The 57,671-nt window shown below is 53.6% G+C and carries 47 protein-coding genes, 3 pseudogenes and 1 riboswitch (1 of these 51 running past the window's edge); of the genes and pseudogenes, 26 read left to right on the forward strand and 24 right to left on the reverse strand.

Features of this window, described 5'->3' with window-relative positions:
- A partial coding sequence (locus ABIE29_RS15470) for a fimbrial protein (protein WP_429619639.1) occupies positions 1 to 462 on the forward strand: 462 nt, incomplete at its 5' end.
- Positions 463 to 544: 82 nt separating this feature from the next.
- On the opposite strand, the pseudogene ABIE29_RS15475 reads toward ABIE29_RS15470, so the two are convergent.
- A pseudogene (locus tag ABIE29_RS15475) lies at positions 545 to 718 on the reverse strand (Tn3 family transposase); the annotation flags it as partial.
- A 261-nt stretch (positions 719 to 979) separates the two neighbouring features.
- Between ABIE29_RS15475 and ABIE29_RS15480 the strand changes: the two are divergent.
- Positions 980 to 1,114: a hypothetical protein gene (locus ABIE29_RS15480; RefSeq protein WP_429619640.1), complete on the forward strand. Its 135-nt coding sequence runs from the start codon at positions 980 to 982 to the stop codon at positions 1,112 to 1,114.
- Positions 1,115 to 1,251: 137 nt separating this feature from the next.
- On the opposite strand, the pseudogene ABIE29_RS15485 reads toward ABIE29_RS15480, so the two are convergent.
- The 12 genes and pseudogenes from ABIE29_RS15485 to ABIE29_RS15540 all read right to left on the reverse strand — a co-directional run.
- A pseudogene (locus ABIE29_RS15485) lies at positions 1,252 to 1,497 on the reverse strand (glutathione-disulfide reductase); the annotation flags it as partial.
- A gap of 20 nt (positions 1,498 to 1,517) precedes the next feature.
- A complete protein-coding gene (locus ABIE29_RS15490; RefSeq protein ID WP_429619641.1) occupies positions 1,518 to 2,882 on the reverse strand; it encodes a cation diffusion facilitator family transporter in 1,365 nt (454 codons plus the stop codon).
- Positions 2,883 to 3,198: 316 nt separating this feature from the next.
- Positions 3,199 to 3,291, reverse strand: coding sequence for a protein MgtS (gene mgtS / locus ABIE29_RS15495; RefSeq protein WP_137751220.1), 93 nt, complete (start codon positions 3,289 to 3,291; stop codon positions 3,199 to 3,201).
- A 268-nt stretch (positions 3,292 to 3,559) separates the two neighbouring features.
- A riboswitch (M-box (ykoK) riboswitch) is annotated at positions 3,560 to 3,731 on the reverse strand.
- Between the two features lie 238 nt (positions 3,732 to 3,969).
- Complete coding sequence (gorA, locus tag ABIE29_RS15500; RefSeq protein ID WP_429619642.1) at positions 3,970 to 5,322, reverse strand: glutathione-disulfide reductase; 1,353 nt, start codon at positions 5,320 to 5,322, stop codon at positions 3,970 to 3,972.
- Positions 5,323 to 5,445: 123 nt separating this feature from the next.
- Positions 5,446 to 6,234 carry a DeoR/GlpR family DNA-binding transcription regulator gene (locus ABIE29_RS15505; protein ID WP_024527643.1) on the reverse strand — a complete coding sequence of 263 codons (789 nt, stop codon included), beginning with the start codon at positions 6,232 to 6,234 and terminating at the stop codon, positions 5,446 to 5,448.
- Between the two features lie 128 nt (positions 6,235 to 6,362).
- Positions 6,363 to 7,412: a galactitol-1-phosphate 5-dehydrogenase gene (gatD, locus tag ABIE29_RS15510; RefSeq protein ID WP_429619643.1), complete on the reverse strand. Its 1,050-nt coding sequence runs from the start codon at positions 7,410 to 7,412 to the stop codon at positions 6,363 to 6,365.
- Positions 7,413 to 7,463: 51 nt separating this feature from the next.
- On the reverse strand, positions 7,464 to 8,846 hold the full coding sequence (locus ABIE29_RS15515) for a galactitol-specific PTS transporter subunit IIC (protein WP_024527641.1): 1,383 nt from the start codon (positions 8,844 to 8,846) through the stop codon (positions 7,464 to 7,466).
- A gap of 3 nt (positions 8,847 to 8,849) precedes the next feature.
- The gene (gene gatB / locus ABIE29_RS15520; protein ID WP_065683966.1) at positions 8,850 to 9,134 is read right to left on the reverse strand and encodes a PTS galactitol transporter subunit IIB; all 285 of its coding nucleotides are present in this window, start codon (positions 9,132 to 9,134) and stop codon (positions 8,850 to 8,852) included.
- Positions 9,131 to 9,628, reverse strand: coding sequence for a PTS galactitol transporter subunit IIA (gene gatA, locus ABIE29_RS15525; protein ID WP_429619644.1), 498 nt, complete (start codon positions 9,626 to 9,628; stop codon positions 9,131 to 9,133). The genes gatB and gatA overlap by 4 nt, the downstream gene beginning before the upstream one ends.
- Positions 9,621 to 10,922 carry a tagatose-bisphosphate aldolase subunit GatZ gene (gene gatZ / locus ABIE29_RS15530; protein ID WP_429619645.1) on the reverse strand — a complete coding sequence of 434 codons (1,302 nt, stop codon included), beginning with the start codon at positions 10,920 to 10,922 and terminating at the stop codon, positions 9,621 to 9,623. The genes gatA and gatZ overlap by 8 nt, the downstream gene beginning before the upstream one ends.
- A 445-nt stretch (positions 10,923 to 11,367) precedes the next feature.
- Positions 11,368 to 12,222 (reverse strand): tagatose bisphosphate family class II aldolase, encoded by an 855-nt coding sequence (locus ABIE29_RS15535; RefSeq protein WP_429619646.1) that lies wholly within the window; start codon positions 12,220 to 12,222, stop codon positions 11,368 to 11,370.
- A 192-nt stretch (positions 12,223 to 12,414) separates the two neighbouring features.
- Complete coding sequence (locus tag ABIE29_RS15540; RefSeq protein ID WP_021181782.1) at positions 12,415 to 13,257, reverse strand: 23S rRNA (adenine(2030)-N(6))-methyltransferase RlmJ; 843 nt, start codon at positions 13,255 to 13,257, stop codon at positions 12,415 to 12,417.
- A gap of 302 nt (positions 13,258 to 13,559) precedes the next feature.
- On the opposite strand from ABIE29_RS15540, the gene ABIE29_RS15545 reads away from it, so the two are divergent.
- Positions 13,560 to 14,435 carry a hypothetical protein gene (locus ABIE29_RS15545; RefSeq protein ID WP_429619647.1) on the forward strand — a complete coding sequence of 292 codons (876 nt, stop codon included), beginning with the start codon at positions 13,560 to 13,562 and terminating at the stop codon, positions 14,433 to 14,435.
- A complete protein-coding gene (locus ABIE29_RS15550) occupies positions 14,432 to 14,914 on the forward strand; it encodes a hypothetical protein (RefSeq protein WP_429619648.1) in 483 nt (160 codons plus the stop codon). The genes ABIE29_RS15545 and ABIE29_RS15550 overlap by 4 nt, the downstream gene beginning before the upstream one ends.
- 146 nt (positions 14,915 to 15,060) lie before the next feature.
- On the opposite strand, the gene ABIE29_RS15555 is transcribed toward ABIE29_RS15550, so the two are convergent.
- Positions 15,061 to 15,540 (reverse strand): Hcp family type VI secretion system effector, encoded by a 480-nt coding sequence (locus ABIE29_RS15555; protein WP_429619649.1) that lies wholly within the window; start codon positions 15,538 to 15,540, stop codon positions 15,061 to 15,063.
- A gap of 446 nt (positions 15,541 to 15,986) precedes the next feature.
- On the opposite strand from ABIE29_RS15555, the gene prlC reads away from it, so the two are divergent.
- The 3 genes from prlC (at position 15,987) to ABIE29_RS15570 (ending at position 21,029) form a co-directional block, all read left to right on the forward strand.
- Positions 15,987 to 18,029: an oligopeptidase A gene (gene prlC, locus ABIE29_RS15560; RefSeq protein WP_429619650.1), complete on the forward strand. Its 2,043-nt coding sequence runs from the start codon at positions 15,987 to 15,989 to the stop codon at positions 18,027 to 18,029.
- 8 nt (positions 18,030 to 18,037) lie between these two features.
- Positions 18,038 to 18,784: a 16S rRNA (guanine(1516)-N(2))-methyltransferase RsmJ gene (rsmJ, locus tag ABIE29_RS15565; protein ID WP_429619651.1), complete on the forward strand. Its 747-nt coding sequence runs from the start codon at positions 18,038 to 18,040 to the stop codon at positions 18,782 to 18,784.
- A 352-nt stretch (positions 18,785 to 19,136) separates the two neighbouring features.
- Entirely contained in the window at positions 19,137 to 21,029 is a 1,893-nt protein-coding gene (locus ABIE29_RS15570; RefSeq protein WP_429619758.1) for a bifunctional metallophosphatase/5'-nucleotidase, read from the forward strand.
- 69 nt (positions 21,030 to 21,098) lie between these two features.
- Here ABIE29_RS15570 and gdhA read toward each other — a convergent pair whose 3' ends face one another.
- Together gdhA and uspA are read right to left on the reverse strand one after the other, a co-directional pair.
- A complete protein-coding gene (gene gdhA / locus ABIE29_RS15575) occupies positions 21,099 to 22,442 on the reverse strand; it encodes an NADP-specific glutamate dehydrogenase (protein ID WP_021807409.1) in 1,344 nt (447 codons plus the stop codon).
- A gap of 182 nt (positions 22,443 to 22,624) precedes the next feature.
- A complete protein-coding gene (uspA, locus tag ABIE29_RS15580; RefSeq protein WP_021181773.1) occupies positions 22,625 to 23,059 on the reverse strand; it encodes a universal stress protein UspA in 435 nt (144 codons plus the stop codon).
- A 553-nt stretch (positions 23,060 to 23,612) separates the two neighbouring features.
- Here uspA and uspB point away from each other — a divergent pair.
- Entirely contained in the window at positions 23,613 to 23,948 is a 336-nt protein-coding gene (gene uspB, locus ABIE29_RS15585; RefSeq protein ID WP_021181771.1) for a universal stress protein UspB, read from the forward strand.
- Between the two features lie 64 nt (positions 23,949 to 24,012).
- On the opposite strand, the gene pitA is transcribed toward uspB, so the two are convergent.
- Positions 24,013 to 25,518 carry an inorganic phosphate transporter PitA gene (pitA, locus tag ABIE29_RS15590; RefSeq protein ID WP_429619652.1) on the reverse strand — a complete coding sequence of 502 codons (1,506 nt, stop codon included), beginning with the start codon at positions 25,516 to 25,518 and terminating at the stop codon, positions 24,013 to 24,015.
- A 304-nt stretch (positions 25,519 to 25,822) separates the two neighbouring features.
- Here pitA and ABIE29_RS15595 point away from each other — a divergent pair, with 304 nt between their 5' ends.
- The 4 genes and pseudogenes from ABIE29_RS15595 to ABIE29_RS15610 form a co-directional block, all read left to right on the forward strand.
- The gene (locus ABIE29_RS15595) at positions 25,823 to 27,022 is read left to right on the forward strand and encodes an NAD(P)/FAD-dependent oxidoreductase (RefSeq protein WP_065683979.1); all 1,200 of its coding nucleotides are present in this window, start codon (positions 25,823 to 25,825) and stop codon (positions 27,020 to 27,022) included.
- A 192-nt stretch (positions 27,023 to 27,214) separates the two neighbouring features.
- Positions 27,215 to 27,955: a hypothetical protein gene (locus ABIE29_RS15600; protein ID WP_429619653.1), complete on the forward strand. Its 741-nt coding sequence runs from the start codon at positions 27,215 to 27,217 to the stop codon at positions 27,953 to 27,955.
- Between the two features lie 617 nt (positions 27,956 to 28,572).
- Entirely contained in the window at positions 28,573 to 28,875 is a 303-nt protein-coding gene (locus tag ABIE29_RS15605; RefSeq protein WP_429619654.1) for a hypothetical protein, read from the forward strand.
- A 355-nt stretch (positions 28,876 to 29,230) separates the two neighbouring features.
- A pseudogene (locus tag ABIE29_RS15610) lies at positions 29,231 to 29,503 on the forward strand (ABC transporter permease); the annotation flags it as partial.
- A 36-nt stretch (positions 29,504 to 29,539) separates the two neighbouring features.
- On the opposite strand, the gene ABIE29_RS15615 reads toward ABIE29_RS15610, so the two are convergent.
- Both ABIE29_RS15615 and ABIE29_RS15620 read right to left on the reverse strand, forming a co-directional pair.
- The gene (locus tag ABIE29_RS15615) at positions 29,540 to 30,376 is read right to left on the reverse strand and encodes a TIM barrel protein (protein WP_429619655.1); all 837 of its coding nucleotides are present in this window, start codon (positions 30,374 to 30,376) and stop codon (positions 29,540 to 29,542) included.
- Between the two features lie 27 nt (positions 30,377 to 30,403).
- Entirely contained in the window at positions 30,404 to 31,840 is a 1,437-nt protein-coding gene (locus ABIE29_RS15620) for a sugar porter family MFS transporter (RefSeq protein WP_429619656.1), read from the reverse strand.
- 562 nt (positions 31,841 to 32,402) lie between these two features.
- Here ABIE29_RS15620 and ABIE29_RS15625 point away from each other — a divergent pair.
- Both ABIE29_RS15625 and iolB read left to right on the forward strand, forming a co-directional pair.
- Complete coding sequence (locus tag ABIE29_RS15625) at positions 32,403 to 33,908, forward strand: CoA-acylating methylmalonate-semialdehyde dehydrogenase (RefSeq protein WP_429619657.1); 1,506 nt, start codon at positions 32,403 to 32,405, stop codon at positions 33,906 to 33,908.
- A 110-nt stretch (positions 33,909 to 34,018) separates the two neighbouring features.
- Positions 34,019 to 34,828, forward strand: coding sequence for a 5-deoxy-glucuronate isomerase (gene iolB / locus ABIE29_RS15630; protein ID WP_429619658.1), 810 nt, complete (start codon positions 34,019 to 34,021; stop codon positions 34,826 to 34,828).
- Between the two features lie 51 nt (positions 34,829 to 34,879).
- Here the strand turns inward: iolB and ABIE29_RS15635 are convergent, their stop codons facing one another.
- Together ABIE29_RS15635 and ABIE29_RS15640 are read right to left on the reverse strand one after the other, a co-directional pair.
- Positions 34,880 to 35,716 carry a MurR/RpiR family transcriptional regulator gene (locus tag ABIE29_RS15635; RefSeq protein WP_021181760.1) on the reverse strand — a complete coding sequence of 279 codons (837 nt, stop codon included), beginning with the start codon at positions 35,714 to 35,716 and terminating at the stop codon, positions 34,880 to 34,882.
- Positions 35,717 to 35,922: 206 nt separating this feature from the next.
- Positions 35,923 to 37,863 carry a bifunctional 5-dehydro-2-deoxygluconokinase/5-dehydro-2-deoxyphosphogluconate aldolase gene (locus tag ABIE29_RS15640; RefSeq protein WP_429619659.1) on the reverse strand — a complete coding sequence of 647 codons (1,941 nt, stop codon included), beginning with the start codon at positions 37,861 to 37,863 and terminating at the stop codon, positions 35,923 to 35,925.
- 596 nt (positions 37,864 to 38,459) lie between these two features.
- Between ABIE29_RS15640 and iolD the strand changes: the two genes are divergently transcribed.
- The 3 genes from iolD to iolE all read left to right on the forward strand — a co-directional run bounded on the left by iolD (position 38,460) and on the right by iolE (position 42,485).
- A complete protein-coding gene (gene iolD / locus ABIE29_RS15645) occupies positions 38,460 to 40,400 on the forward strand; it encodes a 3D-(3,5/4)-trihydroxycyclohexane-1,2-dione acylhydrolase (decyclizing) (protein WP_429619660.1) in 1,941 nt (646 codons plus the stop codon).
- A gap of 111 nt (positions 40,401 to 40,511) precedes the next feature.
- Positions 40,512 to 41,525, forward strand: a complete 1,014-nt coding sequence (locus ABIE29_RS15650; protein WP_429619661.1) for a Gfo/Idh/MocA family protein — start codon at positions 40,512 to 40,514, stop codon at positions 41,523 to 41,525.
- A 63-nt stretch (positions 41,526 to 41,588) separates the two neighbouring features.
- On the forward strand, positions 41,589 to 42,485 hold the full coding sequence (gene iolE, locus ABIE29_RS15655; protein WP_429619662.1) for a myo-inosose-2 dehydratase: 897 nt from the start codon (positions 41,589 to 41,591) through the stop codon (positions 42,483 to 42,485).
- A gap of 73 nt (positions 42,486 to 42,558) precedes the next feature.
- Here the strand turns inward: iolE and ABIE29_RS15660 are convergent, their stop codons facing one another.
- On the reverse strand, positions 42,559 to 43,056 hold the full coding sequence (locus tag ABIE29_RS15660) for a GNAT family N-acetyltransferase (RefSeq protein WP_429619663.1): 498 nt from the start codon (positions 43,054 to 43,056) through the stop codon (positions 42,559 to 42,561).
- Positions 43,057 to 43,431: 375 nt separating this feature from the next.
- Between ABIE29_RS15660 and ABIE29_RS15665 the strand changes: the two genes are divergently transcribed.
- Positions 43,432 to 44,127, forward strand: coding sequence for a pirin family protein (locus tag ABIE29_RS15665; protein ID WP_021807425.1), 696 nt, complete (start codon positions 43,432 to 43,434; stop codon positions 44,125 to 44,127).
- Between the two features lie 117 nt (positions 44,128 to 44,244).
- The gene (gene gntR / locus ABIE29_RS15670; RefSeq protein WP_429619664.1) at positions 44,245 to 45,240 is read left to right on the forward strand and encodes a gluconate operon transcriptional repressor GntR; all 996 of its coding nucleotides are present in this window, start codon (positions 44,245 to 44,247) and stop codon (positions 45,238 to 45,240) included.
- A gap of 36 nt (positions 45,241 to 45,276) precedes the next feature.
- Here the strand turns inward: gntR and ABIE29_RS15675 are convergent, their stop codons facing one another.
- Entirely contained in the window at positions 45,277 to 45,783 is a 507-nt protein-coding gene (locus ABIE29_RS15675) for a gluconokinase (protein WP_429619665.1), read from the reverse strand.
- 308 nt (positions 45,784 to 46,091) lie between these two features.
- On the opposite strand from ABIE29_RS15675, the gene gntT reads away from it, so the two are divergent.
- Entirely contained in the window at positions 46,092 to 47,408 is a 1,317-nt protein-coding gene (gntT, locus tag ABIE29_RS15680) for a gluconate transporter (protein ID WP_429619666.1), read from the forward strand.
- A gap of 44 nt (positions 47,409 to 47,452) precedes the next feature.
- On the opposite strand, the gene ABIE29_RS15685 is transcribed toward gntT, so the two are convergent.
- Positions 47,453 to 48,046: a YhgN family NAAT transporter gene (locus tag ABIE29_RS15685; protein ID WP_025119274.1), complete on the reverse strand. Its 594-nt coding sequence runs from the start codon at positions 48,044 to 48,046 to the stop codon at positions 47,453 to 47,455.
- A gap of 202 nt (positions 48,047 to 48,248) precedes the next feature.
- Here ABIE29_RS15685 and asd point away from each other — a divergent pair, with 202 nt between their 5' ends.
- The 6 genes from asd to glgP form a co-directional block, all read left to right on the forward strand.
- Positions 48,249 to 49,355 (forward strand): aspartate-semialdehyde dehydrogenase, encoded by a 1,107-nt coding sequence (gene asd / locus ABIE29_RS15690; RefSeq protein ID WP_429619667.1) that lies wholly within the window; start codon positions 48,249 to 48,251, stop codon positions 49,353 to 49,355.
- Between the two features lie 439 nt (positions 49,356 to 49,794).
- Complete coding sequence (gene glgB / locus ABIE29_RS15695) at positions 49,795 to 51,978, forward strand: 1,4-alpha-glucan branching enzyme (protein ID WP_429619668.1); 2,184 nt, start codon at positions 49,795 to 49,797, stop codon at positions 51,976 to 51,978.
- The gene (glgX, locus tag ABIE29_RS15700; protein WP_429619669.1) at positions 51,978 to 53,963 is read left to right on the forward strand and encodes a glycogen debranching protein GlgX; all 1,986 of its coding nucleotides are present in this window, start codon (positions 51,978 to 51,980) and stop codon (positions 53,961 to 53,963) included. The genes glgB and glgX overlap by 1 nt, the downstream gene beginning before the upstream one ends.
- Positions 53,964 to 53,975: 12 nt before the next feature.
- Positions 53,976 to 55,253 carry a glucose-1-phosphate adenylyltransferase gene (gene glgC, locus ABIE29_RS15705; protein ID WP_429619670.1) on the forward strand — a complete coding sequence of 426 codons (1,278 nt, stop codon included), beginning with the start codon at positions 53,976 to 53,978 and terminating at the stop codon, positions 55,251 to 55,253.
- An 81-nt stretch (positions 55,254 to 55,334) separates the two neighbouring features.
- Positions 55,335 to 56,768, forward strand: a complete 1,434-nt coding sequence (gene glgA / locus ABIE29_RS15710) for a glycogen synthase GlgA (RefSeq protein ID WP_429619671.1) — start codon at positions 55,335 to 55,337, stop codon at positions 56,766 to 56,768.
- 24 nt (positions 56,769 to 56,792) lie between these two features.
- Positions 56,793 to 57,671: the 5' end (the start) of a glycogen phosphorylase gene (glgP, locus tag ABIE29_RS15715; RefSeq protein WP_429619672.1), read on the forward strand. 1,569 nt of this gene lie beyond the right edge of the window; 879 of the gene's 2,448 nt are visible here — the first part of the coding sequence; the start codon lies at positions 56,793 to 56,795; its stop codon lies beyond the right edge, outside the window.

The raw sequence follows: 57,671 nt of genomic DNA on the forward strand, positions 1-57,671 counted from the left end.
GTCGATCTTGGGTCCTGGGATATCTTTGACATAAAGTCAAAAGGGTCCAGCGAATGGCGTGATGCCTCAATCAAGATGACCAACTGCCCAAGGTTTTACGGTTATATCGATAATGCCTTCAACACCGTGCACTTAACCGGTGCGATTTCCGGGTTAAAATACACCGGTAATGCCATTGGGCTGAAGCTGTCGGCATTATATGGCAACATCAACGCCGCCAACGGCATCGTCAAGTTAGAGCCATCAAACAACACGGCCAGCGGGGTGGGTATCCAGCTTGCTTCGGGTAACAAGGCTAGCAACACCCTGTTCAATCTCGGCAATGAGCAGAAGATCGCCGTTAGCAATAGTACCAGTACCAGCCTGACGATTCCTTTGGTAGCCAGATACATCAAAACAGAGAACAATGTGACACCGGGCAAGGCAGACAGCAAGGTTGTATTCACCATAAATTATTATTAGCAAGCCATCCAATAATGCCTTGCTAACAGCCTATCCCAAAAGGATTTTATTTCAGACAATGATGCTGCAAGCAAAATGCAGCATCGCCTTGCGCTCGAAGATGCCCCAGGGCTGTCTGCATATAAATAGTGTTCCATAACACGACTGCATTAGTGACCAGCCCCAGCGCCCCCAACTGATCTTACTGACCATCGGTGTAACGCTTTCTTATTTCATCTTTCTGACCGTGACAGATTGCCCTGGTAACTGGATGGCGGCTTTACCTTGCAGAGGATCGTCAGTGATGTGCCCCTGTTTTCCCTTTCGGAGATCAGGGCTTCCGATGTCTGCTCTTTCCAGCAACGTGGCACTCTGCTCCAGCAAACCCTAGATGTCGTGGCTCAATCCGCTGACATAGCTACTACATAGAGGATTTACTCCTTGAGCGTGGTTATACACTTTCGCTGAACCCTTACTATCTGAATTTATCAGCCGCCTGAAAGAAGATGTTCCCGATTCTCAGGTCATTTTTGACTATATGGCTGAGGCCGATGAGCAGGCGAGTGAAGAAAATATATCAGTAGAATCCATCGATACTTCTTCTATAAATGGAGTTTTTCAGCAGCCTGTTTTTACTTCCAGTGGTGCATTTGATTCACCATTTAAACGTTAATCTACTGGTACTCTTGTGTGAGAAAAGTACTGTAGTCGAAAGGGTTTAACAACCTGTACTTGGGTGGGAGAGTCTATTTTTATAAAGGAGAAGGTCATTGTAGAAAGTAGAAAAGGTGTGAAGGTGGGTTTTTTACACTAACGTGTCATAGTAACAAACTCTTCCACTGCAGTTGGATGGATTGCCACGGTATTGTCGAAGTCTCTCTTGGTCGCGCCCATTATAATTGCCAAGGCGAAGCCCTGCAGGATTTCATCCATGCCAAAGCCAATCCCGTGCAGGCCGACGATTTTCCTTCTTTACCCACACACCAGCTTCATGCGGCACGGCTGGCGGTGCTGAGTCACGGCGCTGAAGGTCGATTTATAGGCCTTCACCTTATCTTTCATTCCGTTGTGCAGGATCACAGCGGTTCAACATGCCCAGCCACCCGCGATACCAGCGGGAATTGCATTCTCAATTGCCGTTCAATATGGTCCACCGCATCGTGCACCGCAGAAATCGGCAAGGCCGGAAGGGCCCGACAGTGAAAATTCACAATCACACCCTGCGGTGTTTCCCGCGCTCGGATATCATGGATATCTTGAACCAATCCGTTCTTTTGCGCCGAAGCCGTCAACGCTTGTTCAATTTTCGCCAGTTCGCCCTGTTCCACATCCTGGCTAGTTAGCCAATCCAGCATCTGGGGCTCCAGGTGGGTTTCGATCTCCGTATTTTCGCCCAACGTCTGGCGTAGAGCCTCCTCTACCTGGCTGGCAATATCATGCGCCTGCTCTACGCTGGCATTGGCCGGAACCAGCAGATCCATACCGATCGCCACACGATCAGCCAATTGTTGTAGCGAGAGATTCTGCACCACCGCCCCATGGTTAGCGGCCAACATGCGAATACGGGTTGCCAGATCTTCATCACTTCTGGCTTGAGGGATGGCAATCACCCTCACTTCCGAGTTGGCGTATTGTTGTGCAATTTTAGCGGTAACGGCCTGTTTCAATGCGTTGATGCGTTCAAGCGGTAGCGTCCGGCATACCCCGACGCTTACTTCGATAAACAGCGTGGCTCCGCCACTGCGCAGGCGAATATTCTTCGTAGACAACACCGCTGGGAAATCGTTAAGCAGGGTAGCGATATCTTCCCGCGTGCCAGCCGGTGCAGTATCAATCAGGGAATCAAAGGAGCGTTTCCCTAGCTTCAAGGCGGCAGTCAGGATAAAGCAGGCGACGATCAGTGCTGCCAGCGCATCCGCACGGGCAAAACCAAATAGCACAAAAACCATGCCCAACAGCACCACGCCAGAAGACAACATATCGGAGAAGAAATGCAGAGCATCGGCCTCCAGAGCCGCGCTGTTGGTGGCTTTGGCCACGCGGTTCAAGGCCCGGACACGGAAGAAATCAACCACAATAGACACTAACAGCACTGCGATGACTATCGGTGCCGCCACAATCTGGTTTGCCTCACCTATCAGGCTGCTCACGGCTTCAAAGACGATCCAACCGCCGGCCGCCAACAAGAGGAGTACCTCAAACAGTGCTGCCAGATTCTCAACCTTGCCATGGCCGAAGTGATGGTCATCATCAGCAGGCTTATCGCTGACACTCACCGCCCACCAGGTGATGCTGGTGGCAATAAAATCGGTAAATGAATGGATACCTTCGGATATCAGGCCAATACTGCCGGTAAATATACCTGCGATAAATTTACCTAACGCCAACAATCCGCTGATAATCATCGAGTTTCGGGCGACGGCCTGTTTTTGATTTTGCATAGCACAGCTCATGGTTGAATTAAAAAAATCAGCGTTTGGTTTTTACGGAGCATTGCCAGACAAAAGCGACGAGCAGTAAACTTGCGGTAGCTGTCAGCAATAAACAGGAAAGAAATGCAGTTTGACCGGTGGAGTGTAAATAAATCTCATTAATACCTGCCGAGATCATAAAAATAGCGTACAGCAACCCAAGAATAAAAATCATCATTATTATCACGCGCGGTAAATACCGTCAGTTTATTACGGTTATTCATCCTCCCCGCAATGATTGATGAGGCTACGGGGAGGATGATGCTAGGCGGATCCTTTTCGTTCATTAATCATCCCACTTTGTGCTCAGATAGGCTGCGATCAGCCCCAATGAGCTGATGAAAAACAAAAATCCCATAAAAAACATCATATTTCCCATAATTTTATCCTCGGTTAACTGTAATCGATAACGACCTCTGTGGTTAAAAGTAAGTGTGCAACGTAGTCTCTGGCTTCATTCACCGTCATGGAACCTGCGGTGGTGAAAAGTCAGCGTTCAAAGAGTTGGCAATGGCTGACCGACCCGCCTGTGCTGCTGGCGCGGTAGCGGTCATCGCTGAGGGGTCTGGAAGTGATTGACCCTATTGCTGTTTAAACTTCAACAGTGCATCGCATAGGGGAGTAAACCAAAGAGGGGGAGTGCAGAAAGCCTATCTCCGCGTCCAGGTTTTAGCACTATACAACGTATCTGAAAAATTTCAGAAGTTACCTTGGGCTGAACCTTAATCCGATAAAGCCTGTCTTAACCTTGGGCATCTCTCGATGTCGTCAGATCAGTAACCTGTGTTTGTATAGGAGCCTCGCCAAACGAGATACTGCATATAACTACGCGGTGATTATAGGCGTGCTGGGAGCGATAGTGCTCGAAAATCAGCAACTCGTTGAGGTGATATTTAAGAAGTTATATTTAAACGAACGATTTATCTTAATGAATGTTAATTTTGAAGTGATATAAACACTAAGACGGGGATATTCATTTGCCTAAATCAGCATTTATAAGCTGAATAAAAGCAAAAACCGACCTTTTACAGTCGGTTTTAAAGTTAGGAATGCACCATTACCGCATAGTCACGAACTCTTCCGCTGCGGTTGGGTGGATCGCCACGGTGTTGTCGAAGTCTTTCTTGGTCGCGCCCATCTTGATTGCCACGGCGAAGCCCTGCAGGATTTCATCCATACCAAAGCCAATCCCGTGCAGGCCAACGATCTTCTCTTCTTCACCCACACACACCAGCTTCATGCGGCACGGCTGGCGATGCTGAGTCACGGCGCTGTACATGGCGGTGAAAGAGGACTTATAAACCTTCACTTTGTCCTCGCCAAACTGTTCTTTCGCCTGCGGTTCGGTCAGGCCAATGGTGCCAATTGGCGGGTGGCTGAACACCACGGTGGCGATGTTGCTGTAATCCAGATGTTCGTCCGGCTTGTTGTTGAACAGGCGCTCGGACAGGCGACGGCCAGCGGCGACGGCAACCGGGGTCAGCTCCACAGCACCAGTGTTGTCACCTACCGCGTAGATGCCTTTCACGTTGGTGTTCTGGAATTTGTCGACTTCGATGTAACCTTTGGCATTGGTTTTCACGCCGGTCACTGCCAGGTTCAGATTATCGGTCGCTGGTTCGCGGCCGATGGCCCAGACCAGGCTGTCCACGGTGAACTCTTTGCCGTTTTCCAACGCCAGCGTCAGGCTGCCGTCGGCGTTTTTGACGATGGATTTTGGAATGGATCCGGTGTGCAGGGTTGGCCCTTCGGTGTTCATCACCTCAACCAGGGTTTCTACAATCATCGGATCGAAGGTACGCAGCGGGGCGTGTTTCCGCACGAACAGATGCGTTTCCGCTCCCAGCGCGTTCATCACGCCGGCAATTTCTACCGCGATGTAGCCAGCACCTACCACTGCCACGCGTTTTGGCATGGCATCCAGCTCAAAGAAGCCGTCGGAGTCGATGCCGTATTCGGCACCAGGGATCGACGGATGGCTCGGGCGGCCACCGGTAGCGATCAGAATATGGTCGGCGGTGATTTTCTCACCGTTGACTTCCACGGTATGTGCGTCAATAAAGCGGGCAAAACCTTTGATCACGTCGACCTTGTTTTTGCCCAGCACGTTGTCGTAGGAAGTATGAATGCGATCGATGTAGGCAGTACGGTTGGCGATCAGGCGTTTCCAGTCAAAGGCGTTGACGGTGGTATCGAAGCCGTAATCCGGGCCGTACTGGTGAATGGCCTCGGCGATCTGCGCCGCATGCCACATGACTTTTTTCGGGACACAACCCACGTTAACGCAGGTGCCGCCAAGCTCTTTGGCTTCAATCAGTGCGCATTTCTGGCCATACATGGCTGCCCGGTTGATCGATGCGATACCGCCGCTACCGCCGCCAATTGCTAGATAATCGTAATGTTTCGTCATCTGGGTTTTCCATGAGTTGTGTGATTCGAGAAGGGTAAGAGTTTAACGCCTGACTGGGGGTTGTCGCAAAGATTGCGTCGATGGCTGTAATAGGCAGAGGCTTGATCCTCTGCCCGGTTGATTTTACACGATAACCAGTTCGGGTTTTGCCCGATCGAGCGCTTGGCGATCGGCACTGCTGATGCCGGTATCGGTAATGATCATGTCAATCTGGCTCATCGACAGCACCAGGTTGAACCCCCTGCGGCCGAACTTGGTGGAATCGACCACCGCGACCACGCGCTTGGCTGCCTGAGCCATCACGCCGCTGATCGAGTAGCCTTCATTAAAGGTGGTGATGCCGTTGGTGGCGTCCAATCCGTCGGCCCCGACGAACATCACGTCACCGGCAATGCCCTGTAGGGAGAGCTCCGCGATGGAGCCGTGCATGGAGCGGGTCTTATGGCGCAGCGTGCCACCACACAGCACTAGCGTGATGTCTTTATTGTCGGAAAGCGCAAAGGCAGCGGGCAGGTTATTGGTGATCACCGTGATATTGCCCATCTTCACCAGCTCTTCGGCGATCAGCATGGTGGTGCTGCCGCTGTCGAGGATCACCGTATCGCCGGGATTGACCATGGCTGCTGCCTTTAAGGCAATGCGCTTTTTCGGGTCTTTAGCCAGCTGGTAGCGTTCCTCCAGGATGACCTCTCCGGTGGTTTTCGGCACCTCGGCCTCCTGCTCCAACTGGCTGCCCGGCCTGGCTGCACCGCCGTGGAAGCGGATCAGCAGACCTTTTTCTTCCAGCAGGCGCAGGTCAGCGCGGATGGTAACCTCAGAAATTCCGAAGGAATTCGAAAGATCGCTAACCAAGATGCTGCCGTTCTGCTGAACCAGGTCGACAATTTTATTTCGTCTTTCAAAAGAGTTCATCATCCTGACCTATCGAAATGTTTTGCTTTTATTTTATGCGAAAGGGATATGAAAGGGGAGCATAAAGATCAAGGAGATGGGATTTGAGGCAAAATAATGGCTGCACCAGGACAGCCATTGGCTAAATATCACCTTTCGCCAAGCTTGAGCATGATTTTTCCCTGCATCGGCTTACCGGCCAGGGCTGCAACGCTGGCGGCGTATTGCTGCGGGCGATCGATGCTGGCAATCAACGGCTCCAGAGCCAGATCCGCCGATTGGAACAGCTTCATGGCCTGTTGCCATTCTTCCCCTGGCCACGGGGCCGAATAGTTCATCCAACTGCCCAGCAGCGTCAGCTCCTTGCGCAGGATCTGACTGAAAGTGCTGTAAGACAGATGGAGGTCCTTATGAAGCGTCCCTACTAGCGCGATTTGTGCCCGTGGCCCGGCGATATCTAGCGCCAGTCCGACCGTTTGTGGCGTGCCAGCGGTTTCCAGAATCAACTGATCAAAGCGCTTTTCCTGCAAGCGTTCGGCTATCTCGGAGGGGCTAAGTTCCGCGCTGTTAAACGCGTTTTCTGCACCGATCTGCCGTGCCAGCTTGAGCCGGTCATCATTGATATCGATCGCCGTGACGCTGCGTGCGCCCATCGCGCGGGCACATTGGATCGCCAGTTGGCCGATGGTGCCGGCACCAATGATGATCACCTCTTTGCCCTGGCAGCCCCCAGCCAACTGAATGGCATGCAGGCCGACGGTGATGGGCTCAATAAACGCCCCCTGCAATAAGCTGACGTTGGCAGGCAATTTCACCAGATTGGCGCGTTTGACCACGATAAACTCGGCGTTGCCACCGTGGCTGCGTGAACCGACGAACTGGTAATGCTTGCACAGCGAATAGTAATGGCGCTGGCATTCCGGGCAGTTAAAGCACGGTAATAAAGGGACGCAGGCCACGGCATCATGCTGTTGCAGATCGGTAACCCGCTCGCCACAGGCCACGACCCGGCCACTGAACTCATGCCCCAGGGTAATCGGGTAGAAATGCGCGCCTTTGGCGAAGATGCGGGGGATATCCGAACCGCATAGCCCGGAATACGCCACCTGAACCAACACCTCATCGGCGGCCTCAATAGCAGGGGCGGGGCGTTCTTCAACGCGCACTTCTCCCTCCGTGTGGATCACGACTGATTGCATAACTTGAACTCCGTAGAGAATAGATTGGGGGAGGCGGGCTCCCCCGAAGGATTAGGACATGGCGTTGAGGCTTTGGCTGGCCTGTTGCTTGGCGGTGGCTTCAGCCTGGGCAAATTGACGGGCACGGCGCCAGGTGAGGAACACCCCAATGGCGTAAATGACGCCGATAACCACCAGGCCCACCACGTTTTGCCAGGTGAGCAGTTGGATCAGCAGGTAGGTGATCGGTGAGCCGCCTTGGTCCATCGAGGCCACCACGCCGCCCGCTTTCAGCGCACCAGCATTGGCAGCCAGTTGGGTATGCAGCCCGATGGTTTGGGTGGCGATCCACAGTGTGATGCTCATGATGATAAAACCCGAGATCAGCGTGCGGAACAGGTTGCCCTGATGCACCGCCACGGCGAGGGCCACAAAGAAGCCGATGGTTGCCAGATCGCCAAACGGCAGCACCTGGTTACCTGGGACGATCACGGCGATCAGAATGGTCAGCGGGATAAAGATCAGGCTGGCGGAGACCACGGCGGTATGGCCCAGCAGCAGCGCCGGGTCGAGGCCGATAAGGAACTCCTGGCCACCAAAGCGTGCTTGCAGGCGTTTACGGGCATGCTTGGCGATGGGCGTCAGGCCATCCATGATCGGTTTGATCACCCGTGGCATCAGCAGCATCACGGCAGCGGTTTTCACCGCCAGTTGCAGAATGCCCTTCAGGTCATAACCGGCCAACGCACCGATAATCAGCCCCATCACAAAGCCGACGGTCACCGGCTCGCCGAATGGGCCAAAGCGTTTCTGTACGTCGTCTGCGCTGAAGTGAATGCGGTTCAGGCCGGGGATCTTCTCGATAATGGTGTCCACCAGCACGGCGATCGGCCCCATATAGGCGGAGGTGCCGTGCGGAATGGCAATCCCTTCCAGCCCGAAGAAGTCGCGGGTGTCTTTGGCGAACCAGTCCCCCAGCTTGTAGACGAAGGCGGCATGCACCACCACGCCCAGCATACCCAGCCAGTATGAACCGGTAGCCAGATGCACCATGGCACCGGTAAAGGTCATGTGCCAGATGTTCCAGATATCCACGTTAACCACTCGGGTCATACGCGTCAGCAACATCACGATGTTGACCGCAATCGCTACCGGGATGGCGATCAGGGCAATCTGCGAGGCCCAGGTCATCGGTGATGAGCCTGGCCAACCGATATCCACCACGTGCAGGTTGATCTGGAACTGCTCGGCCATCGATTTTGCCGCCGGGCCGATCGAGTCCAGCATCAGGCCGATAACCAGCCCGATACCGACAAAGCCGATGCCGATATGAATGCCGGATTTAAATGAATCCCCTAATTTCATCCCTAAAATCAGCGAGAAGATGATGATCACGATAGGCAGCATCACTGTAGGGCCGAGATCGAGGATATAACGCATGATGTCGGTAAACATGGGCTACTCCGTCAGAATGGTCAGTATTTTTTGTTTCAGCGCCTCGATGCCGACACCGGAAATAAACGGCATGCCGTGCACCAACGGTATATCGCCAAACTGGCGGTCGACGCGGGCGGTGGTGCAGATCAGATCGGCGTCGTCCATATAGGTTTCAATCTCGGTCACGCGGCACTGCACCAAGTCCAGCTCGATGTTGTGCTCCGCGCACAGCTCTTTGATCTCTTCTGCGGCCATGGTCGAGGTGGCAACGGCACCGCCGCAGGCAACGATAATTTTACGTTTCACAGTGTGGCTCCTTCATATTCTGTTTTTTGTTGTGGTCGGGAGGGCGAAGTGAAAACCCGCTGGGCAAAAATTTCGCCCAATTGGTCCTCGGGGGCGGTCAGAAGTGCAGCGATAAACTCGGGGTGCTGCAACTGGCCAAACAGCGTGCGCAGTAAAACCAACTGCGCTGCCGGGTCGGTGACGATCAGCGCGATAATCAGGGCAACGTCGACCGTGCCGTCATCATCCGCCTGAGCGAAGGGCACGGCCTGGTCAGGGCGGATCAGATAAATAGCCGGGGCACGTGCATGCTCCGCTTCACAATGGGGGATGGCGACCGCGTGCTGCTCAAGGGCGATGCCGGTGGGATAAGCACTCTCACGCACCAGCAATGCCTGCGGGTAGCTGTTGTGAACGACCCCGGCGTTGAGCATGGTGACGCCAATGTGCTCCAGCGCCTGCTGCGCGTCGGCAAAGCTGATGCCAGTGCGAACGAACAGTTGGCTGTTATGCATGGGCCATCTCCTCGGCGTTTTTGGCTTGCTCTGTGGGGGTACAACCGAAGCGATAAGCGCGCAGCACATCCTGAATTTTGTCGATCATCAGTGCGTGGGGCTGTTTCGCCAGCTTGCGTTCCATCACGCGCTGATATTGCAGCGGGAAGTATTGGCTCAGCAGGCCAGCGGGGATCTCTTGCTGGTCGAGGTTATTGAGCAGCGTCGTCATACTTTGGGCAATACGCGGGTGGGGCCAGTAGTAGCGGATACGGTCCGACAGGCTGAAATGCAGGTCGATCAGCGAGCGGCTGAACGTCGGGTGATAATACTTTTTCCAGTAATCCGGTTCGTCGAGCATGACGGCATCAATCACCGCCAGGATCTGGCTACGTTTTTCCGGGGCAATCAGGGCCTGTTCGATATTGGCCAGAGCAAACACCGCTTCGCGCAGGGCGAACGTCAGGGCCGGGCCAACTTTGAGAATGGCGAAGTGATCGCGCACCAGCTGCTGATAGGCTTCACGCGTTTGGTAATCGGTAGAGTGCGCCTCATAGACCAGCGGCGTGGTGGTAATAAACTGGGAGAGCTCGCGGGCTAGCTGTGGTTGGTAAGCGATCACCTGTGAATGGTCGAACTCCACTCCTGGCTGCACTACTACGGCGATGATCCTCGGGATCGCCGCTGCCAACCCGGCCTGGCGGAAAGCCTGATAGTGAGTTTCCAGCGTGGCGGCGGCATCCGTCGCGTGAGTGATATGTACGCTGCCAATGGCGGAAGATTCTCCTCCAGGAACTGGCACCTCGGTCCCAATCACATAGGTCAGCTGCTGTTTTTGCTCTGGGGTAGCGACCCGTTCGGCGACCTGACACAGGCGGGCGGCGCGTTCTGCCACCACGTGGGGATCTAACGGGGTCGGATCGTCGGCGCAGGACATGGACGCATCCAGATGGATCTTGCTGAATCCGGCGGTGACGTAGTCGGCGATCAACACTTCCGCTTTCGCCATTGCGCTGGCGGCGGGTTCATTTTGCCAACAGTTCGGGCCTAGATGGTCGCCCCCTAACAGCAGCCGGGAGAGCGGAAAGCCGACGGTTGCCGCAATATCGCAGACAAACTGCCGGAAATCCGCCGGTTTCATGCCGGTGTAACCGCCAAACTGATTAACCTGGTTGGATGTGGCCTCGATCAGCACCTGGCGATCGCTGTGCAGATCCAGGCGTAATGCGGCTTCAATGACTAATGGGTGTGCCGAACAGACAGAACAGATCCCGATCGGCTCCCCTGCTTTATGTCGTGCGATGATATTTTTCATTCTACCCTCCGTTTTCTTACGAATATAATCGTAATGTTTCGAAAGGTTAGCAATGCACTTTTCTATTATTCGTGATCAAGATCGAAAACTTTACTGCTATTTTTCCGTGCCGGTGCTTTCAGTGTTAAGGGGCAAGTTAACCAATGGCGGGGATTTAGTTATTTAAAATCAGTTAATTACAGATGGTTGGCAACAAGAGGGAGCGGCATACGCAATCAAGTGAAAGCGGTTATTGTGACGAGAGGATGCCCCTCACTCCAACTCTCTCCCTACGGGAGAGGGTCCTGCGTTGCGATTGGGAATGAAGGACATTGTTGGGCCGCTCAATTGCTCTTTTTTGTGGGAGTTGGTGAGGTGGTATGCGAGGGCTAATCTGTAGCACGAACTGTCCCCTCTCCCTGTGGGAGAGGGTTAGGGTGAGGGGCCATTATCATGCTGGCATACGTCACAGCCTGCCTTCACAGCCACAAACCTGAATCACCTTTTGCACCACCTGCTGCATGGCCAGCTTGGCGGGCTGCATATAGTGGCGCGGATCGTTAGCCTGCGGATGCTCCGCCAGATGTTGCTTCAACGCATCTGAAAAGGCGATTTTCAGCTCCGTCGCCACGTTCACCTTGCAGACCCCCAGCCGAATCGCCTGCTGAATATCAGCGTCTGGCAAACCCGACGCACCATGTAGCACCAATGGCACGCTGACCTTATCGCGGATCTGCCCAAGGCGGGTGAAATCCAACTCTGGCTTGCCCTGATAAAGCCCATGTGCCGTACCAATCGCCACCGCCAGTGAATCGATGCCGGTGGAACGCACAAACTCCTCGGCCTGCTGCGGCGAGGTATAGCGGGCATCCCTGGCATCAACGCTGATGCCATCCTCAACGCCCCCAAGCCGCCCCAGCTCTGCCTCAACGCTGACATCATAACGATGGCAAAACTCGGTCACCTGCCGCACCAGGGCAACATTTTCCGCAAAGGGCAGGTGCGAGCCATCAATCATGGCCGAGCGGATCCCTGCATGTACTTTAGTTTGAATATCTTGCAGGGTTTCATGGTGATCCAGATGCACCGCCAGCGGGATGCGGTATTCGGCGGCCAACTGTTTGACAATGGCGACCACGTTAGCCGTTCCCGCATAGAGATAGGTGCCGGGCGTACCGGCCAGGATCACCGGCGAGCGCAGGTGCGCGGCGGTTTCAGCCACCACCTGCATGGTTTCCAGGTTATGAATGTTGAAGGCTGGTACGGCATAGCCCTGTTGTTGTGCCTTTTGCAGCATATTGTTGGTCGAAATGATGTACACCGCCTGCCTCCTGTTTTCTTTAATTACGTTATCTTTCGATAATCATCATCTAATCGAAAGTTAAAATAAGCAAACAGTTATTTTGCGGTTGTGATGGGGATCGGTAAAAAATCGGGGCAAAATGAGGAGCAAGCAGGGGAGATAGCGAAGGTAAAAGCGGATGGCCGCCCAGGCAGGCGACCATCATCGAACTTATTCTGGTACGACCCAGTTCACCAAATGGTGGCCGATGCCGCTTGGCACCAGTACCTTGTGTAGCCACGGCAGCACGTTGTTCATCTGCTGTTCCAGCTTCCAAGGTGGGTTAATCACGATCATGCCTGAAGCCGTCATCCCGCGTTGATCGCTGTCGGGCTTCACCGCCAGCTCGATTTGCAGGATACGGCGGATGCCGGTCGCCTCCAGCTCTTTGAGCATGCGTTTGATCTGCTGGCGCATCACTACGGGATACCACAGGGCATAGGTGCCGGTGGCAAAACGCTTGTAGCCTTCCTGAATGCCTTTCACCACGTCTTGATAATCGGTTTTCATCTCATACGGCGGGTCCATCAGGATCAGGCCACGGCGTGACGGAGGTGGCAACTGGGATTTTAACTGCTGGTAACCATCGGCACGTTGCACTTTGGCGCGCTCGTCTTTCTGGAATTCGTTACGCAGCAGCGGGAAATCGCTTGGGTGCAGCTCTGTCAGATGGATTTTATCCTGCGGGCGCAGCAACTGGCGGGCGATCAGCGGTGAGCCTGGGTAGTAACGCAGGGTGCCGGAGCGGTTGAAGTTGTGCACCACGCTCATGTAGGCCGCCAGCTCTTCTGGCAGATCGTCACGTTGCCACAGTAGGCCGATGCCTTCCAGGTATTCCCCGGTGCGCTCGGCATGCTCACCGCTCAGCTGATAGCGCCCGGCACCGGAGTGGGTATCCAGGTACAGCAGCGGCTTATCTTTTTCTTTCAGCGCCTCAATGATCAGGCTCTGAACGGTGTGCTTGAGTACGTCGGCGTGGTTGCCGGCGTGAAAACTGTGGCGGTAACTTAACATGGCGTTATGTGTTTCCTGATTTTCGAGTTATTTTCAATAAAATCAACTCATTAAATGCAAAAGAGTTCTGCGTGTTTACTGCAAACTCGTAGATCAACGAATTTAAGCTACCAAGTATAAACCGCCTTGCTGGTAAAAAGCGAAAAGCGTTGCAGCCTGGAGGGAGCTACGCCGGTATAGTCAAGAATAGGTGATGGCTATAAGGAAATTGCCTTGATTGTTCTTTATACAATGCCGAATTTCAATTATATTAGTGGATGAGTAAATGGAGATACTTTCTTATAAGGCAACCGGAGGCCGTGATGAAAGACAGAATATACCCCAACTATCTCACGGGAAATAATTCCACTCTTTTCCCCACACCACCCGATCATGGTGCCTATGCCCGACGAATTGCGGAAGAAAAATTCCAGGCTTGCATGAATGCCGAACAGCGTCACATCATGCTGCTTACCAAAGAAGAAGCCTATGATGTTCTGGAGTGCTTTGGAGAGTTTGGCCGAGGCGATCGGCAGCTTGATGAGGGCTTTCCCAATATCACCCGTGATGAAGGCCTGGACTATCTGGGATATGCTGCCACCTATAGCGGTAACGCGAAGGATTTTTATTCTGCGGCGGATCTGGTCAGGAAGTTGGGGGGCTTTGGGATAGCCGCTATCATTTATGTCGGAAGAAACGGTGAGAAGCTAATCAAGATCACCGGCTACCCAGGTATTAGACGGATCTTAAATGGAACGCGTTATTCGTTAAATAATATGCAAATTGTGCAGATTGGGGTCGGGGTAAAAGGGCTTAATCATACTGCTATACAGGGTATGAAATGGAGTATATATGTCTCTTTGGCCTACCGTAGCCTGGAGTTTATACTAAAGGATGAAAGCACTGCGGCTAGTTTTTTAGGAAATGTAACTAGTGATATTGTCAAAGCGGTTGTCGTTACTGTTATCATGAGAGCAACATCGTCCGCGTTGTTAATAGGAGCGGCTGTTTCCTTAGGTGGTGCTATTATTGGTGTCGCCATTGTGGCATTTTTTATTACGATGGGTCTAGAGTATTTAGACCGGGAATATGGAATCACTAATAAAATTATAGAAAAAATAAAGGAAATGGAAGCGCAGACACCAAGAGTTTCAAGTGTGTTAGGAACAAATAGCCAAATTTTATACAATAAACCATGAAGAATAAATTAATAGCCAACGTGGGCGAGACAGTCACAATAAAAGAGCGTTTAAGTTCTTTGCTTGTCGCCGGGATTTTTTCTTTAGGTTGCATTTTTGCACCAAGTATTATTAGCAACTATATCATCAGCTTTACCTATCCTGATGTTATTTCATTTAACAGGTTAGAAACTTTCATTTTAGCAATTATTCCTGCAAGTGCCGTATATTTCCTTATGTTCTTCCATTTGTCTATTACCGGCAAAAATTATCTAGCTAAATTCAAGCCTATACTTATATACTCTTTGCGCCTTACCGCTTTTTTGCTTGTTGTCGCCTTTATTTTTAATTGGCATTTTACCACAGTGTTGGATCGGCATGGCTATGGCACCTGTTGGAAAAGAAGCTTGTATTCGGAGACGGTCTATATTAAAGATGCCGAGGAATGTAAAAAAAGAGGGTCAGAGGTACTTAGAAAACCAAGACCAGCTTACAAATAATTACTATGACAAAATAAAATGTGTAAAGATAATGTATTACATTAAAGATGTCAGCGAATGTACGAAAAGAGGAACTCAAGTGTTTAAAAGACCCAGAGCTGTTTATAGACGTTAGGGTCTCTTGGTAATAGAGACCCAACTAGACGTTAATAAACTCTGTCGTCCCAAACGCTATAACCTGAGGTGCCAGCGATATGGTGTTGGCAAATAATATCTTTATAACGTACAGAGATAATTTCTTCGGGTTGTGCACTAGAATGCGTTAAGCAGTGGGGATAGTTTATGTTGAAATCTACGATGGTCGCCTCTCTGAGTTCGATCGTGTAGTACAACTCTTGAGCACCATTTTGCGATGTGCGGTAAAAATCAAACTTAAGGTTAAGCAACTCGTTATTAGAAATAGCCAGCAAAAACAAAGGGGATGATTTATCCTGGGGCTTAACAAAAATCACTGGGTTATGCATCACATTTTCGCCCCGGCTGATGTTATGCGCGAGCTTAAGAACCAGTATCTGGTTTTCGTGGCCTAACTGGTGCTTGTTACCGATCGAATCCGCTGTAGAACACCCTGCCGATATCAACCCTTGTTGTTTTCCATTAATCGTTACGTAGATATTATTTGCCATGATGAACTCCTTGTCATGTAATTCGTGGCTGGGGTTGGTTAAAAATAGACCGAACCATTTTGTATCAAAACAACCTCAATTAACATGGTTTTTAGCGCACAGGCTGATTTTTTAGCCAGGAATGATAAGTTTTATCAATAAACAAAAATGACTTATAAAGCGCATTGTATGTATGTGAGCGTGTTGAGAAACGGGTATTAACGCAAGTGAGGGCATTTTATATGTCTTTAGCGGGGAGGTATTATTGTCGCTTTCCTACTTAATCTACTTAATGCAATTGTAGCCTATCTCTTCCTCACTAAACGATCCGCGTGAGTGAATAAACAGGTTCAATCACACGCATGACCATTGATTTTCCCACTGATTGGCACCATGTTAGACAGAAGCTTATCTTTGTCTGGCCTTATGTGCGCATCGGGCCCAACACCCTAATCAGGACATCCTCTATGACCAATGCGTTGCTGACACCGTTTACCTTACCGCCGTTTTCTGCCATTCGCCCTGAAGATATCGTCCCTGCAGTGACATCCGCACTGGCTGACTGCCGTGCTGCGGTCGAGCGCGTCGTAGCACAACCGGGGCCGTTTACCTGGGAAAATCTATGTCAGCCGCTGGCCGAATCTGGCGATCGCCTGTCGCGCATCTGGTCACCTATTGGTCACCTAAACTCGGTAAAAAACAGCCCGGAACTGCGCGAAGCTTACGAACAGACGCTGCCGCTGCTTTCCGAATACGATACTTGGGTGGGTCAGCATGAAGGGCTGTACCAGGCCTATCGTAATCTGAAAGAGGGCGAAGGTTTTGCCAAACTGACTGCGCCACAGCGCAAGTCGGTAGAAAACGCGCTGCGTGATTTTGAGCTGTCGGGCATTGGCCTGCCAAAGGAAAAACAAAAGCGTTACGGCGAGATCGTGGCGCGTCTGTCCGAACTGGGTTCGACCTACAGCAACAATGTGCTCGATGCCACCATGGGTTGGAGCAAATTGATCACCGATGTGAATGAGCTGAGCGGCCTGCCGGAAAGCGCATTGGCCCAAGCTCAGGCGATGGCACAGGCTAAAGAGCAGGAAGGCTGGTTGCTGACGCTGGACATGCCGAGCTATTTGCCGGTGATGACCTATGCCGATAACCAGGCGCTGCGTGAAGAGATGTATCGTGCCTTCACCACCCGCGCCTCCGATCAGGGACCAAATGCCGGTAAATGGGATAACAGCGAAGTGATGGCAGAAACGCTGGCTCTGCGCCATGAATTGGCACAGCTGTTGGGCTTTGCCAGCTATGCGCAAAAATCACTGGCGACCAAGATGGCAGAAAACCCAGAGCAGGTGCTCGGTTTCCTGACCGATCTGGCCAAGCGCGCTCGCCCACAGGCAGAGCAGGAATTGGCACAGCTGCGTGCCTTTGCCAAGCAGCATTATGGTGTGGAAGAGCTAGAGGCTTGGGATATCAGCTATTACGGAGAAAAACAGAAGCAACATCTGTTCTCTATCAGTGATGAGCAACTGCGCCCATACTTCCCGGAACAGCGGGTGCTGGAAGGGTTGTTCGAAGTGGTTAACCGTATTTACGGCATCACTGCCAAAGAGCGCCAGGGTGTGGATACCTGGCATCCAGAGGTGCGTTTCTTCGATCTGTTCGATGCCAAAGGTGAACTGCGTGGCAGCTTCTATCTGGACTTGTATGCCCGTGAGAACAAGCGCGGTGGTGCATGGATGGATGACTGCGTTGGCAGCCTGCGTAAAGCGAATGGCGAATTGCAAAAGCCGGTGGCTTATCTCACCTGTAACTTCAACCGCCCACTGGGTGACCAGCCGGCGCTGTTTACCCATAACGAAGTTACCACGCTGTTCCATGAGTTTGGCCACGGCCTGCATCACATGCTGACGCAGATCGATACCGCCGGGGTTTCAGGCATCAACGGTGTGCCTTGGGATGCGGTAGAGCTGCCAAGCCAGTTTATGGAAAACTGGTGCTGGGAGCCGGAGGCGTTAGCGTTTATTTCCGGTCATTTCCAGACCGGAGAACCTCTGCCGAAAGCCCTGCTGGACAAAATGCTGGAAGCGAAAAACTATCAGGCAGCGCTGTTTATCCTGCGTCAGCTGGAGTTTGGCCTGTTCGATTTCCGTATGCACGCCGAATACAGCCCGGAACAAGGGGCGCAGATCCTGCCAACCCTGGCCGAAGTGAAGAAAATGGTGGCGGTGGTGCCTTCACCAAGCTGGGGCCGTTTCCCACACGCATTCAGCCATATCTTTGCTGGTGGCTATGCGGCGGGTTACTACAGCTACCTGTGGGCGGAAGTGTTGTCGGCAGATGCCTACTCGCGCTTTGAAGACGAAGGGATTTTCAACGCTGAGACCGGTCAATCCTTCCTCGATAACATCCTGTCACGCGGGGGTTCCGAAGAACCGATGGAATTGTTCAAACGCTTCCGTGGCCGTGAACCGAAGCTGGATGCTATGCTGCGCCATTATGGTATTAAAGGGTAACCCGCCAAGTGAGCGTGTTTTTATTGTGTGAAGCAGGCGCCGATCCCGGCGCCTTGTCTATTCTGGCCGAGCGCTGGCAGTTAACTAGCGACGAAGATGCGACGATGGCGCTGGTGTTGACGCCAGAACGGTTGGAACTGCGCAAGCGCGACGAGCCAAAGCTTGGCGCTATCTACGTCGATTTTATCGCTGGCCCGATGGCCCATCGGCGGCGTTTCGGCGGCGGCCGTGGCGAAGCTGTGGCCAAAGCGGTAGGCATCAAAGGCAGCTATGTGCCTAGCGTGGTGGACGCTACTGCCGGGTTAGGGCGTGATGCGTTTGTGCTGGCGTCGTTGGGTTGCCAGGTTCGTATGTTGGAACGTAATCCGGTTGTCGCTGCGTTGCTGGAAGACGGCTTGCAACGGGGCTATCAGGACGCGGAGATCGGCCCTTGGCTGCGTGAACGCATGACGTTACTTCATGCATCCAGTTTGACAGCGCTAAGCGATCTCGATCCGCGCCCGGAAGTGGTGTATCTCGACCCAATGTATCCGCATAAGCAGAAGAGCGCGTTGGTGAAAAAAGAGATGCGGGTATTTCAGTCTCTGGTGGGCAGTGATGATGATGCCGACGGCTTGCTGGAGCCAGCTCGCAGGCTGGCCACCAAAAGGGTCGTGGTGAAACGTCCGGATTATGCACCACCGCTGGCCGACGTTGCTGCTCATGCCGCCACCACCACCAAGAGTCACCGTTTCGATATTTATATGCCTTTGTAAGATAAGCGTTTAGCCCCTCACCCTAACCCTCTCCCACAGGGAGAGGGGACTGAATGTGCTACAACTTGTCTTGTTCGTTCGACCTTTGCAGCTGTCATTGCTTAACTCATTCCCATCACTGTTGTAGCTCCCTCTCCCTGTTGGGAACCGATCGAGTTTGATGAGATGACCTCTTTACTTCCAAAAAAGCAGGGGCTAACAGCTCCCTCTCCCTGTGGGAGAGGGTTGGGGTGAGGGGCATTCATTGAGCCTCCTCACATTTCCCATGCTCATTCTGCAATGTCACTGGTAACGCTGAGAGGTGCGTCGCATAATCCTGTTTAATTACAATCAACTATAATGAAAGAACATGATGAAAAAGACGCTGCTTTCCCTACTGTTTTGTTTGAGTACCTCTGCCATGGCCGCTGAACCGGTAAATATCACCATTCTGGGCACCTCCGATCTGCATGGCACCTTCGTGCCTTGGGACTACTCTACCGACACCGAGAACCTGGCGGGCAGTCTCAGCCAGATTGCCACCCAGGTGCATAAAGTCCGTGCCCAGCAGCCGAACGTGATCCTGGTAGACGCCGGGGATACCATTCAGGGCAACTTTGTTGAAACCTTCAAGAATGATAAAACCAGCCCGATGATCCTCGGCTTTAACGCGTTGGACTACGACGTATGGGTGATGGGTAACCACGAGTTCGATTTTGGTCTGAAGGCGCTGGCAACCCCACTCAGCCAGTTCAAAGGCACCGCGCTGGCGGGCAATATCTTCTGGGACAGCGGCAAGCCTTACCTGCCCGCCTATAAGATCGTTGAGCGTCAGGGGGTGAAGATTGGCATTATCGGCATGGATACGCCGATGACCGCCGAGTTTGCCAAGGGCACCGATCGCATCGACGGCCTGACGTTCACCGATCCGGTGCAGGCGGTAAAAAAGGTGATCCAGCAGATCCACGGCCAGGTGGACGCCATCGTGCTGGTGGCTCATATGGGGATCGATAATGAGAACCAACGGCCAGGCACCGGCGTGGGCGATATCGCGCGGGCCAACCCGGAGCTGGCGGCGATCGTTGCCGGGCATATGCACGTTAAGGTGGATAAAGAGGTGATCAACGGCGTGATCGTTACCGAACCGGACAAATATGGCCGTGCATTGTCGCGCATTGATCTGCAATTTGAGCAGCAAAATGGCAAATATGTGTTGATCAATAAAGACAGCTACACCTATCCGATCAAAGGCATCAGCTCCGACAAAAAGCTCGAAGAGATCTACCAGCCGTTCCATACCATCCTGCGTGCCAACGCCAACCGGCCCATTGCTCAACTGACCGGCCAGGATCTGGTGTCGCCAGACGCGGTGAAAGGCATCCCGCAGGTACATATTCAGGATACCGGCATCAGCGCGCTGTATCAGGAGGCTGCCCGTCACTATGCGCCTAAGGCTCAGGTGATCGCGTTGCAGATTGATAACGACAGGCCGAAGCTGAACGTGGGCACCATCACCGCCAAGGATATCGCCTTCAACTATCAATATGCCGGTGGTGAAATTACCGTCTACCAGCTGACCGGTAAAGAGCTGAAAAAGTACATGGAGTGGTCAGCGGACTACTTCAACCAGCAACATGATGGCGATGTCACCTACAGCTTTAACCCACAGCGCCGTGCGTCCAAATACTCTACCAATGACTTCTTTGATGGCGTGACCTATACCATCGATCTGCGTAAACCCGTTGGGCAGCGCATCACCGAGTTGAAATTGAACGACGGCACCCCGGTGACCGACAGCACGCCAATCCAGTTGGGGATGAACAGTTACCGCATGGGCCACCTGACGCAAAAAGGCGGCGTACTGGAAGGTATGCAGTTCCCGGTGCTGTCCGATACCAAGGCGGAATTTGGTGAGGAAGCAGGGACTATCCGTAATCTCACCATTCGCTATCTGACCGAGGTGAAGAAGGGCGAGTATCAGGGCAAGGCGATGCATCGCTGGAAGCTGGTGGGGCTGGAAGGGTACGAACGTGAGCGCAAGATTGTGAACAAACTGCTCAATGACGGCAAAATCAGCGTGCCGACCACCGATGATGGGCGCTATACCAACGTGGCCTCCATCAACGTCAAAGAACTGCTATTTAGCGATCCGCAAATGATGAAGCAACAGGTTACGGCGCTGCAAAAACAGGCGCAAGCGGCGACCGATCCGGTCATCAAACAGCGGCTGAACGATCGGTTGGTGATTATCGAAGCCATTAATTGAGGCTAAGCCACTGCCAATCTGATAAAAAATGCCGGCATATTCGCCGGCATTTCTCATTCAAGGGTAAGGTTAGAGCACGCCTTGAGCCAGCATCGCATCGGCAATCTTGACGAACCCGGCAATGTTGGCGCCGTGAACGTAATGCGTTTGCTTGCCTTCACCGCCGTACTCGACGCAGGACTGATGGATATCCGCCATGATGTGACGTAAACGGATATCGACTTTCTCTGCCCGCCAGTTAAGGCGCGCGGCGTTTTGCGCCATCTCCAGCCCGGAAGTGGCAACACCACCGGCGTTGGCGGCTTTGCCCGGTGCGAACAGCACGCCCGCTTCCAGGAAGGCATCGGTAGCCTGGATGGTGGTTGGCATATTAGCGCCCTCTGCCACGGCTTTGACCCCGTTGCGGATCAGCACCTGTGCGGCTTCCAGATCCAGCTCGTTCTGGGTGGCACAAGGCAGGGCGATATCCACCGGCACGTTCCACGGGCTCTCACCGGCCAGATAGGTCAGGCCACGCTCGCGGGCGTAATCGGCAACCCGGCCATAGCGCTGGTTTTTGATTTCGGCCAGATGCGCCAGTTTTTCAGTAGTGAAGCCAGCTTCATCTACCACGGTACCGCCGGAATCGGAAACGGTGATCACCCGCGCGTCCAGCTCCAACGCTTTCTCAATGGTGTATTGCGCCACGTTACCGGAGCCGGAAACCGCGACACGCATCCCTTCAAAGCCCAGGCCATGGCGTTGCAGCATTGAATCGGTGAAGTATACCAGGCCGTAACCGGTGGCCTCCGGGCGGATCAGGCTACCGCCGAACGACAGGCCCTTGCCGGTAAAGACGCAACTGGTGTTATTGGACAGCTTTTTCATCATGCCGGCCATAAAGCCCACTTCGCGGCCACCTACGCCGATATCCCCGGCTGGCACATCGGTATCTGGGCCCAGGTGACGATAAAGCTCGGTCATCAGCGATTGGCAGAAGCGCATGATTTCGCCCTGGCTTTTGCCTTTGGGATCAAAGTCTGAGCCACCCTTGCCGCCGCCCATAGGCAGCGTGGTCAGGGCATTCTTGAAGGTCTGTTCAAAACCGAGGAACTTCAGAATGGAGGTGTTAACCGAAGGGTGGAAACGCATCCCCCCTTTGTATGGCCCAATGGCGGAGTTGAACTGGATACGGTAGGCGCGGTTTACCCGTACTTTGCCCTGATCGTCGACCCAGCTGACGCGAAATTGAATGATACGCTCAGGCTCTACCAGGCGCTCTAACAGGGCGTGGTCACGATAATGAGGGTTACGCTCGATGAATGGCCACAGAGAAGTAAAGACTTCACGCACTGCCTGCAGATATTCCGGTTGGTGCGAGTTATGACGTTGTAAGGATTTTAGAAAGGATTCTAGCGATACAGCCTGTTCCATGGATAGCTCCTGTTTAGCATATTGGTTCCCCTGTTTTTATGATGTGTCTCACAGTTGGGGAGGATGTTGTGTCTACCTCGACTATATCACTGTGGGGTGGCTGATTAACAAGCAATAAATAACAGGAAACCATGAAAAACGCCCGCGCAGGGCGGGCGTTGGCCAAACAGGTTAGCGAATACTTACTTTTCTTCGTCGCGCAGCGGCACAATCAGCATATCGATGTGTACCGTATTGATTAACTGGCGCGCAGAGGACATCAATTTGCTCCAGAAATCCTGGTGGTGTCCACACAACACCAGGTCCATATCGTATTTTTTAATCGCATCAACCAGTACCTGCGCCAGATCGCCGCTGCCGCTCAGGGTTTCGGTGATGGGATAGCCCGCATTTTGCGACAGCTCGGTTAACGCATGGTGGGTTTCTTCGGAAATACGCTTTTGCATATCGCCAAGATTGACGTCGATCAGGCCGGTATACAGATCGGAATAGTTTACATCAACGTGGATCAGAGAGACTTTGGCATTGTACGGCCGCGCCATTGATACCGCTTTCTCGACCAGGATTTTGCTTTCCGGTGATAGGTCAACCGCAATCAGTATATGTTTGTAAGCCATGAGAATACTCCTTCCATATAATGCCGATTAAAGGGGGCAGGCATTCAGTGTTCCAGCTTGGCGTTTTCGCCTTACCTGCATAATACCATCCAGATAACACAATGATATGTTGGGGCGATCACACTGCATCGTATCAATCACCCTTGTTTATACGTTTACCCCACCCGTTTTACACCGCTGGGGCAAAAAATCCTATGGCTTATGTGGCTATCCGCCGTTTGAACGATTGAATTATAAGCATTGTTACTCAAAGTATAGCTTATGTCTGCTCTCCGAGCAGAGGGTGGGTAGATGAAGAATTGAGCCCTGACTGTAAATTTTATACGGTACCGGGATCTGTTTGCGTTTCATTATTCTACACTAGTGAATGTGGGCCCCACTTATTTCCTCTGATCGCTGTAAGGGCTGTTCATCAAGCGGTCAGAGGTTGTGGGTAGCAACGGGTCCGTAAGGTGCTAGGGGGATGGGAGCCAAGGCTCCGGCAGCATAAGGTATGAAGTAGGGCCGTTGGCCCGGCGGGTGGCCGGGATAACAACGCCTTGAGGGGGCTATCATGATTAGTACCGTCGCGCTGTTTTGGGCATTGTGTGTGGTCTGTGTGATTAACATGGCCCGGTATTTTTCTTCTCTGCGTGCGCTGCTATTTGTTTTGCGCGGTTGCGATCCGTTACTGTACCAATACGTCGATGGCGGAGGGTTCTTCACCTCGCACGGCCAGCCGAGCAAGCAGATACGGCTGGTGCGCTATATCTTTACGCAACGCTATATGGAGCACCACGACCCGGAATTCATTCGCCGCTGTCAGCGTGTCCGCAGCCAGTTTGTGCTGACTTCATCGCTGTGTGGGCTAGTGGTGATCAGCCTGGTGGCGTTGGCGATCTGGTATTAGCCCGGCGGTTGCAAGGCAAAAAAATGGCGGCCACTTTGGCCGCCATTGTTGTCATGGGCAATCGTCAGATCACTTTCAGCGCCAGCCAGTATAGGCCACCGGAAAGCAAAATCGAGACTGGCAGGGTTAGGACCCAGGCCAGCAGGATGTTCTTGACGGTTTTGCTCTGCACGCCACCACCGTCCACGATCATCGTCCCGGCAACCGCCGAAGAGAGTACGTGGGTAGTGGAAACCGGCATACCGGTGTAGCTGGCCACGCCAATCGACAGGGCGGCGGTCATCTGTGCCGAAACCCCTTGAGCGTAGGTCATGCCTTTCTTACCGATTTTCTCACCGATAGTGGTAGCAACGCGTCGCCAACCCACCATGGTACCCAGAGACAGCGCCAAGGCTACTGCGACGATAATCCAGGTAGGCGCATATTCAACGGTTTCCAACAGATCGGAACGCAGGTTCTTCAGGAAGCGTTGATCGTCCACTGAGGTTTCCGGCAGCTTGGCCACCTTGTCTGCAGTTTCCGTTACGCACATCAGCAGGCGGCGCAGATGGCTGCGCTGGTCAACCGTCAGTTGATCGTAGCTTTGCAGATTGTTCAACAGGTCCAGAGAGCGCTCAACGGCGATCAGGGCACGTGAACTGTCGCAGTGGAACTCAACCGGTTGATCAGGCTTTGGAGCCGCATCCTGAGGCGCAGGAACCAGCGGCGTCTGCGTGGCCACATGTGCCAGAGAGTCGCCATGCTGTTGGTAGAATTGCTGCAGGTGGCTCACGGCATCACGGGTACGGGTAATGTCGTAACCGGTCGCACTCATGTTGAGCACGAAGCCCGCAGGGGCAACACCGATCAGTACCAGCATAATCAGACCGATACCTTTCTGACCGTCGTTCGCACCGTGTGAGAAGCTCACGCCGATGGCTGACAGGATCAGAGCGATACGCGTCCAGAACGGTGGCTTACGTTTGCCATCGACCTTCTCACGTTCCGCCGGCGTCATATGAATACGCTGACGTTTTTTGGTATTGCTCCAGTAACGGCGCAGCACAAACACCATCAGCCCGGCAATCATCATACCGACCAGCGGGGAGAAGATGAGCGACAGGAAGATGCTGATCATTTTTGGCACGTTCAACGCGTCGACCACCGAGGTGTTGGTCACCAACGCATTGGTCAAGCCGACGCCGATAATGGCACCAATCAGGGTGTGGGAGCTGGAGGCCGGTAGCCCGAAATACCAGGTACCGAGGTTCCAGATAATTGCCGCCAACAACATGGAGAAGACCATGGCTAATCCGTGTGCTGAACTGACGTTCAACAACAGATCGGTTGGTAGCAGATGCACAATGGCGTAGGCAACACTCAAACCGCCGAGCATCACGCCAAGAAAGTTGAACAGGCCAGCCATAACGACCGCAAGTTGCGAGCGCATAGCACGGGTGTAAATTACAGTAGCGACCGCATTGGCCGTATCATGGAAGCCGTTGATGGCCTCATAGAACAATACAAACAGCAATGCGAGGACTAACATCAGGCCGGTATGGAAATCCAGGCCAGTGAACAAATGCAGCATAAGCGTTACGCCAGGTTTGTGGACATGAACGCCGCGCATTATCGGCGACAACCGGTGTCGGGGAAAAGGAAAATATGACGTTTTTTGAATTTACCTGTTGTCGTGGGTGTTGTGTTACGGCTGAATCGATGTAATTTCAGCATGTTACCACCGTTTACGCTCGTTAACATTTTCTTACGTTGGCGTTCCCCGCCGATGTCTTTACAATCCCTCTCCGCTGATTTAGCGGTATACAGGCAGTGAAATGGCGTAAAATACGCTCTTGTTGCCGCGATTGTTGTGGTTATTGCAAAGAGAGGTCTGGGTGGAACAGTTTGATGTTGTCGTTATTGGTGCGGGTGCCGCAGGGATGTTTTGTGCTGCGCAGGCAGGACAACTGGGTTGCCGGGTGCTATTACTCGACAACGGCAAAAAACCGGGCCGCAAGATCCTGATGTCTGGCGGCGGGCGCTGTAACTTCACCAATATGTCCGTTGAACCGGCGGCCTACCTCTCGCATAACCCCCATTTCTGCAAATCGGCATTGGCGCGCTATACCCAATGGGATTTTATCGATCTGATTAACCGCTACGGCATCGCCTATCACGAAAAAACCTTGGGGCAGCTGTTCTGTGATGATTCTGCGCAGCAGGTCGTCGATCTGTTGGTGCAAGAGTGCGAACTGGGTCAGGTGGTAACGCGCCTGCGCAGCGAGGTTCTGAGCGTTGAAAAAACCGACCAAGGCTTTGAATTGGCGCTTAACGGCGAGAGTGTGAGTGCTCGCTCACTTGTGGTGGCGAGCGGTGGGCTTTCCATGCCGGGCCTGGGGGCCACTCCCTTTGGTTATAAGCTGGCGGAACAGTTTGGCCTGAAAGTGTTACCGACCCGGGCCGGTTTGGTGCCCTTTACGCTGCATAAGCCGCTGTTGGAGCAATCCCAGGCGCTGTCTGGCGTTTCGGTTCCCGCAGTGGTCACGGCGGAAGATGGCACCAGCTTTCGTGAAAGCATCCTGTTTACGCATCGGGGGCTTTCTGGTCCGGCTATCTTGCAGATCTCCAGCTACTGGCAGCCTGGTGAGTTTGTGAGTATTAACTTACTTCCGACGCTGGACCTGGTGGGCTTCCTTAACGAACAGCGCCAGGCACATCCTAACCAGAGCCTGAAAAACACCCTGGCTTTGCACTTGCCGAAGCGCCTGGTGGAATTGCTGCAAGAGTTGGGGCAACTGCCGGAGGCCACGTTGAAGCAACTCACTCCAACGCAGCAGGCAGCGTTGGTTGATAGTTTGCAAGACTGGCGCGTACAACCCAATGGCACCGAGGGTTACCGTACTGCGGAAGTGACCCTGGGCGGTGTGGACACCAAAGAGCTTTCTTCCAAAACCATGGAGGCGAGTAAGGTACCGGGCCTGTACTTTATCGGTGAGGTGGTGGACGTGACAGGCTGGCTGGGGGGTTATAACTTCCAGTGGGCCTGGAGTTCGGCGTGGGCTTGTGCACAGGCTTTGGCTGCGCAGAAATCTTAAAGAGATGGCAGGCATTTCTGAAATCGGCTCGTCATGAAGAGGCGCGGTATGCTGCGCCCATTCAGATAATCAATCGTCTATTTTAAGAACTTTAGAGATAGGAACATCGGACGTAATTCAGAATAATGGGCTCGGCTCGTGCGTTGAGACAAGCGCACTCTTATTCAAATAATAACAAGGAAAGTTCTGCTGATGAAAATCAAATACGGTTTAGCATTGTTGGCTTCTCTGGTGCTGGTTTCCGGCTGTAGCCAAAAGGTTTCCTCCTCACGCGCGGTGGCTGATCCTGCCTCTGCCCCGGCTCCGGTAGCCCAGGAACATAAACTGGGAACGGCATGGGGTGAGGATGTTTACTCCAAAGTGACCACCGTTGACGCGAAGCGTATGCATTCCTCTCCAGACAGTGTCGCCAAAGTGTTTTACAGCGCGGCAGCGTCCAGTAATGGGCAGTACACCAATGAGATCGTGTTGTCTTCCGTCAGAATGCGGGTGCAGACCGAAAATAATCGGGATTTCGCGCTCAATCGCTATAAAAATGGCGAGTTTTCATTCTCTGCTAATGACGGCGAGCGCTACCAGCTGTTCTTTTATAACACCAGCCCCAACAAAACCTATGAGGTAGTAACCGCTGTTGACGGCCTGGACGTGATTTCTGGCCGCAGTGGCTCACTGCGCAATTCCGGCTATCTGGTTTCACCAAAAGGAACTCTGGTGATTGAGGGCTTCCGTAAAAGTGACTCGTCTGTTGCCGCATTCCGTTTTGCAAAACCGGATGACTCCTACGCTGCGAGTTCATTGGCGGGCGAAAAAGAGAATACCGGCGTGATTGGCGTGGCGGTTTATGAAATGGTGCTGCCGGGCCTGCCTGATTGCCAACCGCAGGCGTTCCCTGGGGATACTAAATACGCTCCTGCTCCCTGCAAGAAACCGTAATTGCGTGAACATGGCCTCAAAATCTGAGGCCATTATTCAGGCTTCTGGCCTGTTTCCAGCCTCCTCAGACCCCTTAGACCCCCTGAATCTTCTGACCCCCGTAGCTGCTATCGCCTCATCGCAGGGTGAACGCTTACCTTTCGGCTAGCAAGACCTTTCTCTTGGCAGTTTTCGAGATAATAAATGGTGTGTAGGAATAATCTGGTTGATAATAATTTTAAGTTTACAATTGTCGTATTTTTTCAGAATATTCTTCTGCATCTTGTGGTTGCGCTTTTCTATTGTTTTTAATGGGGCATTTACAGCAAAATCTGGTTATTTTTACCCAGCTTAGGTTAGATATAGAGATCTCAGTAGGAATTTTATCTTGTTCTCAGTAAAAAATATGGTGTTATTGCAATTCTGCGAATTATCTCACCATTGAGGAAATATAAAATTTGGCGATCTTTATGCAATGTGACCTATATCAATAAACCATGGCTGGAAAAATCTATCTTATATAGGGCCAGCTTGGTTAGAGGGGCGTTTTGTGGTTTGTTGTGAGTCGCTAATGCATATTAACATGCTGATTATTAATCATATCTTGGCAAGGCAATCAGTCTCAGAGGAAAGTGGTTATGCCATGGAGTCATGAAATTCAACAGGCAATTACCTTGTTACAGGCATGTCAACATCGCCATACGGACAGTCTGCCCTGTCCGGCCAGGGGGGATGAACCTGGCGCAGTAGGTACTTGCGCAGAAAAAATCATGCCGTCGATTATCCTGCTTAATGCGTTTGCCGATGTACTTCCGCAGCATCAGGAATTACATCGTCTTGGTATGGTCCTGGAGGCCCAAGGCCTGATCAAAAAACTGGCCCAAGGGGAGAGCTACAGCCAAAGTGCATTAGGGTATTTACGTGCTCAGATCGAACCCTGACAGTTCCATTGGTACCCCCTTCAATTTTAGTAAGGAGGGCTTTTTGGTTGGCATACTATCCTCATCATTAGTGAGCTATTTATTTCATCGTGATCCGAGCTTATGCAGTAATTGACGTGTTGGGCAAGGGGAAGGGCTAATATAGGGTGTAAGGCCCGGGTGTTTTATCGATATAATTCGATTGCTGCGAAAGTATTATTAATTGCTTTGACACATATACATATTGTCGTGTCGTTGCGGGGGTAAACTATTACTACATTATTAATACTGCCAGCCATATATACGTAGTATTAATAATGTGCCAAGAGTACCTTGTTGAAGATCGTTTCCTCATTGCTTAGCCCAACCCGCGGTAATTCGTGCATCGCCGATCCCGATGATAGACTCCGCTAAAACGGTTGGGCTGGTAAGTCTGCCAGGAATGATGTCCGGTCTGATCTTTGCCGGTATCGATCCGGTAAAAGCCATCAAGTATCAGATCATGGTGACATTGATGCTGTTTTCTACCGCCAGCCTGTCAACCATCATCGCCTGCTATCCGGCTTATCGGAAGTTTTACAACCAGCGTGAGCAACTTGGTGGTTCGCACGCTCAAATAGGCACTTTTCGCCCTACGCAGTTTGTGTAAAGCGGGACTCCCCGCGCCTGCGGGCAGCTTGTGCATTTATCCTTGCAGTAATGCGATACTGTGGCGGATCTCGCGTTCGATATCGTCCTCTGTCCAGGTGTTTAGCTGTGAAGAGAACGGCTCGAAAGCATAGATCCCCCGGTAGCCCAAACGTTCCAGGTTCTGTACCTGGGCTACGCTTGCCAACCGATCTTTATCGCTCAACATAATACGTTCTTCATCGCTCAACGCGCTTTTGATGAGCGGATCCTCAACGCCAGAGAGATGCACCAAACCAATCTGCTCAACCCGAATCTGAGCATCAAACTCAGGTTGTGCTACGTCGCTCAGATAGTGGTGGAACGTATCCAGCACGATCTTATAGGGTACGCCAGCATCACGAATGATTGCCTGTGCCAGCAAGGAAGAACGCAGTGAACTGATGCCAAACCCTAATGGTTCCACGTAGCCCTCAACGCCGTACTGTTTGAACAACGGAGCGAGTAGCCGTAGTGCAGCCAGCGTATCTTCCCTCTTTTGTGACTCACTACGCCGGTCGCTCGCGTTGCAATGTGGGCACATCACCACCGCCTTGCTATGGATGGCTTTTGCCTGAACCAGTAGCGTTTCGGCGTTTTTCAGCAACGCTGCCTGATCTTCTAGCCGATTGAACATTCCCAGAGCATTGATGGTGACGATCTCAATGCCGAACTCTTCGGCCAGCGCGTTTAACTGCTCGTTGCTCAGGTTGTCGGCCACTTTGCCACCCGACATATCGTTGCGCAGTTCGACCTTGCTTAACCCACACCTTTTCACCAGGTGGAAGAAGTTCCCCAGCGTGAGGTTGGGGGCGATCTTACGGTTGATACAAAAACGGGCTAACGCAATGGCCATGATGCATCACTCCTGGGTTTGTCGGCTTTAGGCTTTGCCATCTTCTACCGTGACGATTTCAGATAGCGGTTGGCGATAGCGTTTCGCCATTACCACGTCTTCCATTCTTTCCAGTGAAACGCCCTTGGTTTCTGGAATAAAGCGGGCAATAAACCAATAGCTGAACAGGCAGCAGGCGGCAAAAACCCACATTGGGAACGCCCCGTGGAAGGTGGAGAACAGATAAGGTTGGTCATTGATCATCGGGAAGCTTTGGGCCACGACAAAGTTGGCCAGCCACATACAGCCAACGGCAATGCTCATCCCCTGTGAACGCATGCGATTTGGGAAGATTTCGGAGACCAGCACCCAGGCACCTACGCCCCATGACATGGCGTAGAACACCATAAAGAACAGCATACCGAACAACGCGAAGTAGCCGGTTGCCTGGGTATACAAGGCATAGGAGGTGATCAGCAGGCCAACGATGGTGCCGAGGGTGCCCCAGCGCATCAGTGGAATACGGCCTATGCGATCCATCAGCATGGCGCCGATCACCGAACCGACCAGCTGTAACACGCCGATCCAGATGGTCTGGAACAGGGCTTCTTGCGCATTTTCGGTCACGGTTTTCAGCACTACCGGGGCGTAATACATCATGACGTTAACCCCCGTCACCTGTTGCAGCATGGCGATCATACAGCCGACAAACAGGATGAAGCGTACGCGTACGTCGCCATAATTCAGCTTTTGCTTGCGGTGATGTTCGTCCTGGCGAAGTGACTCCTTGATTTCGCTCAAAACGCTTTTAGCATGCGTGGCATTTGAGACGCGGGTCAGCATGGCTAATGCCTGATCGTCGCGGCCCACCATTACGCTCCAGCGTGGCGATTCGGGGATGATAAAGACCAAAACGGTGAACAGCAGGCAGGGGATCACCTCTGAGCCAATCATCCAGCGCCAACCCATTTCCACCAGCCAGGCTTCGCTGGCATAGCTGGCAATCTTGAAGTTAACGTAAAAAATTACGATCTGGCCGAATACTATGGCGAACTGCTGCATGCTGAGCGCCCGGCCCCGCATATCTTTCGGTGAGACTTCTGACATGTACATGGGGGATACCGTTGCGGCCAGCCCGACGGCCAGGCCCCCAATGATGCGATAGATAACAAACCAGGTGAAGGTGGTGGCCAGAGCGGCACCGATCGCCGAAATGGTAAACAGCAGTGCAGCGACCACCAGGGCCTTTTTACGCCCATAGCGGCCGGCCAGCGGCCCGGCGCCGAAGGCACCGACCACGCAGCCGATCACTACGTTGGAAACCGCCCAGCCGGTTTCTGCCGGGCTGAGGTCAAAGTAGGCTTTAAGGGCTTCGATCGCCCCGGAAATTACGGCGGTGTCATAACCAAACAGAATGCCGCCGAGTGCTGCAATCCCGCAGATACGCAGGATATACCCAGTATTGTGTTTACGCTGATGTGACATATGTTGCTCCGATTTTTATCCTGGCTTCTGCCTACTCAGTGACTTGTAGGGTTGGTAGGGAGGCAGAAGGGTGAACCGTGCCTGTCATCAAGGCGGTGTTTTTCAGGGTGTCCTTTGGCAGACAAGAACATTTATTCCATATTTAGTGAATAATGAAATATTGATTTTTAGATCTAGTTCAAAAAATTGAGCATAAACAGGGCAAATTCTCACCCCGAATTGCATGGCGGATTGGAAAATTGACTTGCCCAGACGAGAAAGCGTATCTCCATAAAAACTAGGGATTACTGTGTAAATCCTCCCGGCTGGCAGATCGCGGATAGATTCGTTCGCCACTGCCCGCTCTGCCTACGATCATGGCAAATTTGCGATCGGTAGCGCTAAAAACAAATTTTCTAAAAACTTTTATTTGAAACTTTTTTTTCAATGGCATAGAGTTTGATTCATCTGGTCAGGATTTAATCTGCCTGTGGGCCGTACTCTTGCAGGCGGCACGATGAACGTCACGGTATGCGGCCATGCTTCAGGCCGTGGCGATAGCGGACTTAACAGAGGGTGAAACATGAAAACCGTGGGTAACTTTATTGGTGGGCAGGTTTGCCTGAGCAGCAGTAACCAAACCGTCGACGTGCACAATCCGGCTAGCGGTCAGGTTGAACGCCGCGTGACGCAGAGCACCGCCGCCGAGGTGAAACAGGCTATTGATGTCGCCCATCACGCATTTACCGACTGGGCGCATACCACGCCGCTACGCCGGGCGCGTATCATGTTCAATTTCAAAGCATTGCTAGAGCAACACCGCGAAGAGCTGGCGCAACTGATCGTCAGTGAGCATGGCAAAGTCTATTCCGATGCGCTGGGTGAATTGACCCGTGGCATGGAAGTGGTGGAGTTTGCCTGCGGCATTCCGCACCTGATCAAAGGGGAATTTTCACCGGATGTGGGCACCGGCGTGGACAGTTTCTCGCTGATGCAGCCGCTGGGCGTAGTGGCCGGGATCACACCGTTTAACTTCCCGGCCATGGTGCCGATGTGGATGTTCCCTATCGCGCTGGCCTGCGGCAATACCTTCGTCTTGAAGCCTCCGGCGTTGGTGCCTTCAGCCTCCGTGCGTCTGGCAGAACTGTTGAAAGAGGCGGGCCTGCCGGATGGGGTGTTCAACGTAGTGCATTGCGGCAATGAAGAGGCCTCGCAACTGTGCACCGATCCACGCATTCAGGCGGTGAGCTTCGTTGGCTCATCCACCGTTGCAGAGCATATTTACACCACCGCCAGTGCGCATGGCAAGCGTGTACAGGCCTTTGGGGCCGCCAAAAATCAGGCTATCGTTATGCCGGATGCGGATCTGGATGCCACGGTCAATGCGCTGATGGGAGGGGCATTTGGCTCGGCGGGTGAGCGTTGTATGGCGCTGCCGGTGGCCGTCGTGGTTGGTGATAGCACCGCAGATAAACTGATTGCCAAACTCAAACCGCTGATCGCCCAACTGCGGGTTGGCCCCGGCATGCAGCAAGGTGGCGAGGAAAATGAAATGGGGCCGTTGGTCTCATCCGCCCATCAGAAAAAAGTGCTGGGGTACATTGATATTGGTGTTAAAGAGGGCGCAACGCTGGTGGTCGATGGACGGGATTATCAGGTGCCGGGTTATCCAGAGGGTTACTACGTGGGTGGTACCCTGTTCGATAACGTACAGCCGGATATGCGTATTTATCGCGAAGAGATCTTCGGGCCGGTGTTGGGCATTGTGCGTGTGGCAGATTATCAAACGGCCATCGATACGGTGAACAGCCACGAGTTTGGGAACGGCAGCGCCATTTTCACCAATAGCGGCCACTATGCTCGCCAGTTTGTGCATGAGGTTCAGGCGGGGATGGTGGGGGTTAACGTGCCGGTACCGGTGCCGATGGCTTTCCACAGTTTTGGCGGCTGGAAACGTTCGGTATTTGGTGCGCTTAACGTACATGGTACGGACGGCGTGCGATTCTATACCCGCATGAAGACGGCCACCGCCCGTTGGCCAAGCGGCCAGCAAACGGTATCCGAATACAGTATGCCAACGCTGGGCTAAACCGCTGTCAAGCATGCCGAGGCCGTTATTCCACCGGGATAGCGGCCGCTGTTGCTGGTATTAACGAATTGCAGCCACACTCACAAGCACGGGATTTAAGGAGAATTGTCATGTCATCATTACTTGCGAAATGTCAGCAACCGGATGCTCAGGGGCGTATTCAGTCCGTCACCCCGGAAAATGCCGGTTGGCGTTTTGTCGGGTTTGAGGTCTATCGGTTGGCGGCCGGGCAGTCGTTGCAGTTGGAGAGTGGCGATAAGGAACTTTGCCTGGTGCTGGTGGCGGGTATTGCCTCTGTGGCAACGCAACGAGCGGAGTATCCACATATTGGTAAACGGATGAGCCCATTTGAGCGCACTCCACCTTATTCCGTTTATGTTCCACACCACGACCATGTTGAAGTCCGGGCAGAGACCGATCTGGAACTGGCGGTATGCAGCGCGCCGGGTAGTGGGCATCTGCCTTCACGCTTGATCACCCCGGCAGACGTCGGCGTTGAACGGCGCGGTAAAGGCCGTAACCAACGGCTGGTACATAATATTCTGCCGGATAACCAACCGGCTGACAGCCTGCTGGTGGTTGAGGTCTATACCGACGAAGGCAATACCAGCTCCTACCCAAGCCATAAGCACGACCAGGAAAACTCGCCGGACGAAACCTACCTGGAAGAGACCTATTACCACCGTCTTAGCCCTGAACAAGGGTTCTGCCTGCAACGCGTCTATACCGACGATCGTTCGCTGGATGAGTGTATGCCGGTCTATAACCGCGACGTGGTGAAAGTGCCGCGCGGTTACCACCCGGTGGCAACCCTGGCCGGATATGACAGTTATTATCTCAACGTGATGGCGGGGCCGGTACGTTTGTGGAAGTTCACCTGGGAAAAAGATCACGCCTGGATCAACAGCGGAAGCTATTGATCGCCGTGGGCAAGATCCTAAACGGGCGCGCTGCGCCCATTTAACCGAATATTACAGCTCTTTGGCGTTATTCAGCGCCAAAGATACCGCCAGCGTCTGTGCCAGGCACATGGAGGCCACCTGCGAGCGGAACCCATCTACCTGTGCTTCGCGCACCACAAAACAGACATCGCTGAAGGCGGCCAGCGGGCTGACCTGGCTGTCGGTAATGGCGATTAGCTGTGCTCCCTGCTTGGCACCCAACTCCACCAGCTCTACCGCTTCTTTGGCATAAGGCGAATAGCTGATGGCGATCACCACGTCCTTGGGTTTCACCATGCTGAGCTGTTCGGTAAACATTCCGCCTAACCCGTCAATCAGGAAAGCTCGCCTTTCCAGGTGGCGCAGGGCATAGGTGAGATATGAAGCCACGCTGAACGAGCGGCGCAGGCCAATCACGTAGATATTTTCGGCGTTATTCAGCAGCTCTACCGCCCGATCCAACTGCTCGGCGCTGGTTTGCATTGCCAACTGTTGCAGCGCCTGCGAGTTGACCATGGTAAATACGTTGAGGATTTCTGCCGGCTTTTCCGGGGCAACGCTATCGTCGGTTGAGGTTTGGCGAAACAGGCGTGCACGCTCGGTATAGTTCACCGTTTCTTCCATCAGATGCTGGCGGAAGACCTGCTTCATTTCGTTGAAGCCGCTGAAGCCAAAGGCGTTGGCAAAACGGATCAGGGTAGAAGGCGGTACGCTGGCCTGTGCGGCGATGGAGGCAACGGTATCGAAAGCAATGCTGTTACTGTTATCCAGGATGTAGCGTGCTACCTGTTTTAAGCGCTTGCTCAGCGTTTCATAACGGCGGCGGATCTCGTCCTGTAACAGCGAAAGTTGAGTTGGGTTAGTCATCCATTCGGCTCGCGTATTGGCTGAGGCGTATTGGTTTATACGCTGAAAATATTGTCCGGTTATTCTAACAGATGGAGTGGACATTTCATTTCTACAAAAAGCGATTTATTTCGTCGCCAGTTGCGTTACTTCACAGAAAATGGGCAAAAAAATCCCCTTAAAGCAGCGAAAATCACTTTAAGGGGCGGAGCCGTCAATAACGGCGTTTAACTCCGGCTGGTTTTACTCGCAGGCTGCGGACGATACTGCCGCCAGAAACCGATCAGCGTCAGGTATTTCTGTTTCACCTGTTCGACCAGCCCGGCGTCATCGATCTCACCTTGCAGCCAAAGGCGCGAAGCAGCGCCAAAAATGGTGCGGCCAACCGCAAATCCTTTTACCCAGTGGGCATCTGCGGCTGCGGCGAACCCGGCTTTCAACGTTTCCTGCGGAGAGTCTAGCCCGAGGATTAGCACCCCGCGGCAGAATGGGTCGTGAGTTTCAATCAATGCCCCCACTTTTTGCCAGTTGGCAGCGCTAAGCGGTGGCAATTTCCACCAGTCTGGCAGAATGCCCAGTTGGTAGAAATGTTCCATCACCTGCAGATAGTTGCGCTCGTCTTTGTCGGCATGATCTTCTGGCAAAATGACTTCCAGCAACAGTTCATGGCCCGATTTGCAGCAGCCACGATACACGTCGACGATCAGCTCATCCTGCTCACGGCGCAACGCTTCGGCATCCTGTGGATGATAAAACACCAGGCATTTGACCACGTGCTCTTGGGGCCAGTCGATCAGCTGCGAGCCAATATTGCCGTGCTCCAACCGCAAAGGGCGAGAGCTTGGCAACTCCACCGGGCGGCCAATCCACCAGCCCTGGCCAGTAATGGCATTCAACGCCGCCTGGCCGTAGGTGGTATCCGCCAGAATACCGCTGTTGCCGTACAATTCAGCTTCGGCAGCGGCAGCCTGTGCAGCAGCCAACAACAACGTTTTTAACTGTGGGATCCGCTCGGTACTCACTCCAGCCTCTCGCGCCATCTCTGCCAACTGCTTGCGGTGATCAAAAGCAAATACGCACAGTTCAGGCCATTGTTGTTTGCGCGTGGTAACGCGGTGCAGATGGTTCAGCCGGGCATCCAGATCTGGGCGTTTCACCTCTTGTTCGCGTTGCAGGTAATCGTCCAGCTCCAGCTTGGTCGGCATCGCGGGTGCGCAGCCGTGGCGTGATACCACCAGCGCACCGCAGGCATTGGCGTAACGGCAGGCCTGATCCCAACCCTCATCATTAAGGTATCCACGTAGCAGGCCGGACATAAAGGCATCACCCGCGCCGAGCACGTTCAAAACGTCAACGCGGACGCCAGAATGCAGTTTGACTTGCTGCCAATCTGTGGGGATAGCCCCTTCAAATACCGAGCACCCTTGCGCTCCTCGCTTGCACACCAACGTGGCCTGGGTGACCTTACGGACGTTTTGCAACGCGATCAGCGTATCGGTACTGCCGCCAGCGATATGGAACTCTTCTTCAGTCCCCACGATGAGATTGAAATGGTGCAGAACATCCTGCAACTCGCTGGTCACCTTTTCCGATTCGATAAAGCGGGTCTCGCCATCACCTAACGAGGTCAACCCCCACAGCACTGGCCGATAATCGATATCCAATGCGGTACGCAGCCCGTGGCGGTGGGCGTATTCCAACGCTTTGAGCACCGCTGCGCGCGTTTTGGGGTGGGAAAGATGGGTGCCGGTGATCGCCAAAGCCCGTGATGATGCGATGTAGTTTTCATCGATATCATCGGGTGTCAGCGCCATGTCGGCACAGTTTTCACGGTAGAAAATCAGCGGGAAGGTTTCCTGATCCTTGATGCCCAGGATCACCAGGCCGGTCAGGCGTTGCTTATCGGTGATCAGGCTCTGCGTGTCGGCGCCGACGCGCTGGAGTTCTTCACGCAGAAAGCGGCCCATGTGCTCATCCCCTACGCGAGCCAGCATGCCGGATTTTAACCCTTGGATCGCGGTGCCATAGGCCACGTTGCCGGAGGAGCCGCCAAGATATTTGGAGAATGAGCTGGCATCTTCCAGGCGTGCGCCGATTTGTTGAGCATAGAAATCGACAGCGATGCGCCCGAGGCAAATGACATCAAGCTGCTTTTGTTGTGTGGCCATACCCGTATCCTTCTGTCATTAAGCAAAACCGATTGCGACCCGGTAAAGGAGCTAAGTAGGAAGCATGGTTGAAGTATGAGGAATAAAAATTCCAATTTCAATATTAGATGAAATTTATACCCCGAAAATGTGATGCATTTAAAAGCAGTATTCAACGGGTAGTCTGCCGAATCGGCACATTATTATTGATAGAACAATCCCTTGCTGAAATAGGTTGCGCAAGCGAGCGCCACCTTGATGGCTGCTGTTCCGATCGCGAGTGGGTGCGTCGATCGAAAGAGAGTCATGATTCCTTTTTTCTTAATCAATTGAATTATATAAATAACTGTAGCCTGGGTGGTTTGATATTATGCGATCTTTATCGCAAAATGAAATGTTTCTTCTGTATTTATGTTTTATGAAAAATATATTTGTTTATAATCGATGCACGTTTCAAACTGCCTATTGCATGAGCAGTGTGTAACAACCCAGACAAGATTATCACTGCTTTTATGTAACTAAATAAAGTCAGTGCTACTCCACCGGATATGCTTGCCTGCTCGCAAACCACCACCTGCAGCAGGTTTGGGATAACGCCACAAGAAAGGGTGAGTAAAATGGGTAAGATCAAGTTGACCATGGCACAGGCATTGGTCAGATTTCTCGACAACCAGTACCTGCTGGTAGACGGTGTCGAAACCAGATTCGTAAAGGGTATCTTCGCCATTTTCGGCCACGGTAACGTACTCGGCCTGGGGCAGGCACTGGAGCAAGACTGTGGCGATCTGGTGGTGCATCAGGGGCGCAACGAACAGGGAATGGCGCATGCCGCTACCGGGTTTGCCAAGCAGAAGCTGCGCCAGCAGATTTACGCCTGTACTTCTTCCATCGGCCCCGGTGCGGCCAATATGATCACTGCTGCGGCCACTGCCACGGCTAACCGCATTCCTCTACTGCTGCTGCCGGGCGATGTTTACGCCTCTCGCCAGCCCGATCCGGTATTGCAACAGATCGAACAATCCTACGATTTGAGCATCAGCACCAACGACGCATTTCGCGCCGTCAGTAAATATTGGGATCGCATTGTGCGCCCGGAACAACTGATGAGCGCCTGCATTAATGCCATGCGCGTGCTCACCGATCCGGCAGAAACCGGTGCCGTCACGCTATGTCTCCCGCAGGACGTTCAGGGTGAAGCCTATGATTACCCAGACTATTTCTTCCACAAACGGCTGCATCGCCTTGAGCGTCGTCCGGCCAGCCAGGGATCATTGGCAGATGCTTTGGCGTTGCTGGTGGGTAAACGCAAGCCGTTGATTATCTGCGGTGGTGGGGTGAAATATTCGCAGGCCGGACAGGCGCTGCAACAGTTTGCTGAACGCTTCCATATTCCGTTTGCCGAAACTCAGGCTGGTAAAGGTACGGTGCTTTCTGCTCATCCTTATAACGTGGGTGGCATTGGTGAAACCGGCTGTCTGGCGGCCAACACGTTGGCGAAGCAGGCAGACCTGGTGATCGGCATCGGTACCCGTTACAGCGATTTCACCACCTCGTCCAAATGGCTGTTCCAAAATCCGGATGTGGAATTCCTTAACATCAACGTCAGCGCGTTTGATGCTGGCAAGCTGGACGGTCTGCAAGTCTTGGCGGATGCCCGTACGGCGCTGGCCTCTCTCAGCCCATTGTTGGCTCAGGCGGATTATCGTGCCGATTGGCAAGAAGCTATCAGCAAGGCGCTTGGCGAACAGCAAAAAGAGACCGAGCGTGTCTATCAGGTGACCTATACCGGCGAAGGCTTTGTGCCGGAAATCGACGATAGCCTTGAGCGCAAGCGGGTATTTGCCGAGTTTATCGAGCAAACCGACTCTGTATTAACCCAGAGCCGAGTTCTGGGTGTGCTGAATCAGCATTTACCGCAGGACAGCGTCATCGTTGCTGCTGCTGGTAGTTTGCCTGGCGATCTGCAGCGTGTCTGGCAAAACCGGGGTGAGCACGGCTATCACGTGGAATACGGCTACTCCTGTATGGGCTATGAGGTTAACGCCGCGTTAGGCGTCAAGCTGGCGGAACCACAGCGCGAAGTTTACGCCATGGTGGGGGATGGGGCGTTCATGATGCTGCATTCAGAGTTGGTCACCTCGATCCAGGAAGGCTGCAAAATCAACGTGGTGCTGTTCGATAACATGACCAATGGCTGCATCAACAATCTGCAGATTGAGCACGGTATGGGGAGCTATACCACCGAGTTCCGCTTCCGCGACCCGCAGGGCGGTAAACTGGACGGCAAGCTCGTTCCGGTCAACTTTGCCATGCTGGCGGCGGCCTATGGTTGCAAAACCTACAGCATCACCACCGAACAACAGCTGATCGATGCGCTGGCAGATGCCCGCAAGCAACAGGTTTCTACCCTGCTGGATATCAAGGTGCTGCCAAAAACCATGGTGCACAAATATCTCAGTTGGTGGCGCGTGGGCGGTGCCCAGGTGGCCGAAAGTGAAAAAATTATCGCCGTCGCCCACAAGCTGCAAGAGAACATCGATAAAGCCCGCGACTACTGATAATGCAATGCCTTGGCAATCGTAGGTGCGGCGGAGCGCCGCGCTCACATAAACAATCGGATCTACCTCAGACCTTGCGTCTGTCGTTTACAGTCCATGAGGATAACGAAAATGACATTGAACATTGGGGTTATTGGTACCGGCGCTATCGGTAGGGATCATATCCGCCGTTGTAGCCAGGTGTTGCAGGGTAGCCGCGTGGTTGCGGTGAACGACATCAATCGAGACAGTGCGGCCAAGGTGGTCAGTGAACTGAAACTGGATGCCAAGGTTTATGACAATGCCCACGATCTGATCAACTCTTCAGACGTACAGGCGGTACTGGTCACGTCATGGGGGCCGAGCCATGAAGAGTTTGTGCTGGCCGCCATTGCCGCAGGCAAACCGGTGTTTTGCGAGAAACCGCTGGCGGTTACGGCACAGGGCTGCAAGAACATCGTGGATGCTGAAGCCAAGCACGGCAAACGCCTGGTACAGGTGGGCTTTATGCGTCCTTACGATCAGGGCTACCGGGCGTTGAAACAGGTGCTGACCAGCGGCCAGATCGGCGAGCCGCTGATGCTGCACTGTGCCCACCGCAACCCAAGGGTCGGTGAAGCCTACACCACGGATATGGCCATAACCGATACGCTCATTCACGAGCTAGACGTCCTGCGTTGGCTGCTGGACGATGATTACGTTTCGGTACAGGTGGTGTTCCCACGCAAGAGCAGCAAAGCCTTGCCACATTTGAGAGACCCGCAAATTGTGCTGATTGAAACGGCCAAGGGCACCCGTATTGACGTTGAAATCTTTGTTAACTGCCAATACGGCTACGACATTCAGTGTGAAGTGGTGGGGGAAACCGGCATTGCCAAGCTGCCAGAGCCTTCCGCGGTGCAAATGCGCAGCGGTGCCAAACTTTCCACCGAGATCCTGGTCGACTGGAAAGATCGCTTTATCGGCGCTTATGACGTTGAGCTGCAAGCCTTTATCAATGATGTCCAGGCCGGCAAACTCACCGGGCCTTCTGCTTGGGATGGCTTTGCGGCTGCGGTGGCGGCGGATGCCTGTATCGCAGCGCAGACCAGCGGTGAGGTGGTGCCTGTGACCTTGCCCGCTCGCCCTGGCTTCTATGGTAAATAATTTTCCTGGCCACGCCGGCGGGGAAGATATAGCCGGTAAGTGCCTACATGACTGAGGCTGAAAATGAACAAAGACTACGTAAAGCTGGCGATCGCCCCGATTGGCTGGACGAATGATGATATGCCTGAGTTAGGCAACGAGAATACGTTCCAGCAGTGCGTCAGCGAAATGGCGCTGGCCGGGTTTACCGGCAGCGAAGTGGGTAGCAAATACCCGCGCGATCCCAAGGTGCTGAAACCGATGCTGGATATCCGCGGGATCCAGATCTGTAATGCCTGGTTCAGCACGTTCTTTGCCGATGGGCAGAAAGAAAAGACCATCGATGAGTTTATTAACCACATGAATTTCCTGCATGCGATGGGGGCCAAAGTGATTGGCTGCTCCGAGCAGAGCAAGAGCATTCAGGGTACCACCAAGGCGGTATTTGAAGAGAAACCCTATTTTAGCGATGAAGAGTGGCAGTGGGTGGCTCAGGGGTATAACGAGTTGGCGAAAATTGCCGCCGGAAAGGGGATGCAGGTCTGTCTGCACCATCATATGGGCACGGGTATCCAGACCACCGAAGAGATAGACCGCTATATGAGCATGGTGAACGACGATGTTTACCTGCTGTTTGATACAGGTCATGCCTATTACTCCGAGGGCAGCCAACAGGCAATGTTGGCGATCCTGGAGAAATACCTGCCGCGCATCAACCATGTGCACTTGAAAGACGTACGTGACGAGGTGGTGGCAGAGGTTAAGGCCAAACGCCTGAGCTTCCTGGACGGGGTGAAAAAAGGCACCTTCACCGTGCCGGGGGATGGCGTGATCGATTTCCGGCCGGTATTTAAGCTGCTGGATGAGCGTGGCTATAAGGGATGGATGGTCGTGGAGGCCGAGCAGGATCCAGCGCTGGCTAATCCTTTTGAGTACGCGGTGAAAGCACGCCGCTATATTCGCGAAACGACCGGGCTTTAAGTCAGTTATTGGTTTAGCAGTGTCTAACCGGTGGGGCGTTGGTATGAGCGCCCCACCGATAACGCCGTTCTGATTACGGGGTTTTGAAGCGAGCCATATGATAGGCATCGACCAACTCGCCATCGCGCATGGCAAAGCGGCGGCTGGTGCCTTCAATCTCAAAACCGAACTTACGATACAGCGCAATGGCCCCCTGATTGTCGGTGAACACCGTCAGCTCAATGCGCTCAATGCTGGCCCAGTTGTCGCAGAGATCGATCATCGCCTTCATTAGCGCGCTGCCCACGCCTTTGCCGTGGTAATCGGCATCCACGCTGATGCCAATAGTGGCCACATGGCGACGGCGTACCCGCTGGTTGAGTTCCACGAACAGTTGCCCCACCACGCGATCGTCAATACAGGCCACCATGTTGTAGGTTCCGGGCTGCACATTAGCAATACGTTGCTGCCACATGGCTTTTGACGGTAGCGGTAGTTGTAGCGTGTCACGGTAAACGGCTGGGTGGGAATATAGCTGGTGCAAGGCTTCAGCATCGTTACTTTCCACGTGACGAACTACAATCTCGCTCATTTTATCCTCTCTTTCACGTTTACCGGTTGAATAACCTCCCAAATTATCCGTTTACTCCCCTGAGTCAATATAATTCCCCATTGGTCAAAAAAACGCTTTACAGGTGCGAATGATAATGATTATTATTGCCATGCGTTCAGGGGGAGTATCAGCCTTGATACTGTTTGCTGAAGGCACGACATTGCTCACATTGCTTCCAGTGTTTACTTAGCCAGCTCGGGTGCTGGCTTTTTTTTTACCCACATCCCCTCCCATAAATCCTTTGCTACTTGCTGCCAAACTCCACCTAATTTTTTGAACAGAGGAGTGAGATTTTTGCGCTTTCATATTCCTCTGTCAGGTCTAGACTGTAGAAAACATTGAGGAGAGTTGAATATGATTTATTTACGTAAGGCACAAGATCGCGGTCATGCCAATCATGGTTGGCTCGATAGCTGGCACACCTTCTCATTTGCCGACTATTACGACCCCGACTTTATGGGGTTCTCGGCGCTGCGGGTGATCAACGAAGACGTGATTGACGCAGGCCAGGGGTTTGGCACTCATCCCCATAAAGACATGGAAATCCTGACCTACGTGCTGAGCGGTACGGTGGAGCATCAGGACAGCATGGGCAACAAAGAACAGATCAATGCTGGTGAGTTCCAGATCATGAGTGCAGGGACCGGTGTGCGTCACTCCGAGTACAATGCCAATAGCGATCGGCCATTGCATCTCTACCAGATCTGGATTATTCCGGATCAGGTTGGGCTGGAGCCACGTTATGAGCAACGGATGTTTGATGCGCCTCAGGGCCGCCAGTTGGTGCTGTCGCCAGACGCCCGTGAAGGTTCGCTGAAGGTGTTCCAGGATATGACTTTGTCTCGCTGGGCGCTGAAGAAAGACGAGCAATCCGTTTATCCAATTCAGGCAGAACGCCGCGTTTGGATCCAGGTGGTGCATGGCAATGTCTCTATCAATGGCCACAAAGCGGGTATTAGCGATGCTTTTGCTATCTGGGATGAGACAGCGTTGTCGATTCATGCCGATGAAGACAGCGAGATTTTACTGTTCGATCTGCCACCAGTGTGATGACCTTGTTGGGGCGCCGCATGCTGCGCCCTATTTTTGCTGTCTAACCAACAATATCGGAAAGGCGTTTTATTTGCTAAAATGGCTGCCCATTCACGGTTAGCCAGTTCATTGATAATGAAGAAAAAACGGCCGGTGCTTCAAGATGTCGCAGATCAGGTTGGCGTCACTAAAATGACGGTGAGCCGCTATTTGCGCAATCCCGATCAGGTTTCTGCCGCTTTACAGCAAAAAATTGCGGTAGCGCTAGACGAACTTGGCTACATTCCCAACCGTGCGCCGGATATCCTTTCCAACGCGACCAGCCGGGCGATCGGCGTATTGTTGCCATCGCTGACCAACCAGGTATTTGCCGAAGTGTTGCGGGGTATCGAAAGCGTTACCGATGCGCACAATTATCAAACCATGCTGGCGCACTACGGCTATCTGCCGGAGCGTGAGGAAGAGCGTCTGACGTCGCTGTTTTCTTATAACATTGATGGGCTGATCCTGTCCGAACGCCACCATACCGCCCGTACCCTGAAGATGATTGAAGTTGCAGGCATTCCGGTGGTGGAGTTGATGGATTGTGTCTCACCTTGTATCGATCTGGCGGTCGGGTTCAACAACTTTGAAGCGGCCCGCCAAATGACCCAGCAAATCATCGCTCGCGGCCATCGTCACGTGGTGTACTTTGGCGCGCGTCAGGATGAACGAACCATTATTAAACAGCAGGGCTATGAACAGGCCATGCGAGAATCTGGCCTTGAAACCTACAGCATCATGACCTCGCGCTCTTCTTCCTATTCGGCCGGTGGTGAGATGTTGCGTGAGGCGCAGCGCGATTACCCGCAGATCGACAGTATTTTTTGTACCAACGACGACCTGGCGATCGGTGCGGCATTTGAGTGCCAGCGCCAGGGGTTATCGATCCCGCAGGATATGGCGATTGCCGGTTTCCACGGCCACGATATCGGCCAGGTAATGGTGCCAAAACTGGCGAGCGTGCTGACGCCGCGTGAGCATATGGGCCAGATCGCCGCAGAGCGCCTGTTGGCACGACTACGTGGGGAAGTTGTTTCTCCACGCATGGTGGACGTGGGTTTCACCGTGGCACCCGGTGGCAGTATCTGAACCTGGGCGCGACAGCCCGCGCCCAGAACGGCTTGCTTATTGCTTTAGTGCTGCGACACAGCGGCCAACTACGCCTTCAACGTCGGTATCAATATCCACGCAGATCACATCTTTTTCGTCAACGCTTGGCTCTTCTAACGCATCAAACTGGCTTTTGAGCAGGTCAGTGGGCATAAAGTGTCCGGAGCGGGCTTGCAGACGGGCAAGGATCACCTCGAAGCTGCCTTTCAGATAGATAAACACCATATTGTCATTGTCTTTGCGCAGCAGATCGCGGTAGCGGCGTTTTAGCGCCGAGCAGACAATAATCCCGCTTTCGTTCTTGTGATTAAGGCTGTATGCCGCATCGTTGAGGCGTTGCAGCCAGGGCGCGCGGTCCTCGTCATTCAGCGGTTGGCCGCTGGCCATCTTCTGGATATTGGCACGTGGATGCAGATCGTCGCCATCAATAAATTTTGCCTTGATTTCCCGTGCTACCGCCGCGCCAATCGTGGATTTGCCGCTACCGGAGACGCCCATCAGGATGATGCATTTTCCCGCCATAAGTTTGATCTCTATCTCAGAATGCGAATTTTGCTGGGTTACCTGGTTTCGGATCTTATCATGTTACCCGTATCATGATACGGGTAACAAATGGAGGTGTGATTGTCATCACACAGCATAGAACAGGGAATATGCCTGCCGTTTTCAAGCTGCCACGTGGTGGGCTGCATTCTGCATCCATTGGCTATACCACAGTACTCAACCACCTACTTAAACCACCAGGGTAGGTCGTATAACGAAAACAAAGCACCTTCTTTCGCCGCCGTTACGCAAAGAGGCCAAGTGATAAAAAGGGTTGGAGAAAAATTATGCCACTAGTGATTGTTGCCATCGGCGTAGCCATGCTACTGCTGCTGATGATCCGCTTTAAGCTGAACGGTTTTATCTCGTTGATTCTGGTTGCTCTGGCGGTCGGTGTCATGCAGGGCATGCCGGTAGACAAAGTGATTGGTTCTATCAAGGCTGGCGTGGGTGGAACGCTGGGCGGTCTGGCGTTGATCATGGGTTTTGGTGCCATGCTCGGTAAGCTGCTGGCGGACTGTGGTGGCGCCCAGCGGATTGCTACCACGTTGATCGATAAGTTCGGTAAACAGCATATCCAATGGGCTATCGTGCTGACCGGTTTTACCGTCGGTTTCGCTTTGTTCTACGAAGTGGGCTTTGTGCTGCTGCTGCCTCTGGTGTTTACCATTGCTGCCTCTGCGCGTATCCCGCTGCTGTATGTCGGCGTGCCAATGGCTGCGGCGCTGTCCGTTACCCACGGTTTCCTGCCGCCGCACCCAGGCCCAACGGCCATCGCCACCATTTTCCATGCGGACATGGGTAAAACCTTGCTGTATGGCACCTTGCTGGCGATCCCAACCGTGATCCTGGCAGGCCCGGTGTATGCCCGTTTCCTGAAAGGAATCGATAAGCCGGTTCCGGTCGGTTTATATAACCCAAAAACCTTTACCGAAGAAGAAATGCCTGGGTTTGGTGTCAGCGTTGCGACCGCACTGGTGCCGGTGATCCTGATGGCATTCCGTGCTGTGGCGGAAATGGCGTTGCCAAAAGACCACCCGTTCCTGTCTTACGCCGAGTTCTTTGGTGATCCGGTAATGGCCACGCTGATCGCGGTGTTGATCGCCATCTTTACCTTCGGCCTGAATCGTGGCCGCAGCATGGACGAAGTGATGGGCACCATCAGCGACTCCATCAAAATCATTGCCATGATGCTGTTAATCATCGGCGGTGGTGGGGCGTTCAAACAGGTGCTGGTGGACAGCGGCATTGAGCAATACATTGCTGGCATCATGCATGGCAGCAACGTGTCACCGATCCTGATGGCCTGGTCAATTGCTGCGGTGCTGCGTATCGCACTGGGTTCTGCGACCGTCGCGGCAATCACCGCCGGTGGCATTGTGGCTCCACTGATCGCCACCACCGGGGCCAGCCCGGAGCTGATGGTTATTGCCGTCGGTTCAGGCAGCGTGATTTTCTCTCACGTCAACGATCCGGGCTTCTGGCTGTTCAAGGAGTATTTCAACCTGACCATTATGGAAACCATCAAATCCTGGTCGGCGTTGGAAACCATCATTTCAGTTTGTGGCCTGATTGGTTGCCTGCTGTTGGCGATGGTGGTTTAAGTCGTAAAAGATGGGGCACAGCTGTATTGGCTGTGCCCTGACTGCTAAAGATTCAGATAGGCCCGAACACCGTCCAGGAACATCTGGGTGGACAGCATCACCAGAATCAACCCCATCAGCCTTTCCAGTGCGCTCACCCCTTTGCTACCCAGTAATCGCAGGAACAGGTTCGACATCAGCAGGATCGCCGCCGACAATCCCCAGGCAATCAGCAAGGCCACTACCAGATGCGAAATCTGGTTGGGATACTGGTGTGAAAGCAACATCAAGGTTGCCAGAATCGACGGCCCGGCGACTAACGGAATGGCAAGCGGCACCAGGAAAGGCTCCTCTCCGGCAGAAAGATCGCTACCGCTGCCCTCCTGAGAAGGGAAAATCATCTTGATGGCGATCAGGAACAGGATAATCCCGCCGGAGATCGATACGGTTTCGGTGCGCAGGTTGAGGAATGCCAAAATATGTTCGCCCGCGAACAGGAAGATCAGCATCAATACCAAGGCTATCAGCAACTCGCGGATCACCACCGCCCGGCGACGGCGCGGTTCCAGATGTTTCAGCACCGACATGAAAATCGGCAGGTTACCCAGCGGATCCATAATTAAAAACAGCAACACCGTTGCCGCAATCATCTCTGTCATTCATTGCCTCAAAATCAGAAAAAATGCCCGATATAAGTCCTACTGCTGAGAATTACTCTACCATCGAATAAATTCACTTTGCGCTCGCGCCGACATTTTGTAAGGTGGGTAGATATTGCACACAACTTATAACTTAACTCTATCTCATATCCTTCCTGGAAGGGTATAGAGCATAGTCATCCTCCAAGGCAGGACAGTAAATATGAAAAACGTTGGTTTCATTGGTTGGCGTGGCATGGTCGGCTCGGTACTCATGCAGCGCATGACGCAAGAGCGCGATTTTGACGCCATTCGCCCGGTATTCTTCTCCACTTCGCAGCTTGGTGCTGCCGCCCCGGCTTTCGGTGGCCAGCAGCAAGGCACGCTGCAAGATGCGTATGATATCGAAGCGTTAAGCGCTCTCGATATCATTATTACCTGCCAGGGCGGCGATTACACCAATGAAATCTATCCAAAGCTGCGTGCCACCGGCTGGCAGGGCTATTGGATCGATGCGGCCTCTTCTCTGCGGATGCAGGACGATGCGATTATCATCCTCGACCCGGTCAACCATGCGGTGATCCAGGAAGGGCTGAACAAAGGCATCAAGACCTTTGTTGGCGGTAACTGTACCGTCAGCCTGATGCTGATGTCGTTGGGCGGCCTGTTTGCCAACGACCTGGTGGAGTGGGCTTCTGTTGCCACCTATCAGGCGGCTTCCGGCGGCGGTGCGCGCCATATGCGTGAGCTGTTGACCCAGATGGGCATGCTGCATGCGGATGTGGCGAAAGAGTTGCAGGATCCGGCTTCGGCAATCCTGGATATCGAACGTAAGGTCACGGAGGCCACACGTTCCGGTAAGCTGCCAACCGATAACTTTGGCGTTCCTCTGGCGGGCAGCCTGATCCCTTGGATCGACAAACAACTGGATAACGGCCAAAGCCGCGAAGAGTGGAAAGGCCAGGCTGAAACCAACAAGATCCTCAGCACGTCAAGCATCATCCCGGTTGATGGTTTGTGTGTGCGCGTAGGTGCGCTGCGTTGCCACAGCCAGGCATTTACCCTGAAGCTGAAGAAAGACATCCCACTGCCGGAAATCGAGCAGTTGTTGGCCACGCACAACGACTGGGTAAGAGTGATCCCGAACGACCGCGAACTGACCATGCGTGAGCTGACGCCTGCTGCCGTAACCGGTACTTTGAACACGCCGGTTGGCCGTCTGCGCAAGCTGAATATGGGGCCGGAATACCTCTCTGCCTTCACCGTTGGCGATCAGTTGTTGTGGGGTGCGGCCGAACCGCTGCGTCGCATGTTGCGTATCCTGCTGTAACCTTGAACTGAACTTCCTGAGGGCTGAGCTCTTTCAGCCCTCCAATGCCCTGTTTTCCATATTTCTGGTCTCGGTTGCTGTAGCGGTAAAGGCGATGCAGGCAAGGTAGCATCACGCCTGTCGCATACCAGACGCAACCACCGCAGGTTGCCTGTTCCACCGGTTTTCCGACTAGAAATTTTCCTGAGTAATACCACCGTGTTTTTAACAGACATGGCTATGCTTATTAGATGGATGAAAAATTTTCCATCAATGGTGAAAATTCGCCTGAAAAATAAGCATAAAGAGCGAAATTGCGAGCATGAAGGCGATCGATTAATCAATAACCGACTGAAATCACGCTTTAGGTAGCAAATGAATTGCATGATAGGTGCAACGGCTGCTTTTTGTTCAGCGTAGCCTTTTTAAAAGTCATGCTCTTAATCAAAGGAAGAATGCTATGCCTGTACTTCCCGAACGTGACGTGATCAATCAGCTCATCTCCGGTCACTATGCCGATCCCTTTTCCTTGCTCGGCATGCATGTAACCGAAAACGGACTACAGATTTGTGCGCTGTTGCCGGATGCGGGCGCCGTGTGGCTGGTAGAGAGTAAAACCGGTAACCGTCTGGTCCAGCTCAATTGCGATGACGCTCGTGGTTTTTTCAGCGCTCTCGTACCGCGTCGTAAAACCCCTTTCCGCTATCAGCTTGAAGTCAGCTGGCGCGACCATCAACAACTGCTTGAGGACCCTTATCGGTTTGGCACCCTGTTGCAGGATATTGATAGCTGGCTGCTGGCCGAGGGCACCCATCTGCGGCCTTATGAGCGGCTGGGGGCGCATCCTGGTTCGTTGGATAATGTGGCTGGGGCCAGCTTTGCCGTTTGGGCACCGAATGCCCAGCGCGTGTCGGTAGTGGGGGAGTTCAACTTTTGGGATGGACGGCGTCATCCCATGCGCCTGCGTAGAGAGAACGGGATTTGGGAGCTGTTTTTACCGGGCGTGAAGGCCGGGCAACTGTATAAATACGAGATTATCGATTGTTACGGCAATGTGCAGTTGAAAGCCGATCCTTATGCCTTTGAAGCGCAGATGCGGCCAGAAACGGCCTCGTTGATCACGCCGCTGCCTGCGGTGGTGGAAAACACGCCGGAAAGGCAGCGGGCCAATGACTTTGACCGCCCGATTTCCATCTATGAAGTGCACCTGGGTTCCTGGCGTCGCCATACCGACAATAATTTCTGGCTCAGCTATCAGGAGCTGGCTGAGCAGCTGATCCCCTACGTTAAATATATGGGTTTCACCCATATTGAACTGTTGCCGATCAACGAGCATCCGTTCGACGGCAGTTGGGGCTATCAGCCGTTGGGAATGTATGCACCAACCCGTCGTTTTGGTACGCCAGCGGAGTTCAAGGCTTTTATCGCCGCGGCTCATGATGCCGGTATCAACGTGATCCTGGATTGGGTGCCGGGGCATTTCCCCAGCGATGCCCATGGCCTGGCCAACTTCGACGGCACCGCGCTGTATGAATATGCCGATCCTCGCGAAGGGTTCCATCAGGACTGGAACACGCTGATTTACAACTATGGCCGCCACGAGGTACGTAACTATCTGGCGGGCAATGCGTTTTACTGGCTGGAGCGCTTTGGTATCGACGCCCTGCGCGTCGATGCGGTGGCGTCGATGATTTACCGTGATTACAGCCGTGCCGACGGGGAGTGGGTGCCGAACTACTATGGCGGTAATGAGAACCTGGAAGCGATCTCCTTCCTGCGTTACACCAACCAGACGCTGGGCAAAGAGCGGCCAGGGGCGGTGACGCTGGCGGAAGAGTCGACCGATTACCCGGGCGTTACGCTGCCGCCGGATGCCAATGGCCTAGGTTTTCACTACAAGTGGGATCTCGGCTGGATGCACGACACGCTGGATTACATGAAGTGCGATCCGGTGCACCGTAAATACCATCATAACCTGATGACCTTCGGCATGCTCTACGCCTATACCGAAAACTTCGTGCTGCCGATCTCACACGACGAAGTGGTCCATGGCAAAGGCTCCGTGCTGGATCGGATGCCGGGGGATGCCTGGCAGAAATTCGCCAACCTGCGGGCCTATTACGGTTTTATGTGGGCGCATCCGGGCAAAAAACTGCTGTTTATGGGCAGCGAATTTGCTCAAGGGCGTGAGTGGAATTTCGATACCAGCCTGGACTGGCATCTGCTGGAAGGATTGGACGGTTGGCACCACGGCGTGCAACGGCTGGTACGTGATCTCAACCACTGCTATCAGGAAAATGCGCCGCTGTATGAGCGCGATTATCGTCCAGACGGCTTTGAATGGCTGGTGGTCGACGATCACGACAACTCGGTATTTGCCTTTGCACGCTACGACTCGCAGGGCAATGAGCTGATTGCCATCAGCAACTTTACCCCGGTGCCGCGCCCTCATTACCGTATCGGCATTGCGCGCGCTGGTGAATATCAGGAGATCCTCAATACCGATTCACACCATTATCACGGCAGCAACGCGGGTAATCAGGGGCGGGTGATCTCGCAGCCGATCGGCAGCCACGGCCGTGAACATTCGATCAGCGTGATGGTGCCGCCGCTGGCCACGGTTTATCTACGGCGGGAGGTTTGATGGCAGAGCTGACGCCGGGTCTTGCCGCGCCCTTAGGGGCTTATTACGACGGTAATGGCATCAACTTTACCCTGTTTTCTGCACATGCCACGCAGGTTGAGCTGTGCCTGTTCGATGCGCAATATCGTGAAACACGCCTGCCGTTGCCTGCCCGCAGCGGTGATATCTGGCACGGTTATCTGCCGGGAGGCAAGCCGGGGCAGCGCTATGGTTTTCGGGTGCATGGCCCGTTTGAGCCGCATCTTGGGCTGCGCTTTAACGCCAACAAGCTGTTGCTCGATCCGGCGGCGCGGGCAGTTGAAGGACCCGTTGCCGACCATGTGCAGTTGCACGGGGGGTACGATCAACCGGACCAGCAAGACAGCGCCTCGTTGATACCCAAATGCATAGTGATCGACGAAAGCTATGATTGGCAAGACGATCGCCCACCCGCTACCCCTTGGGGCAAAACGGTGATCTACGAAGCCCACGTCCGGGGGCTGACGTTAACGCACCCGGAGATCCCGGCCGTGTTGCGTGGCAGCTTTGCCGCTCTTGGCCACCCGGCGATGATTGCCTACTTCAAACGGTTGGGGATCACGGCGCTTGAGCTACTGCCGGTGCAGCAGCACACCACGGAGCCGCGTTTGCAGCGCCTTGGGCTGATCAATTACTGGGGATACAACGTGCTGGCTCCTTTCGCGCCAGACAACCGTTACAGCAGCTTGAGCACCGGGACAACGCCGCTACGTGAGTTCCGCGATGCGGTGAAAGCGCTGCACCGGGCGGGGATCGAAGTGATCCTGGACGTGGTGTTCAACCATAGTGCAGAGCTGGATGTGGATGGGCCAACGTTGTCGCTGCGTGGTATCGACAATGTCAGCTACTACTGGCTAACCCCTGACGGTGACTACGATAACCTCACCGGCTGTGGCAATACGCTGCGGTTGGATCAGCCAGCGGGCGTGGCATGGGTGATGGATTGCCTGCGCTTTTGGGTTCGGGAGTGCCATGTCGACGGTTTTCGCTTCGATCTTGGCACCGTGTTGGGCCGTACACCGGCATTTGACCGCGATGCACCGCTGTTTCAGGCGATGCTGGCGGACGATACGCTGGGGCGCTGCAAACTGATCGCCGAGCCCTGGGACATTGGCCCGGGGGGCTATCAGGTTGGTGCGTTTCCAGGCCGTTTTGCTGAGTGGAATGACCATTTCCGTGACGATATCCGCCGTTTCTGGCTGCGGGGCGATCTGTCACTGGGTCAGTTTGCCCAGCGTTTTGCCGCCTCCAGCGAGGTATTCAACCAACGTGGGCGTGCACCCTACGCCAGCATCAATATGCTGACGGCCCATGACGGCTTTACCTTACAGGACGTAGTGAGTTTCAAGGAGAAACATAACCAGCCTAACGGAGAGGGAAACCGTGATGGCAGCGACCAAAACTTTAGCTGTAACCACGGGGTTGAAGGCCTGATTGCCGACGAAACCGTTTTGCAACGCCGCCAGGCCAGCCAGCGAGCACTGCTTGCCACGCTGCTTCTGGCACAGGGGACACCGATGCTGCTGGCCGGTGATGAGCACGGCAATAGCCAGCAAGGCAACAACAATGCTTACTGTCAGGATAACGCAACCACCTGGCTCGATTGGGCCAATGCGGATGAGTCACTGACCGCATACACCGCCGCGCTGATCCGCTTGCGCCAGCAAATTCCTGCTTTGCAGGCAGACCGCTGGTGGCAGGAGGGAGACGGCAGCGTGCAGTGGTTAAACGCGCAGGGGCAGCCGCTCAGTGCGCAACAGTGGGAACAGGGCGATCGCTGCTTGCAGATCCGTCTGTCACAACGTTGGCTGATGGTGATCAACGCTACCCAGCAGACCGTTAAGATGACGTTACCCGAGGGTGATTGGCAGGTTGTCGCCCCCTTCACTCAGGAAGATTCTCGGGCGGTTCTACCCGCCTGGTGCCAGGTTGCGCATTCGCTTTGCGTGCTGGTGGAGAAAAATTAAAAGGAGTCAGTTATGGTTAAGCACGAAAATAAAGACCCTCTGATGTTGGCGCGCCAACTGCCGAATAAATCCGTCGCCCTGATATTGGCAGGCGGCCGTGGCTCGCGTTTGAAAGATTTAACCTCTACCCGCGCCAAGCCAGCCGTTCACTTCGGTGGCAAGTACCGCATCATCGATTTTGCCATGTCCAATTGCCTGAACTCAGGGATCCGCCGTATGGGGGTGATCACTCAGTATCATTCCCACACGCTGGTGCAGCATATTCAGCGGGGTTGGTCGTTCCTCAACGAAGAGATGAACGAGTTTGTCGATCTGCTGCCTGCCCAGCAGCGCCTCAGCACCGAACACTGGTACAAAGGTACCGCGGATGCGGTCTACCAGAACCTCGACATCATTCGCCGTTATGAAGCGGAATACGTAGTGATCCTGGCAGGCGACCATATTTATAAAATGGACTACTCGCGCATGCTGATCGACCACGTCGAGAAAGGGGCGCAGTGCACGGTGGCCTGTATTCCGGTACCGCGTAAGGAAGCTAGCGAGTTTGGCGTGATGAAGGTGGACGATAACGACCTGATCCTTGAATTCCTGGAAAAACCAGACGATCCGCCGGCCATGCCTGGCAACCCGGAGATGTCACTGGCCAGCATGGGCATCTATATCTTCAACGCCAGCTACCTCTACCAACTGTTGGAAGAGGATATGTCGATCCCTGGCTCCTCCCACGATTTCGGCAAGGATCTGATCCCCAAAATTACCGCGCAGGGTGCTGCCTGGGCACATCCGTTTACTATTTCCTGTGTGGGATGTGGTCCAGATTTACCACCGTATTGGCGTGATGTCGGGACCTTGGAAGCCTACTGGCGCGCCAACCTCGATCTGGCTTCGGTGACGCCTGAGCTGGATATGTACGACCGTTCCTGGCCGATCCGCACCTATATGGAGCCACTGCCGCCAGCCAAATTTGTGCAGGACCGTTCCGGCAGCCACGGCATGACCATGAACTCGCTGGTGGCCGGTGGGTGCATTGTCTCTGGTTCGGTGGTGGTGCACTCGGTACTGTTCTCGAAGGTGCGGGTGAATTCCTTTTGCACCATCGACTCTTCTGTATTACTACCCGATGTCAACGTTGGCCGCTCCTGCCGCCTGCGCCGCTGCATTATCGATCGCGCCTGCCATATTCCAGAAGGCATGGTGATTGGTGAAAACGCCGAGGAAGACAGCAAGCGTTTTTACCGCTCGGAAGAGGGCATCGTGCTGGTGACGCGCGAAATGTTGGCAAAACTGTAGCCATTCCGCCGGAACCTTGGGCGTGGCAAGCCGCGCCCCTTATCTCCGTAAAGACGTTTTTACCGAATTTCAGGAGTGATAATGCAGGTTTTACACGTATGTTCCGAGATGTTCCCACTGCTTAAAACCGGCGGGCTTGCAGACGTGGTTGGCGCATTACCGACGGCGCAGATTGCCGCAGGAGCTGATGTTCGGGTGCTATTACCGGCTTTTCCTGACGTGCGCAACGGTATCCCGGACACGGTACTGGTTGCCGAAATCGACTCTTTTGCCGGGCGCGTAGGGTTGCGTTATGGCACCTATCATGGCGTGGGCGTTTACCTGATCGATGCCCCCTGGCTGTATGACCGGCCGGGCAGCCCGTATCACGATCAGTCGATGTATGCCTACCCGGACAACCACCGCCGTTTTGCCTTGCTGGGCTGGATGGCCTGTGAGCTGGCGAAGGGGTTGGATCATTACTGGCGGCCAAAACTGGTCCATGCCCACGACTGGCATGCTGGCTTGGCCTGCGCTTATCTGGCTGCTAATGGCCACCCGGCACGCTCGATCTTCACCGTACACAATCTGGCCTATCAGGGGTTATTCTCTGCCCACCATATGGCGGAGCTGTGGTTGCCATCGTCATTCTTGAATATCTATGGCCTGGAGTTTTATGGCCAGATGTCATTCCTGAAGGCAGGCCTGTACTACGCCGACCATATCACCGCCGTCAGCCCGACCTATGCGCGTGAAATCACCCAGCCGGAGTTCGGTTACGGGATGGAAGGTTTGCTCCAGGAGCGGCAGCGGCAGGGGAGATTGAGCGGCATTCTCAACGGTGTTGATGACAAGATTTGGGACCCGTCACACGATGCACGCCTGGCGGCGCGCTACGACGCCAATAGCCTGAAAAACAAGGCCAAGAACAAGGTTCATCTGCAAAAAGCCATGGGGCTGCAGGTGGATGCATCGTTGCCGCTGTTTGCGGTGGTCAGCCGTTTGACCAACCAGAAAGGGTTGGATCTGGTGCTGGAAGCCCTGCCAGCCTTGCTGGAACAAGGGGGGCAGTTGGCGGTGCTGGGGGCGGGGGACGCGGTATTGCAGCAGGCTTTCCTGGCCGCGGCGGCCGATTATCCGGAACAGGTCGGCGTGCAGATTGGCTACCACGATGCCTTCTCCCACCGCATTATCGGTGGAGCGGACGTGATCCTGGTGCCCAGCCGCTTTGAGCCTTGCGGGTTAACACAGCTTTATGGCCTGAAATATGGCACGTTGCCGCTGGTGCGCCGCACCGGTGGGTTGGCAGATACGGTGGTGGACTGTGCGCTGGAGAACCTGGCCGACGGCACTGCCAGCGGGTTTATGTTTGATGATTGTGATGCTGTTGCCCTGGGCAATGCCATTCGGCGTGCTCTGGTGCTGTGGAGCAGGCCGAGACATTGGCAACATGTACAACGCCATGCCATGGGGCTGGATTTTGGCTGGCAAGTCGCGGCAAAGGAATACTTGTCGCTCTATCAACGCTTGTTGTAATCACGTACTTGGGATTGAATTACTATGACTTCACCGTTTAGTTACACCTCACCCACGGTCAGTGTCGAAGCGCTGAAACATTCCATCGCCTATAAACTGATGTTTATTGTCGGTAAGGATCCGGCTATTGCCACCCAGCACGACTGGCTTAACGCCGTGCTGTTTGCAGTGCGCGACAGGATGGTGGAACGTTGGTTGCGATCCAATCGCGCCCAGCTTTCGCAAGATGTCCGGCAGGTATATTACCTGTCGATGGAGTTTCTGCTTGGCCGTACGCTGTCGAATGCGCTGTTATCGATGGGGATTTACCAGGATATTGAGGACGCACTCGATGAGATGGGTCTGAACCTGAGTGAACTGCTTGAGGAAGAGAACGATCCTGGCCTGGGCAATGGTGGCCTGGGGCGGTTGGCGGCCTGCTTCCTGGATTCGTTGGCTACGCTGGCGCTGCCTGGCCGGGGTTACGGTATCCGCTACGAATATGGCATGTTCAAGCAGAATATCGTCGATGGCCAACAGATGGAGTCGCCGGATTATTGGCTGGAATACGGCAACCCGTGGGAATTCCCGCGCCACAATACCCGCTATAAAGTGCGTTTTGGTGGCCGCGTACAGCAGGAAGGGGCAAAGGCCCGTTGGGTGGAAACCGAAGAGATTATCGCCATCGCCTACGATCAGGTGATCCCGGGCTTTGATACCGATGCCACCAACACGCTGCGTTTATGGAGTGCTCAGGCCAGTAATGAGATCAACCTGGGCAAGTTCAACCAGGGCGACTATTTTGCCGCCGTGGAAGATAAAAACCACTCCGAGAATGTCTCACGCGTGCTCTATCCCGATGACTCCACCTATTCCGGGCGCGAACTGCGCCTGCGGCAGGAGTACTTCCTGGTTTCAGCCACC

Source organism: Serratia sp. 2723 (assembly GCF_050434425.1).
Classification (GTDB): Bacteria; Pseudomonadota; Gammaproteobacteria; order Enterobacterales; family Enterobacteriaceae; genus Chania.

Coding starts and splice junctions, on each gene's coding strand:
- ABIE29_RS15480 (WP_429619640.1), top strand. CDS start 980: ATGGCTGAGGCCGATGAGCAGGCGAGTGAAGAAAATATATCAGTAGAA.
- ABIE29_RS15490 (WP_429619641.1), bottom strand. CDS start 2,882: ATGCAAAATCAAAAACAGGCCGTCGCCCGAAACTCGATGATTATCAGC.
- mgtS (WP_137751220.1), bottom strand. CDS start 3,291: ATGGGAAATATGATGTTTTTTATGGGATTTTTGTTTTTCATCAGCTCA.
- gorA (WP_429619642.1), bottom strand. CDS start 5,322: ATGACGAAACATTACGATTATCTAGCAATTGGCGGCGGTAGCGGCGGT.
- ABIE29_RS15505 (WP_024527643.1), bottom strand. CDS start 6,234: ATGAACTCTTTTGAAAGACGAAATAAAATTGTCGACCTGGTTCAGCAG.
- gatD (WP_429619643.1), bottom strand. CDS start 7,412: ATGCAATCAGTCGTGATCCACACGGAGGGAGAAGTGCGCGTTGAAGAA.
- ABIE29_RS15515 (WP_024527641.1), bottom strand. CDS start 8,846: ATGTTTACCGACATCATGCGTTATATCCTCGATCTCGGCCCTACAGTG.
- gatA (WP_429619644.1), bottom strand. CDS start 9,628: ATGCATAACAGCCAACTGTTCGTTCGCACTGGCATCAGCTTTGCCGAC.
- gatZ (WP_429619645.1), bottom strand. CDS start 10,922: ATGAAAAATATCATCGCACGACATAAAGCAGGGGAGCCGATCGGGATC.
- ABIE29_RS15540 (WP_021181782.1), bottom strand. CDS start 13,257: ATGTTAAGTTACCGCCACAGTTTTCACGCCGGCAACCACGCCGACGTA.
- ABIE29_RS15545 (WP_429619647.1), top strand. CDS start 13,560: ATGAAAGACAGAATATACCCCAACTATCTCACGGGAAATAATTCCACT.
- ABIE29_RS15550 (WP_429619648.1), top strand. CDS start 14,432: ATGAAGAATAAATTAATAGCCAACGTGGGCGAGACAGTCACAATAAAA.
- ABIE29_RS15555 (WP_429619649.1), bottom strand. CDS start 15,540: ATGGCAAATAATATCTACGTAACGATTAATGGAAAACAACAAGGGTTG.
- prlC (WP_429619650.1), top strand. CDS start 15,987: ATGACCAATGCGTTGCTGACACCGTTTACCTTACCGCCGTTTTCTGCC.
- ABIE29_RS15570 (WP_429619758.1), top strand. CDS start 19,137: ATGAAAAAGACGCTGCTTTCCCTACTGTTTTGTTTGAGTACCTCTGCC.
- gdhA (WP_021807409.1), bottom strand. CDS start 22,442: ATGGAACAGGCTGTATCGCTAGAATCCTTTCTAAAATCCTTACAACGT.
- uspA (WP_021181773.1), bottom strand. CDS start 23,059: ATGGCTTACAAACATATACTGATTGCGGTTGACCTATCACCGGAAAGC.
- uspB (WP_021181771.1), top strand. CDS start 23,613: ATGATTAGTACCGTCGCGCTGTTTTGGGCATTGTGTGTGGTCTGTGTG.
- pitA (WP_429619652.1), bottom strand. CDS start 25,518: ATGCTGCATTTGTTCACTGGCCTGGATTTCCATACCGGCCTGATGTTA.
- ABIE29_RS15600 (WP_429619653.1), top strand. CDS start 27,215: ATGAAAATCAAATACGGTTTAGCATTGTTGGCTTCTCTGGTGCTGGTT.
- ABIE29_RS15605 (WP_429619654.1), top strand. CDS start 28,573: ATGCCATGGAGTCATGAAATTCAACAGGCAATTACCTTGTTACAGGCA.
- ABIE29_RS15615 (WP_429619655.1), bottom strand. CDS start 30,376: ATGGCCATTGCGTTAGCCCGTTTTTGTATCAACCGTAAGATCGCCCCC.
- ABIE29_RS15620 (WP_429619656.1), bottom strand. CDS start 31,840: ATGTCACATCAGCGTAAACACAATACTGGGTATATCCTGCGTATCTGC.
- ABIE29_RS15625 (WP_429619657.1), top strand. CDS start 32,403: ATGAAAACCGTGGGTAACTTTATTGGTGGGCAGGTTTGCCTGAGCAGC.
- iolB (WP_429619658.1), top strand. CDS start 34,019: ATGTCATCATTACTTGCGAAATGTCAGCAACCGGATGCTCAGGGGCGT.
- ABIE29_RS15635 (WP_021181760.1), bottom strand. CDS start 35,716: ATGACTAACCCAACTCAACTTTCGCTGTTACAGGACGAGATCCGCCGC.
- ABIE29_RS15640 (WP_429619659.1), bottom strand. CDS start 37,863: ATGGCCACACAACAAAAGCAGCTTGATGTCATTTGCCTCGGGCGCATC.
- iolD (WP_429619660.1), top strand. CDS start 38,460: ATGGGTAAGATCAAGTTGACCATGGCACAGGCATTGGTCAGATTTCTC.
- ABIE29_RS15650 (WP_429619661.1), top strand. CDS start 40,512: ATGACATTGAACATTGGGGTTATTGGTACCGGCGCTATCGGTAGGGAT.
- iolE (WP_429619662.1), top strand. CDS start 41,589: ATGAACAAAGACTACGTAAAGCTGGCGATCGCCCCGATTGGCTGGACG.
- ABIE29_RS15660 (WP_429619663.1), bottom strand. CDS start 43,056: ATGAGCGAGATTGTAGTTCGTCACGTGGAAAGTAACGATGCTGAAGCC.
- ABIE29_RS15665 (WP_021807425.1), top strand. CDS start 43,432: ATGATTTATTTACGTAAGGCACAAGATCGCGGTCATGCCAATCATGGT.
- gntR (WP_429619664.1), top strand. CDS start 44,245: ATGAAGAAAAAACGGCCGGTGCTTCAAGATGTCGCAGATCAGGTTGGC.
- ABIE29_RS15675 (WP_429619665.1), bottom strand. CDS start 45,783: ATGGCGGGAAAATGCATCATCCTGATGGGCGTCTCCGGTAGCGGCAAA.
- gntT (WP_429619666.1), top strand. CDS start 46,092: ATGCCACTAGTGATTGTTGCCATCGGCGTAGCCATGCTACTGCTGCTG.
- ABIE29_RS15685 (WP_025119274.1), bottom strand. CDS start 48,046: ATGACAGAGATGATTGCGGCAACGGTGTTGCTGTTTTTAATTATGGAT.
- asd (WP_429619667.1), top strand. CDS start 48,249: ATGAAAAACGTTGGTTTCATTGGTTGGCGTGGCATGGTCGGCTCGGTA.
- glgB (WP_429619668.1), top strand. CDS start 49,795: ATGCCTGTACTTCCCGAACGTGACGTGATCAATCAGCTCATCTCCGGT.
- glgX (WP_429619669.1), top strand. CDS start 51,978: ATGGCAGAGCTGACGCCGGGTCTTGCCGCGCCCTTAGGGGCTTATTAC.
- glgC (WP_429619670.1), top strand. CDS start 53,976: ATGGTTAAGCACGAAAATAAAGACCCTCTGATGTTGGCGCGCCAACTG.
- glgA (WP_429619671.1), top strand. CDS start 55,335: ATGCAGGTTTTACACGTATGTTCCGAGATGTTCCCACTGCTTAAAACC.